This window comes from Mesorhizobium sp. WSM4829 (assembly GCF_055811475.1).
This window is the reverse complement of sequence record NZ_JBVVQJ010000024.1, coordinates 1-56,540: the sequence shown is the minus strand read 5'-3', so window position 1 is coordinate 56,540 and position 56,540 is coordinate 1. Positions and strand designations below refer to the sequence as shown.

Annotated in this window: 52 protein-coding genes (1 of these 52 running past the window's edge); 26 read left to right on the top strand and 26 right to left on the bottom strand. The window is 62.5% G+C overall.

Annotated elements, in window-relative coordinates; genetic code table 11:
- From AC0L17_RS22045 to AC0L17_RS22000, 10 genes are all read right to left on the bottom strand, one after another.
- Positions 1 to 2, bottom strand: partial view of an NfeD family protein gene (locus AC0L17_RS22045; protein ID WP_023798067.1) — a 2-nt sliver only. Its footprint begins 469 nt before the window's first position; only 2 of the gene's 471 nt are visible here; its start codon straddles the left edge of the window (only 2 of its three bases are visible, at positions 1 to 2); its stop codon lies off the left edge, out of view.
- A 4-nt stretch (positions 3 to 6) separates the two neighbouring features.
- Positions 7 to 957, bottom strand: a complete 951-nt coding sequence (locus AC0L17_RS22040) for an SPFH domain-containing protein (RefSeq protein ID WP_473491101.1) — start codon at positions 955 to 957, stop codon at positions 7 to 9.
- Positions 958 to 1,106: 149 nt separating this feature from the next.
- Positions 1,107 to 2,171 carry a ferrochelatase gene (gene hemH, locus AC0L17_RS22035; protein ID WP_473517385.1) on the bottom strand — a complete coding sequence of 355 codons (1,065 nt, stop codon included), beginning with the start codon at positions 2,169 to 2,171 and terminating at the stop codon, positions 1,107 to 1,109.
- A 147-nt stretch (positions 2,172 to 2,318) separates the two neighbouring features.
- Positions 2,319 to 4,337, bottom strand: a complete 2,019-nt coding sequence (locus tag AC0L17_RS22030) for a 5'-nucleotidase C-terminal domain-containing protein (RefSeq protein WP_473517384.1) — start codon at positions 4,335 to 4,337, stop codon at positions 2,319 to 2,321.
- Positions 4,338 to 4,515: 178 nt separating this feature from the next.
- Positions 4,516 to 4,887, bottom strand: a complete 372-nt coding sequence (gene omp10 / locus AC0L17_RS22025; protein WP_473517420.1) for an outer membrane lipoprotein Omp10 — start codon at positions 4,885 to 4,887, stop codon at positions 4,516 to 4,518.
- A gap of 198 nt (positions 4,888 to 5,085) precedes the next feature.
- The gene (locus AC0L17_RS22020) at positions 5,086 to 6,531 is read right to left on the bottom strand and encodes a homospermidine synthase (RefSeq protein WP_473517383.1); all 1,446 of its coding nucleotides are present in this window, start codon (positions 6,529 to 6,531) and stop codon (positions 5,086 to 5,088) included.
- A 213-nt stretch (positions 6,532 to 6,744) separates the two neighbouring features.
- The gene (locus AC0L17_RS22015) at positions 6,745 to 6,888 is read right to left on the bottom strand and encodes a hypothetical protein (RefSeq protein ID WP_473517382.1); all 144 of its coding nucleotides are present in this window, start codon (positions 6,886 to 6,888) and stop codon (positions 6,745 to 6,747) included.
- Positions 6,889 to 6,900: 12 nt separating this feature from the next.
- Positions 6,901 to 7,161, bottom strand: a complete 261-nt coding sequence (locus AC0L17_RS22010) for a nitrate reductase (RefSeq protein ID WP_473517381.1) — start codon at positions 7,159 to 7,161, stop codon at positions 6,901 to 6,903.
- A 78-nt stretch (positions 7,162 to 7,239) separates the two neighbouring features.
- The gene (locus tag AC0L17_RS22005; protein WP_473517380.1) at positions 7,240 to 8,244 is read right to left on the bottom strand and encodes a CobW family GTP-binding protein; all 1,005 of its coding nucleotides are present in this window, start codon (positions 8,242 to 8,244) and stop codon (positions 7,240 to 7,242) included.
- 90 nt (positions 8,245 to 8,334) lie between these two features.
- Positions 8,335 to 8,658, bottom strand: a complete 324-nt coding sequence (locus AC0L17_RS22000; RefSeq protein ID WP_287283799.1) for a Fur family transcriptional regulator — start codon at positions 8,656 to 8,658, stop codon at positions 8,335 to 8,337.
- 432 nt (positions 8,659 to 9,090) lie between these two features.
- Between AC0L17_RS22000 and aztC the strand changes: the two genes are divergently transcribed.
- Positions 9,091 to 10,074: a zinc ABC transporter substrate-binding protein AztC gene (aztC, locus tag AC0L17_RS21995; protein ID WP_473517379.1), complete on the top strand. Its 984-nt coding sequence runs from the start codon at positions 9,091 to 9,093 to the stop codon at positions 10,072 to 10,074.
- A gap of 84 nt (positions 10,075 to 10,158) precedes the next feature.
- Positions 10,159 to 11,370, top strand: a complete 1,212-nt coding sequence (aztD, locus tag AC0L17_RS21990; protein WP_473517378.1) for a zinc metallochaperone AztD — start codon at positions 10,159 to 10,161, stop codon at positions 11,368 to 11,370.
- Between the two features lie 120 nt (positions 11,371 to 11,490).
- Here aztD and AC0L17_RS21985 read toward each other — a convergent pair whose 3' ends face one another.
- From AC0L17_RS21985 to AC0L17_RS21970, 4 genes are all read right to left on the bottom strand, one after another.
- A complete protein-coding gene (locus AC0L17_RS21985) occupies positions 11,491 to 12,153 on the bottom strand; it encodes an aminotransferase class IV family protein (protein ID WP_473517377.1) in 663 nt (220 codons plus the stop codon).
- A complete protein-coding gene (locus AC0L17_RS21980; protein ID WP_473517376.1) occupies positions 12,102 to 13,247 on the bottom strand; it encodes an aminodeoxychorismate synthase component I in 1,146 nt (381 codons plus the stop codon). Before AC0L17_RS21980 ends, AC0L17_RS21985 begins: the two co-directional genes overlap by 52 nt.
- Before the next feature lie 173 nt (positions 13,248 to 13,420).
- The gene (locus AC0L17_RS21975; RefSeq protein WP_473517375.1) at positions 13,421 to 14,227 is read right to left on the bottom strand and encodes a proton-conducting membrane transporter; all 807 of its coding nucleotides are present in this window, start codon (positions 14,225 to 14,227) and stop codon (positions 13,421 to 13,423) included.
- A gap of 352 nt (positions 14,228 to 14,579) precedes the next feature.
- Entirely contained in the window at positions 14,580 to 16,418 is a 1,839-nt protein-coding gene (locus AC0L17_RS21970) for a M3 family oligoendopeptidase (protein WP_473517374.1), read from the bottom strand.
- 191 nt (positions 16,419 to 16,609) lie between these two features.
- Here AC0L17_RS21970 and AC0L17_RS21965 point away from each other — a divergent pair, with 191 nt between their 5' ends.
- Positions 16,610 to 18,139, top strand: a complete 1,530-nt coding sequence (locus AC0L17_RS21965) for a sigma-54-dependent transcriptional regulator (protein WP_473517373.1) — start codon at positions 16,610 to 16,612, stop codon at positions 18,137 to 18,139.
- A 376-nt stretch (positions 18,140 to 18,515) separates the two neighbouring features.
- The gene (gene mepK / locus AC0L17_RS21960; RefSeq protein ID WP_473517372.1) at positions 18,516 to 20,399 is read left to right on the top strand and encodes a peptidoglycan L,D-endopeptidase MepK; all 1,884 of its coding nucleotides are present in this window, start codon (positions 18,516 to 18,518) and stop codon (positions 20,397 to 20,399) included.
- Positions 20,400 to 20,530: 131 nt separating this feature from the next.
- Here the strand turns inward: mepK and AC0L17_RS21955 are convergent, their stop codons facing one another.
- On the bottom strand, positions 20,531 to 21,169 hold the full coding sequence (locus tag AC0L17_RS21955) for a 2-dehydro-3-deoxy-phosphogluconate aldolase (protein WP_473491086.1): 639 nt from the start codon (positions 21,167 to 21,169) through the stop codon (positions 20,531 to 20,533).
- A gap of 191 nt (positions 21,170 to 21,360) precedes the next feature.
- Here AC0L17_RS21955 and trhO point away from each other — a divergent pair, with 191 nt between their 5' ends.
- From trhO to AC0L17_RS21940, 3 genes are all read left to right on the top strand, one after another.
- Positions 21,361 to 22,284 (top strand): oxygen-dependent tRNA uridine(34) hydroxylase TrhO, encoded by a 924-nt coding sequence (gene trhO, locus AC0L17_RS21950; RefSeq protein WP_473517371.1) that lies wholly within the window; start codon positions 21,361 to 21,363, stop codon positions 22,282 to 22,284.
- Between the two features lie 247 nt (positions 22,285 to 22,531).
- Complete coding sequence (locus AC0L17_RS21945; protein WP_473491084.1) at positions 22,532 to 23,284, top strand: tellurite resistance TerB family protein; 753 nt, start codon at positions 22,532 to 22,534, stop codon at positions 23,282 to 23,284.
- Positions 23,285 to 23,562: 278 nt separating this feature from the next.
- The gene (locus tag AC0L17_RS21940; RefSeq protein ID WP_091594856.1) at positions 23,563 to 24,318 is read left to right on the top strand and encodes an SDR family oxidoreductase; all 756 of its coding nucleotides are present in this window, start codon (positions 23,563 to 23,565) and stop codon (positions 24,316 to 24,318) included.
- Between the two features lie 192 nt (positions 24,319 to 24,510).
- On the opposite strand, the gene AC0L17_RS21935 is transcribed toward AC0L17_RS21940, so the two are convergent.
- Both AC0L17_RS21935 and AC0L17_RS21930 read right to left on the bottom strand, forming a co-directional pair.
- Positions 24,511 to 24,891 (bottom strand): YciI family protein, encoded by a 381-nt coding sequence (locus AC0L17_RS21935; RefSeq protein WP_091594853.1) that lies wholly within the window; start codon positions 24,889 to 24,891, stop codon positions 24,511 to 24,513.
- A 34-nt stretch (positions 24,892 to 24,925) separates the two neighbouring features.
- Positions 24,926 to 26,110, bottom strand: coding sequence for a pyridoxal phosphate-dependent aminotransferase (locus AC0L17_RS21930; RefSeq protein WP_287074593.1), 1,185 nt, complete (start codon positions 26,108 to 26,110; stop codon positions 24,926 to 24,928).
- A gap of 83 nt (positions 26,111 to 26,193) precedes the next feature.
- Here AC0L17_RS21930 and AC0L17_RS21925 point away from each other — a divergent pair, with 83 nt between their 5' ends.
- The 4 genes from AC0L17_RS21925 (at position 26,194) to denD (ending at position 29,288) form a co-directional block, all read left to right on the top strand.
- Complete coding sequence (locus AC0L17_RS21925) at positions 26,194 to 26,880, top strand: GNAT family N-acetyltransferase (RefSeq protein ID WP_473517370.1); 687 nt, start codon at positions 26,194 to 26,196, stop codon at positions 26,878 to 26,880.
- A 188-nt stretch (positions 26,881 to 27,068) separates the two neighbouring features.
- The gene (locus AC0L17_RS21920; RefSeq protein WP_473517369.1) at positions 27,069 to 28,046 is read left to right on the top strand and encodes a cation diffusion facilitator family transporter; all 978 of its coding nucleotides are present in this window, start codon (positions 27,069 to 27,071) and stop codon (positions 28,044 to 28,046) included.
- Between the two features lie 62 nt (positions 28,047 to 28,108).
- On the top strand, positions 28,109 to 28,315 hold the full coding sequence (locus AC0L17_RS21915; protein WP_027153224.1) for a hypothetical protein: 207 nt from the start codon (positions 28,109 to 28,111) through the stop codon (positions 28,313 to 28,315).
- A 1-nt stretch (position 28,316) separates the two neighbouring features.
- Positions 28,317 to 29,288 (top strand): D-erythronate dehydrogenase, encoded by a 972-nt coding sequence (denD, locus tag AC0L17_RS21910; protein ID WP_473517368.1) that lies wholly within the window; start codon positions 28,317 to 28,319, stop codon positions 29,286 to 29,288.
- A gap of 269 nt (positions 29,289 to 29,557) precedes the next feature.
- Here denD and AC0L17_RS21905 read toward each other — a convergent pair whose 3' ends face one another.
- From AC0L17_RS21905 to AC0L17_RS21890, 4 genes are all read right to left on the bottom strand, one after another.
- On the bottom strand, positions 29,558 to 30,700 hold the full coding sequence (locus AC0L17_RS21905; RefSeq protein WP_473517367.1) for a nickel/cobalt transporter: 1,143 nt from the start codon (positions 30,698 to 30,700) through the stop codon (positions 29,558 to 29,560).
- Between the two features lie 4 nt (positions 30,701 to 30,704).
- Positions 30,705 to 31,373, bottom strand: coding sequence for a DUF1007 family protein (locus AC0L17_RS21900; protein ID WP_473491073.1), 669 nt, complete (start codon positions 31,371 to 31,373; stop codon positions 30,705 to 30,707).
- An 84-nt stretch (positions 31,374 to 31,457) separates the two neighbouring features.
- A complete protein-coding gene (locus AC0L17_RS21895) occupies positions 31,458 to 32,357 on the bottom strand; it encodes a LysR family transcriptional regulator (protein WP_473508144.1) in 900 nt (299 codons plus the stop codon).
- 1 nt (position 32,358) lies between these two features.
- Positions 32,359 to 33,558, bottom strand: a complete 1,200-nt coding sequence (locus AC0L17_RS21890; RefSeq protein ID WP_473517366.1) for an amidase — start codon at positions 33,556 to 33,558, stop codon at positions 32,359 to 32,361.
- Positions 33,559 to 34,101: 543 nt separating this feature from the next.
- On the opposite strand from AC0L17_RS21890, the gene odc2 reads away from it, so the two are divergent.
- Both odc2 and AC0L17_RS21880 read left to right on the top strand, forming a co-directional pair.
- On the top strand, positions 34,102 to 35,235 hold the full coding sequence (odc2, locus tag AC0L17_RS21885) for an ornithine/lysine decarboxylase (protein WP_473517365.1): 1,134 nt from the start codon (positions 34,102 to 34,104) through the stop codon (positions 35,233 to 35,235).
- Positions 35,236 to 35,393: 158 nt separating this feature from the next.
- Positions 35,394 to 36,068 carry a GNAT family N-acetyltransferase gene (locus AC0L17_RS21880; protein ID WP_473517364.1) on the top strand — a complete coding sequence of 225 codons (675 nt, stop codon included), beginning with the start codon at positions 35,394 to 35,396 and terminating at the stop codon, positions 36,066 to 36,068.
- 62 nt (positions 36,069 to 36,130) lie between these two features.
- Here AC0L17_RS21880 and AC0L17_RS21875 read toward each other — a convergent pair whose 3' ends face one another.
- On the bottom strand, positions 36,131 to 36,415 hold the full coding sequence (locus AC0L17_RS21875; protein WP_473517363.1) for an SCP2 sterol-binding domain-containing protein: 285 nt from the start codon (positions 36,413 to 36,415) through the stop codon (positions 36,131 to 36,133).
- Between the two features lie 476 nt (positions 36,416 to 36,891).
- Between AC0L17_RS21875 and AC0L17_RS21870 the strand changes: the two genes are divergently transcribed.
- Complete coding sequence (locus AC0L17_RS21870; protein ID WP_473517362.1) at positions 36,892 to 38,004, top strand: TauD/TfdA family dioxygenase; 1,113 nt, start codon at positions 36,892 to 36,894, stop codon at positions 38,002 to 38,004.
- A 271-nt stretch (positions 38,005 to 38,275) separates the two neighbouring features.
- Positions 38,276 to 39,697, top strand: a complete 1,422-nt coding sequence (locus tag AC0L17_RS21865) for a coiled-coil domain-containing protein (protein WP_473517361.1) — start codon at positions 38,276 to 38,278, stop codon at positions 39,695 to 39,697.
- A gap of 193 nt (positions 39,698 to 39,890) precedes the next feature.
- Here AC0L17_RS21865 and AC0L17_RS21860 read toward each other — a convergent pair whose 3' ends face one another.
- Both AC0L17_RS21860 and AC0L17_RS21855 read right to left on the bottom strand, forming a co-directional pair.
- Positions 39,891 to 40,757 (bottom strand): alpha/beta fold hydrolase, encoded by an 867-nt coding sequence (locus AC0L17_RS21860; protein WP_473517360.1) that lies wholly within the window; start codon positions 40,755 to 40,757, stop codon positions 39,891 to 39,893.
- A complete protein-coding gene (locus tag AC0L17_RS21855) occupies positions 40,754 to 41,356 on the bottom strand; it encodes a TetR/AcrR family transcriptional regulator (RefSeq protein ID WP_091594828.1) in 603 nt (200 codons plus the stop codon). Before AC0L17_RS21855 ends, AC0L17_RS21860 begins: the two co-directional genes overlap by 4 nt.
- Before the next feature lie 109 nt (positions 41,357 to 41,465).
- Here AC0L17_RS21855 and AC0L17_RS21850 point away from each other — a divergent pair, with 109 nt between their 5' ends.
- The gene (locus AC0L17_RS21850; protein ID WP_473517359.1) at positions 41,466 to 42,467 is read left to right on the top strand and encodes an NADP-dependent oxidoreductase; all 1,002 of its coding nucleotides are present in this window, start codon (positions 41,466 to 41,468) and stop codon (positions 42,465 to 42,467) included.
- A gap of 74 nt (positions 42,468 to 42,541) precedes the next feature.
- Here the strand turns inward: AC0L17_RS21850 and AC0L17_RS21845 are convergent, their stop codons facing one another.
- A complete protein-coding gene (locus AC0L17_RS21845) occupies positions 42,542 to 44,185 on the bottom strand; it encodes an MFS transporter (protein WP_473517358.1) in 1,644 nt (547 codons plus the stop codon).
- Positions 44,186 to 44,593: 408 nt separating this feature from the next.
- Here AC0L17_RS21845 and AC0L17_RS21840 point away from each other — a divergent pair, with 408 nt between their 5' ends.
- The 3 genes from AC0L17_RS21840 (at position 44,594) to AC0L17_RS21830 (ending at position 46,636) form a co-directional block, all read left to right on the top strand.
- A complete protein-coding gene (locus tag AC0L17_RS21840) occupies positions 44,594 to 44,938 on the top strand; it encodes an ArsR/SmtB family transcription factor (RefSeq protein ID WP_473517357.1) in 345 nt (114 codons plus the stop codon).
- Complete coding sequence (locus tag AC0L17_RS21835; RefSeq protein WP_473517356.1) at positions 44,935 to 45,861, top strand: SRPBCC family protein; 927 nt, start codon at positions 44,935 to 44,937, stop codon at positions 45,859 to 45,861. Before AC0L17_RS21840 ends, AC0L17_RS21835 begins: the two co-directional genes overlap by 4 nt.
- 226 nt (positions 45,862 to 46,087) lie before the next feature.
- Positions 46,088 to 46,636: a dihydrofolate reductase family protein gene (locus AC0L17_RS21830; protein ID WP_473517355.1), complete on the top strand. Its 549-nt coding sequence runs from the start codon at positions 46,088 to 46,090 to the stop codon at positions 46,634 to 46,636.
- A 154-nt stretch (positions 46,637 to 46,790) separates the two neighbouring features.
- On the opposite strand, the gene AC0L17_RS21825 is transcribed toward AC0L17_RS21830, so the two are convergent.
- Complete coding sequence (locus tag AC0L17_RS21825; RefSeq protein ID WP_473517354.1) at positions 46,791 to 47,822, bottom strand: histone deacetylase family protein; 1,032 nt, start codon at positions 47,820 to 47,822, stop codon at positions 46,791 to 46,793.
- Between the two features lie 141 nt (positions 47,823 to 47,963).
- Between AC0L17_RS21825 and AC0L17_RS21820 the strand changes: the two genes are divergently transcribed.
- The 7 genes from AC0L17_RS21820 (at position 47,964) to AC0L17_RS21790 (ending at position 56,294) form a co-directional block, all read left to right on the top strand.
- Positions 47,964 to 49,631, top strand: coding sequence for an amidohydrolase (locus AC0L17_RS21820; protein ID WP_473517353.1), 1,668 nt, complete (start codon positions 47,964 to 47,966; stop codon positions 49,629 to 49,631).
- A gap of 144 nt (positions 49,632 to 49,775) precedes the next feature.
- On the top strand, positions 49,776 to 50,870 hold the full coding sequence (locus AC0L17_RS21815; RefSeq protein ID WP_473517352.1) for an ABC transporter ATP-binding protein: 1,095 nt from the start codon (positions 49,776 to 49,778) through the stop codon (positions 50,868 to 50,870).
- Complete coding sequence (locus AC0L17_RS21810) at positions 50,870 to 51,790, top strand: ABC transporter permease (RefSeq protein ID WP_473517351.1); 921 nt, start codon at positions 50,870 to 50,872, stop codon at positions 51,788 to 51,790. The genes AC0L17_RS21815 and AC0L17_RS21810 overlap by 1 nt, the downstream gene beginning before the upstream one ends.
- Positions 51,783 to 52,586 carry an ABC transporter permease gene (locus AC0L17_RS21805; protein WP_091594807.1) on the top strand — a complete coding sequence of 268 codons (804 nt, stop codon included), beginning with the start codon at positions 51,783 to 51,785 and terminating at the stop codon, positions 52,584 to 52,586. The genes AC0L17_RS21810 and AC0L17_RS21805 overlap by 8 nt, the downstream gene beginning before the upstream one ends.
- Positions 52,587 to 52,615: 29 nt before the next feature.
- Positions 52,616 to 53,650, top strand: a complete 1,035-nt coding sequence (locus tag AC0L17_RS21800) for an ABC transporter substrate-binding protein (RefSeq protein ID WP_473517350.1) — start codon at positions 52,616 to 52,618, stop codon at positions 53,648 to 53,650.
- Positions 53,651 to 53,888: 238 nt separating this feature from the next.
- Positions 53,889 to 55,085, top strand: coding sequence for a serine hydrolase domain-containing protein (locus AC0L17_RS21795; RefSeq protein ID WP_473517349.1), 1,197 nt, complete (start codon positions 53,889 to 53,891; stop codon positions 55,083 to 55,085).
- A gap of 27 nt (positions 55,086 to 55,112) precedes the next feature.
- A complete protein-coding gene (locus AC0L17_RS21790) occupies positions 55,113 to 56,294 on the top strand; it encodes a serine hydrolase domain-containing protein (protein WP_473517348.1) in 1,182 nt (393 codons plus the stop codon).
- The last annotated feature ends 246 nt before the right edge of the window (positions 56,295 to 56,540 follow it).

Genomic DNA, 56,540 nt, shown 5'->3' with positions numbered 1-56,540 from the left:
ATGGCCTCAGGTCTCGCTGGGACGAACCACGGGCGGGCGTGCAGCCTGCCGCGTGGTGCCGGCAGTGCCCTCTGCGCCGAAAACTTCCTTGGCGATCGCGCCGATGCCGCCGAGCGTGCCGATCAATGACGAAGCTTCCATAGGCATCAGCACGACCTTGCTGTTTGTGGCGGAGCCGATCCTGGTCAGTGCTTCGGTGTATTTCAGCGCAACGAAGTAGTTGAGCGCCTGCACGTCGCCCTTGGCGATCGCTTCCGACACCACCTGCGTGGCGCGGGCCTCAGCCTCGGCCGAGCGTTCGCGCGCCTCGGCGTCGCGGAAGGCGGCTTCCTTGCGGCCCTCGGCTTCCAGGATCTGCGACTGCTTGAGGCCTTCGGCGTCGAGGATCTGCGCGCGCTTGTTGCGCTCGGCCATCATCTGGCGACCCATCGATTCGACGAGATTGGCCGGTGGATTGATGTCCTTGATCTCGACGCGGGTGATCTTGATGCCCCAGGGATGTGCCGCCTCATCGACGACGCGCAGCAGGCGTTCGTTAATGGCGTCGCGGTTCGACAAAAGCTCGTCGAGGTCCATCGACCCCATCACGGTACGGATGTTGGTCATCGTCAGGTTGAGGATGGCGTTCTCCAGACCGGCGACCTGGTAGGCGGCCTGCGCCGCGTTGAGCACCTGGTAGAAGGCGACGCCGTCGACGGCGACGGTGGCGTTGTCGCGGGTGATGATCTCCTGCGTCGGGACGTCGAGCACCTGCTCCATCATGTTCAATTTGGAGCCGATGCGGTCGACGAACGGCACGATGAGGTTGAGGCCGGGACTCAATGTCCTGGTATAGCGGCCAAAGCGTTCGACGGTATAGTTGTAGCCTTGCGGGATTGTCCGGATGCCTTTGAAAAGCACGAGCACGACAAGAGCGACAAGAACAAGAAGCGCGATATCGAAACCACTGAAATCCATTTGGCTCTCCCTCAGATGCCGGCCACGGAAATGTTTCAACGCGACCGACTTCACCAAACACTTAAGTGTGTTTCAGGAACGTTACAATCAGGTGATAGTGGATAACCGGTGCATAGAAAGCCGGTTAGCGGCGCTCGATTGTATCGGCTTCACACCCAGCCCGACAGTTCGCGTCGCACAATCGCCTCGATCACCGCCATGCCCTCGGCACTGTCGTTGAGGCAGGGAATATGCGCGAACTTTTCGCCGCCGGCATGATGGAAGGTCTCGGCCGCCTCCCTGCCGATCTCGTCCAGCGTCTCGATGCAGTCGACAGAAAAGCCCGGATTGACGATGGCGATCGATCTCACGCCTTCTCCGGGCAATTTCTCGACCGTCTTGTCGGTGTAAGGCTGCAGCCACTCCTGCGCGCCGAAGCGCGACTGGAACGTGGTGATCAGCTTCTTCTCATCCCAGCCGAGCTTTTCCCGCAGTAGCCGGGTCGTCTCAAGGCAATGGGCCTGATAGGGGTCACCCTTGTCGGAATAGGGTTTCGGAATGCCGTGATAAGAGGCGATGACCATTTCCGGCTCGAAATCGAGGCTCGCCAGATGGCGCTCGATCGACGCGGCGAGCGCTTCGATATAGACCGGTTCGGCATAGTAGGGCGGCACGCTGCGGATCGCCGGGGCGCGGCGCATCTTCATCAGCGCGCGAAACAACTGGTCGTTGGCGGTGGCGGTCGTGGTCGCGGAATATTGCGGATAAAGCGGAAAAGTCAGAATGCGGTCGCAGCCCTGCGCGACCAGCCCTTTGGCGACGCTCTCGGTCGAAGGATTGCCGTAACGCATTGCCCAGTCGACGCTGACGCCGGGCAGGTCGCGCAGCGCCTCGGTCAGCTTTTCGCTCTGAGCGCGGGTGTAGGTGCGCAGCGGCGACTCGTCACGCTGCCGGTTCCAGATCCTGGCATAGTTGGCGCCCGACTTCTTCGGCCGTGTGGTGAGAACCAGCCCGTAGAGGATCGGGTACCAGATCGCCTTGTTGAGTTCGATGACGCGCGGATCGGACAGGAACTCCCTGAGATAGCGCCACATCGGCTTGAATTCCGTGCCGTCGGGAGTGCCGAGATTAACCAGCATGACGCCGATCCTGCCGGCCCCGACCGGCGGCTGTCCTGCCGGCAGCGGGTCGAGGACCGCCGCGGCCTTGGGATCGGCAGGGTTGGAAGGCGTCATAAAGGATCTCCGGACACCGCGCGAAACTAGCGATGCCGCGCCGGTTTTCAATGCAGCGTCTGGCCGCACCTTATCTAAGCTTGGGAGGCGAAAGCAGAAAAACCCGCCCGGTTTGCCGGACGGGTTTTCCAACAATGACAGAAGAATTCAGTTTGCGGCCGGGATGGTCAAGGTTGCGCCGACGGGAAGCCGGCGCGGCTCGTAGTCCTGGTTGGCGTCGGAGATCGTTTTCCACCTGGCGCCATCGCCATAGGCCTTTTCCGCCAAATCCCAATAGGTGTCGCCGGCAACGATCACATGGCTGCTTTCGGCCGGCTTTGCCGGCTCGGCAGGCGCAGCCTCCGCTGGTGCCGGCGCTGCCGGGGCGGGTTCCGTCGGCACGGCTGGCGGTGTCGTGGCAATATCGTCCGAACCGGCCGGCGGTTCGGGAATCGCCGGCTCCGCAGTCGCGGCTGGAGCCGTTTCTGCCGGTTTTGCGGGCTCGGCCGGAGCGGGAGCCTCGGCCGGCTTCGCCGTTTCCTGGGCCGGCTGCTGGGCCGGTTCCGCCGCGGCGGCGGCCGTGATTTCGGTGATGCGGCCCTCGAGCTTCGGCGTATAGGGCCGATGCGCGCCGAGATAATCGGCGACCACCTGTTCGAGGCCCGGACCGTAATCGTAGGCGTTCTTGGCCTTGTCGGCGAACACCTTGTAGCCGTCGCCACCCTGGCGCACATAGTTGTTGGTGGCGACCAGGTAATCCTTGTCCGGATTGATCGGCGTCCACCCGCCGCCTTGCATGACCTCGACCGACTTGACGCGCCCGGCATTCGCGGCGGCCGATTTGTCGAATGAATACTTCAGGCCGGCAACCTGGGGGAAGCGGCCGGCGCCGTCCTCGATCTGGCTGAGACCGTTCTCCAGCCCGGCAACCAGATCCTTGCCGGAAATCTGGAAGGTCGCCACTGTGTTCTGGAACGGCAGCACGTTCAGCACCTCGCCCATGGTGACGGTGCCCTGGTCGATCGAAGCGCGCAGACCGCCGCCATTCGTGATGACGATCTCGACACCCTGGTCCTTGACGCGGTCGAGGACGGCATCGGAGACGAGATTGCCCATCTCACACTCGCGGGTGCGGCAGTTCTCACGGCTGCCGTCGATCGCCTTGGTGGTCTCGGCGACCTCCTGGTTCTTCAACGCCTCGATCGGCGCGCCGAGTTCCTTGATGCGGGCAAGCACGGCGGGGTCTGGCGTGATCGATTTGTCGAGGTAGATCGGGTCGCCGCTGGCTTGCTTGACGACACCGTTGTCGTCGAACACGACCTTGAACTCGCCGAGATATTTCGAATAGGACGCCGCCTGGACGACCGGCACCTTGTAGCCGTCCGGATTGTCGACCATCGTCGGGTAGGGGCCTTCAGCCTTGGGGTCGGTGTTGGACAGCAGCGAATGGCTGTGGCCGCCAACCACCACGTCGACACCCGGGATCTTGGCGATGACGTCACGCTCGCGCTTGTAACCAATATGGGTGACTGCGATGATCTTGTTGACGCCTTCTCCCTTCAACCTCTCGACCTCTGACGTGATCAACTTGACGTCGTCCTCGATCGTGACGTTAGGGCCTGGCGAAGCGAGCTCCGGCGTGTCGTTGGTGACCGCGCCGACGACGCCGATCTTCTGGCCGCCGACCTCGATCACAACAGACGGTTTCACGCGGTCACCGAGCTTGGATTGCGCGTTGGCCTTCACATTGGCGCCGAGCACCGGAAACTTGATCATATCCAGGAACGGCGCCAGCGCCGCCTCGCCGTCGTCAAACTCGTGATTGCCGACCGCCATGGCGTCGAACTTCATCTGATTGAGGAATTCGCCTTCGGTCTTGCCCTTGTAGGTCGTGTAGAACAGCGAACCCTGGAAATTGTCGCCGGCGCTGAGCAGCAGCACGTTCTGGCCTTCCAGCTTCTTGCGCTGCTGGGCGATCGCCGTGATCAGCCGCGCCGCGCCGCCGGTGCACTCGCCCTTGGTCTCCTCTTCGGCCGAGCAGGTCGATTCATATTTGTTGTTGCTTTCGATGCGGCTGTGCCAGTCGTTGATGTGCAGGATGTTCAGAGTGTAGTCGGCAAAGGACATGCCGGTCGACAGGCCAAGCGTAGACGCCGAAAGGGCGGCAATGGCGGCGATCTTCTTCATCTTCGTCTCCCGGATGACCTGTTTAACGCCCTCGCTCGACTGGAATATAACAGCCGGCTTTTCGCCCATGTTCACATCGCGTTTTGGCCGATGCAAGTGGAATCGGACCCAGCTTTGCCGGCACAAAAGGACGGCGGCCTCAAGCCGCCGCCCTTTGCAAAAGCAGTTCAGTATGGGCTCAGGTGCGTCGCGTCAGCACAAAGTTCTGCCCGCTCACGCTGGTGCAATTAAGCTGCGAGGTGGAGATCAACAAGCAGTTGAAACCGATCGGCGTCTGGCGGATCAGCGAAGTGCCCTGGATTTGGACCGAGGTGCCGCCGGTCATGGCGTAGCTGCCGTCGGCAAGCTTCTGGCCGGTGTCGGTGGCGACGGTCTTGAAGCTGCCGCCGGCGAAGGTCGACAGGCCCGTGCCCTGCGCGTCGATCCATGAGCCTTCGACCGGACTCCGCGTGGCCGATGGCGGCCCGCCCGGGCCGGCGGTGGTGCACGCCGCCAACGCGGCAGCGGCCGCGACAACGCAGGCCGAAAGCAATTTGCGCGCAATCGTCATCATCAAGATCCTCTCCTCTCGCATTGGCCCGAAAATCGATGCGATTTTTCGGAAAGCACGATGCGTACACTCGAACCGCCAGAGCGTACTTTGTGCGTCCAAATGGATGCACGTCGCTCCAGGCCGCCTTCCTTCAATCGCCCGATTTCCAGACGATTGCAAGGCAGTGAGACATTGCTTTCGAACGAGGATGTTGAACTATCGAACGAGGATGTTGCGGAATTGCCATGGGTCGTTTTTGTCGAGGTCTTCCGGGAACAGCCCAGGGCGGTTGTCGAGCGGCGTCCAGTCGGTGTAATAGCCCTTGATCGGCCCGAGATAGGGCGACTGCACTTCCAGGCAGCGCCTGTAGTCCATCTCGTCCGCCTCGACGATGCCGGCCTCGGGATTTTCCAGCGCCCAGACCATGCCCGCCAGCACTGCCGACGTGACCTGCATGCCCGTGGCGTTCTGATAAGGCGCCAGCTTGCGCGCCTCCGCCAGCGACAGCTGCGAGCCGTACCAATAGGCGTTCTTGTCGTGGCCGTAGAGCAGCACGCCGAGTTCGTCGACACCGTCGACCAGTTCGTTTTCATCGAGCACGTGATGCACCGGTTGTGCCTTGCCGGCGGCGCCGAACATTTCGTGCAGCGACAGCACGGCGTCGTTGCAGGGATGGTAGGCGTAGTGGCAGGTCGGGCGATATTGGACCTTGGCCTTCTTGCCGCGCAGGGTGAAGAAGTCGGCGATCGAGATCGACTCGTTGTGGGTCACCAGGAAGCCATATTGCGGGCCCGGCGTCGGGCACCAGCTGCGCACACGCGTGTTGGCGCCCGGCTGCTCCAGATAGATTGCGGCCTTCGAGCCATGCTTGTGCTTCTTGCCGTTCTTCGGCATCCACGTCTCATGCGTGCCCCAGCCGAGCTCGGCCGGTTGAAGCCCTTCCGAGATGAAGCCTTCGACCGACCAGGTATTCCAGAACACGTTCATCGGCTTCGGCTTCTTGGTGCGCTGTGTGTCGCGCTCGGCGATGTGGATACCCTTGACGCCGGCCTTCTTCATCAGCCTGGCCCAAGCATCGCGATCGTGCTGCGCGGGCTCGGAGAATTCGAGGCCAAGATCGGTGGCGAGGTTGACCAGCGCCTGCTTGACGAACCACGAGACCATGCCTGGGTTGGCGCCGCAGGTGGAGATTGCGGTCGCCCCGCCGGGGTGCGCGCGCTTTTCTTCGATCATGGATTCGCGCAGCGCATAATTGGTGCGGCTGCCAGTGTCGGCCTTGGTATCGAAATAGAAGCCGAGCCAGGGCTCGACGACGGTGTCGATGTAAAGCACACCCAGCTTGCGACAGAGCCGCATCAAATCCACCGAGCCGGTGTCGACCGACAGGTTGACGCAAAAGCCCTGGCCGCCGCCTTTGGTCAGCAGCGGCGTCAAAAGCTTCTTGTAGTTCTTGCTGGTCACCGCATCCTGCATGAAGGTGATGTCGCGCTCGTCGAGCAGCTTGCGGTCGGTATCGCGTGGGTCGATGACCGTCATGCGCGACTTGTCGAACTTGAAATGGCGCTCGATCAGCGGCAGCGTTCCCCGTCCGATCGAGCCGAAGCCGATCATCACGACAGGGCCGGTGATCTCACCGTAAACGGGCCAGTTTTCATTCGCCATTTTATCGATTACTCCCTCAGACAGGCTGAAAAGCCGGGCAAACAGACGCAAAGCGGAGCACTTTTTTGCCCGACCGCCACGCGCTACAACCACAGATCATTGTCATAAACCAGCGAAAAGCCGCGAGCTACGCCGCATTCGTCATGTGGTTAAGGAGGACGACCAGCCGCTGACGGCCGGCCGTCATTCCCCGAGTTGGCCCTTGTAGTCGAGTTAGGCGAAGTCGGCTGCCAGCAATGGCGCGCCGAAAGATGCGGCGAGCACCAGTTCGCGTCGATGGTTCCCGATCTCGGTCACATTCCGGTGACACTCGGTAAGCGCAACAGCTTCGGTCGAGAGGCCGAACACTCTGCGCATGTCCCGATCCATTCACCCTCGCGGCAGATCGTGCGAGGTCACATCGGCGATTGCCTTCCGAAGCCGGATCGTCTCGATTTTCTCGCCGGGACGCACTATGCCGATCACCGTTTCGATGTCGGGACAGCCATTTTTGCGGCATGCCAGTTCCGTGACGAACACGACGACATCGTCATCGAGCCCGCAAGCCCTGCGAACCCAGACCTTGATCTGTCTGGTCTTCTCCGGAAGGGCAAGGCCGCGCGGGGCGAGTGGGTTCGCGAGACGGTTCATATCCAATCCCGTCCCGAAGACGACGGCGCTCGGCCAGACCAACGGGATAAAGGACGCGCGCTGTCGTCGGCCTTGCCCCTATGCATTCAGCGCCACCAGAGAGTCCATTTCGGCGCGGCATTTAAGGAAGCCGTCTTCAATCAGGCCTTTGGGCAGGTTGCGGCCGATAAATACCAGGCGGCTGACGCGCTTCTCCCCCGCTTTCCAGGGGCGCTGGTGGTCGCCTTCGAGCAGCATGTGGACGGCCTGAACGACAAAGCGGTGTTCATCGCCCTTGAACGCCAGGATGCCTTTCATGCGCAGCATGTCGATGCCGAATTTCTGTGTGATCATCTGGACCCACGGCAAGAACTTGCGCGGATCGATCGACGTTTCGGTGACGAGAGAGAAGCTGGTGACGTGATCGTCATGCACATGGTCGTGGCCCGCGTCGAGAAAGTCCGGCTCGACTTCAAGGACACGGTTCAGATCGAACGCGCCGCGATCCAGAACCTCGTCGAGTGGAACGTTGCAACGTATGGAATGCTTGATCGCAGCCGTCGGGTTGATCCTGCGAATGCGCGCCTCCACTGCCTTGAGTTCGGTCGGCCCCACCAGGTCGGTCTTGTTCAGTATGACGATATCGGCGAAGGCGAGTTGCTCCTGCGCCTCATGCGCATGATCCAGTTCGCCGAGGAGATGCTTGACATCGGCGACGGTGATGATCGCGTCGAGCGTCGTCTTCTGCCTGACATCGTCGTCGACGAAGAAGGTCTGGGCGACGGGGGCGGGATCGGCAAGGCCGGTCGTCTCGATCAGGATGGCGTCGAAACGGTCCCTGCGCTGCATCAAGCTCTCAATGATCCGGATCAGGTCGCCGCGCACCGTGCAGCAGATGCAGCCGTTGTTCATCTCGAAGACTTCTTCGTCGGTATCGACGATGAGGTCGTTGTCGATTCCAATCTCGCCGAACTCGTTGACGATCACGGCGTAACGCTTGCCGTGCTGTTCGGACAGGATGCGGTTGAGCAGCGTCGTCTTGCCGGCGCCGAGGTAGCCGGTAAGAACCGTGACGGGCATTTTCTGGGAGGCTTCAAGCGGCATGGTCGTCTCCGGATGTTGGATTGTTGCGGATTGAAGCTGGGTCAGGCGCGAGCCGATTGGATCGCCCGTAGACGGAAGGCCGGCGTCCGTTCAATGCGCGCAAGCCTCGCATAGACCCGAAAGCTCCACCGTGGCAGAGTTGGTTTGGAAGCCCTGCCGTCGGGCAATCCGGCGCAGCACCCGCTCCAATGCCGGGTCATGAACCTCACTTGCCCGCCCGCAATTCGCGCAGATTGCAAAGGCGGCGCGCCCATGGGTGCCGCATTCGCTGTGGACGCAGAGCGCAAACGCGCTCAGGCTCTCGATCCGGTGAACCAGGCCCTGCTCGACGAGCCGATCCAGAGCGCGATAGATCTGTAGCGGTGAGCGGAGCCCTTCCTGGCGAAGAAGTCCAAGCAGTTCATAGGCCCCCATCGGCCTCTCGGAGCGCGTCAGCGCGTCGAAGTACCAGCTGCTGGTTGCGTCCAGGCATCCGCTGTTCCCCCCGTTTTCCAGGCAGTTTGGTTCCAGGCAGTTTCGAGCACAATGGCGGGCGTCCGTTATAGTATAACATTTTGGATTGACGAGCGTGATAACATAACATAACGGATCGTCAAGAGCGGGGCTCACTTCGATTGCTCCCGCGGAGATGGATCGAATGGCTGCCTGCGTGATCTTTCAAGACTTGACGCTTCAAATCCTGACGCTGGGGCCACAACAGCGCGCCTCGATGGGATCGTGCAGGACGACGATCATTTGTCGGCGGGCACGATCCACATTCCCTTTTATCTCTGCCAGGGCGCGCGGCTGCTCGCCACGCGTCCGGCGCATTTCCCACAGAACCGCTTGAACAAAGGAGTCGATCGAATGTCCAGGACGCTAAAACTCGCCGGCGTGATAGGCGCTATAACAACGATGCCAATCGCTCCGTCGGTGGCCGCTGCCGAGAACCTCAGGGTTGTCGCCAGTTTCTCCATCATCGCCGATTTCGCCAAGAATGTCGGCGGCGATCGTGTCGACATCGTCACGCTGGTCGGCCCGAATGGCGACGCCCATGTCTACGAACCGAAGCCGGCCGACGCGGCAACCGTCGGTTCGGCCGACGTGGTGCTGGTCAACGGCCTCCAGTTCGAGGGCTTCCTCCAGCGTCTCGTCGAGGCGAGCGCCACGAAGGCGCCGATCGTGGAATTGACCAAAGGCGGCGAGGTGTTGCGCAACGCCGAGGAAGAAGGTCACCACGATCAGGATAAACCCGCCGAGGGCGGGGAAAAACACGCCGCGGCCGAAGAGGGCCATGAGGAAGGGCACCATCATCACGGCGAGTCCGATCCCCATGCATGGCAGTCCGTGCACAATGCCGAACTTTATGTGAAGAACATCGCCGACGCCTTCTGTGCCGCCGATGCAGCCGGCTGTGACACTTATCGGGCCAATGCCGAATCATACGGCCAGCAGCTCGAGGCACTGGAAGCGGAGATCAAAGCTGCCGTAGCTGAGATCCCCGAGGACAAGCGCACGATCATCACCTCCCACGACGCCTATGGCTATTTCGAACACGAATACGGCATAAAATTCCTGGCACCGGAGGGCGTCTCCACCGAATCCGAGGCTTCAGCCTCCGACGTCGCGGCGCTGATCAAACAGATCAGGCAAGACAGGGCTTCGGCAATCTTCGTCGAGAACGTCACCAATCCGCGCCTGATCGAGCAGATCGCCAGCGAGACGGGCCTGAAAGTCGGCGGTGAGCTCTACTCCGACGCCCTGTCGGATAAGAACGGTCCGGCTGCGACCTATCTCGAGATGATGCGGCACAACATCACGACGATCAAAGGCGCGATCCTCGGGAGCTGACCGCCAGCCCTGTGATGGAAAGGCGGAGCAATCCGCTCTTCATCGATCACAACGAGTTATGTAATAACATTCAAGGAGGATACCGTGAAGACAAATTGGGCGTCAGCCACGGCCATCGCGCTGCTTGTGTCCCTATCAACAAGTGCTGGCCATGCCGAGGAGGTGACCGCATGGCGCCTCTTCATCTCGGACCACGCGGACCCGAAGGTGACCGTAATCGATGCGGTCGATGGCGAAAAGCTCGACACGTTCGAGATCAAAGGGCCGGCGTCGCTCCATCGCAGCGAAAGCGGCAGGACGGTGTTGGCCGTGCAGGGCTCGGCCGGCGTCGTTGCCGGGATCGCGAGCGGCATTTCCTTCGAGGACCATGGCGAGCACGGCGACATCGACGTCGAAGCGCCAAAACTTGCCGGCGTCGAGATCACAGGCAAGAAGCCGTCGCATTTCGTCGAGCATGACGGAGACTTCGCCGTTTTCTTCGACGGCGAAGGTGTCGCCCGCATCATCTCCGAAAAATCCGTCCTGGAAGGCAAGCCGGATTTCAGGGAAGTGAAGACCGACGCGCCGCAGCACGGCGTCGCAGTCGCCTATGGCTCCCATGTCCTCCTGTCGGAGCCGAACTGGGAAAAGCCGGACGAACTCCCGGTTGGGATCAGGGTCGCTGACAAAGCCGGCGCGCCGATCGGCGGCATCCACGCCTGCCCAGACCTCCACGGCGAGGCGTCTTCCGGCAATATCCTGGCTTTTGCCTGCGCGACCGGCCTGCTTGTCGTCAGCCATGGCGACAGCAGCCCGGCGATCCGTCATCTGCCCTATGCCGACAGCCTGCCGGATGGCAAGACGACGACGCTGATCGGCGGCAGAGGCCTGCAATATTTCCTCGGCAACTACGGCGCCGACAAGGTGGTGCTGATCGATCCGACGATCGAGAGCGACGCATTCCGGCTGATCGACCTTCCGACGCGCCGCGTGCATTTCGCGGTCGACCCCGTTCGTGCAAAATTCGCCTACGTCTTCACCGAGGACGGCCAGCTTCACCAACTCGACGTGGTCAAGGGGGAGATCGCAAACTCGCTCAAGCTGACCGACCCCTATTCGATGGACGGTCACTGGAGCGATCCGAGGCCGCGTGTCGCGGTCGCCGGCGACAAGATCGTGGTCACCGATCCCCTGCAAGGCGTGCTGCATGTCGTTGACGCGACGTCGTTCGAGAAAACCGGCGACATTGCCGTCGAAGGCAAGCCCTTCAACATCGTTTCCGTCGGCGGCTCCGGTCAGACCCACGAAGGCGAATAGTCGCTCCTCCCAAGCGGCTGCCACGCGTCCGGCCCATTCTTCTCGGGCCGGACGCATCTTTTACAACTCAAGGGGAGACAAGCGATTCGCAATCATAGGTTGTATCCCTTCGATTGCGTTTCAGCCCAGCCGCGCCGGGATCAGTCCGCGCAGTGAATTGCCGACGAACAGCGCTTTGGCCGACTTCAGATCGTCCAGGTTGTAGATTGCCTCGCGGGCGCGGCCTTCGTCCAGCAATTCGCCGCGCAAGACGCCAGGCAGCAGGCCGCAATCGAGCCGCGGCGTTGCCAGCACGCCGTCGCCGAAATCGGCAAACAGATTGGTGATCGTGCCCTCGCAGATTTCGCCACGCTCGTTGGCCAAGAGAACCTCGTCGGCCCGGCTTATCAGATATTCGGCGCGCGCCCGCTGATAGATGTCCCGGCGGCTCGTCTTGTGGCGCAGCAGCGTGTCGCTTGATTGAAGCCGCACCCGCGCCAGTTGCAGCCTCCAGACCTTGTCGGCTGCGTGCGGCTCATAAGGCAGCGCCGAGACCGTCACCTTGCCGCTGCGCGACAGGACCAGGCGTGTGCGCAAGGCCATGTCAGGCCGGTCGACGGCGTTCCTGAGCATCTCGCCGACCTTCTGCGGATCGCAGGCAAAACCCAGTTCGGCCGCCGAGCCATAAAGGCGTGCCAAATGGCGGTCGAAACGGAGGAAGCCCTGGCCCGGCTGCCAGCGTATGGTTTCGATCAGCTCGAAATCGGCGGTGTTCCCGTCGCGTAGCGCGCTTTCAGCAGGCACTCCTGATACTCCTCCTCGGCCGTCGAATCGAAGACGACGCCGCCGCCGACATTGTAGACGGCCTCGCCGCTGGAAAAGAGCGATATGGTGCGGATGGCCACCGAAAAGCGCATCGTGCCGCCGGGCGCGATCCAGCCGATCGCGCCGCAATAGACGTCGCGCGGCGTGGCTTCCAGATCGTGCAGGATTTCCATGGCGCGGATTTTCGGGGCGCCGGTGATCGATCCGCATGGAAACAGCGCAGCGAATATCCGGCGGATGCTGAGGTCGGGCAACAGCTTGGCCCGCACGCGGCTCACCATCTGGTGGACGGTCGGGTAGCTCTCGATGCGGAAAAGCTCCGGCACCTCCAGCGTGCCGACTTCGCTGATCAGCGAAATGTCGTTGCGCAGGAGATCGACGATCATCCGGTTTTCAGCCTGGTTCTTCTCGTCATTGAGCAAGAACGTCTTCAGCCGCTTGTCCTCCGCCTTGGTCGCGCCGCGCGGGGCGGTGCCCTTCATCGGATGCGTCTCGATCATGCCTGCGGCGTCGATCTCGAAGAACAGTTCCGGCGAACGCGACAAGACGACCGGATCGCCGAGCGCGATCAGCGCGCCGTATTTCACCGGCTGGCGCTCCGTCAGCGCGTCGAAGGCGGCCAGCGGATCGCCCGACCATTGCGCATGAACCGGAAAGGTCAAATTGCCCTGATAGCAATCACCCTTGCGAATGTGATTGTGGAGCCGCGCAAAGCGTTTCGCGTAGTCTTCCGAAGTCCAGTCGGCCCTGGCATTGAAGATCGGGCCGTTGGTCGACGGCGCGTTGCCGGGCACGACCGGCTGTTCGACAGGCGCGTCGAAGATCCCCAGGCAGACAAGCGGGGCGCGGCGTCCGCCCGGCAGCAGCGGAACGAGCTTCGGTTCGAGCAGGTAGCCGGCCTCGTAGGAGAAATAGCCGGCCAGCCATTTGCCGGCGTCATGCGCGGCCTGCGCAATGTCCAGCGCCGGCAGGAAATCCTCTGCCTCATGCGCCACGATGATGTCGGCCGGCTGGTCGAAGACGAGCTGATGAGCGCGCTCGTCATTTCGAAAAATTGCAGAGGGCAGGGGCATGGGACTCTGATGCTGCGATCGATGACGCCAGCTATCGCTCTATATGGCGGCTCGATCGCGCGCAATCGAGAGACCGGCGTCTCAAGACGCAAACGCAGCTTGGTGCAAAAAGCAAACCGGCGGCACCTCGCGGGCGTCGCCGGTCTCTTATGTGCTCGATGCCGGCAGGCAATTCAGGTGTTGCTCCCGGTCCCCGCGGTCGGGAAGCGGCGCGCGAATTCCTCCTCATCGCCGGCGGCAAGCAGTTTCGCCTGCTCGATCCAGCGCTCACGCTCGATGCGGCCGTCGAAGTTCAATGTCTCCTCGATCCGCTTGACGTCGGCGGCCGTCCAGGCGGCGATTTGCGCGTAGGTCGTCGCTCCGAGCTCGTGGAGCAATCGCTCGTTGGCCGGACCGATGCCGATCAGGCGGCGCAGATTGCTGGCTTTGCCCACCGCCGCCTTTGTTGTCGCGGCTTTCTTTGCCGCTGGCGCAGCGCTCTTTGGTGCAGCGCTGGTTTTCGATGCGGGAGGTTTTGGCGCACTTGCCTGCGACGGACTCGCTTTCGATGCACTGGCCTTCGGCGCGGCTGCCGCCTTCCCGGCCGCCGGTTTCTTGGACGTGGTCTTTGCCGGCCCGGACCTTGCCGGCCCGGTCTTGGCCGGCGTCGCCTTAGCGGGCGTCGTCTTGGCGGGCGTCGTGTTGGCCGGCGCGGATGTCGCCATCAATGCCGGCGGCGCCGGGATTGCTGCCTTTGTCGCACCGGTCTTGGTGCCTTGCGCCTCGCCCAACTGGCGCTCCAGGTCGGCGCGGGCACCGCGGCATACTTCCAGCTCACGGGTCAGGCGGTCGGAGTCGGCGCGTAGCCTGTCGCGCTCGCTGCGGGTGCGGTCCATGTCACCGCGCAGGCTGTCGAGATCGCCACGCGGGCGTCCCCAGATGAACCAGCCAGCCAACACACCTACCAGGAACGCCAGGAGCATGTAGAAAAAAGTGCCCATTGTCTCTCTCCAGTCCGATCCATCTGCCGTGGCCTGGGACCTTGGCACAAGGACCATTCAATGGTGGCTCCGCTGCTCGTGGAACAGCCGGCTTAAATCGCGCTGTCGGCGACCGGTTTTCCTGCCATGGCCAACGGCGCTGTCGCAATCGTCGAAGCGCCGTGACCGGCCGAAGATTTGGCCGCGCCGACTGAGCTTGAGGCGGGACGCTATCATACAGCTTCCGGAAAGCTAACGGAAAAATTCCACGGAGAGTTATTTAAGAACAGGTATTTAGCGCAAGAATAGAATGGCCCTCAATATGCACTGCGGCTAAACTGTTCTGTCGAACCTGGCTGTTCAGCGCTGTGCGTCAATTGTCCAAAGCTTCGAGCTCGTCGATCAGCCCGCCGATCACGCCAAGTCCGATCTGCCAGAAAGCAGGATCGGTGGCATCAAGACCGAAGGGAGCCAGGAGCTCGGAATGATGCTTGGTGCCGCCGGCGCGCAGCATGGCAAAATATTTATCCTGAAAGCCACGCTCTGCATTCTGATAGACCGCATAGAGCGAATTCACCAGGCAGTCGCCGAACGCATAGGCGTAGACGTAGAAAGGCGAATGGATGAAGTGTGGAATATAGCTCCAGAAGACCTCGTAACCCTCGCGCAGCTTGATCGCCGGCCCGAGGCTTTCCGCCTGCACCTCCAGCCAGAACTGGCCGAGTCTGTCCGATGTCAACTCGCCGTTTTTGCGCTCGGCATGCACCTTGCGCTCGAACTCGTAGAAAGCGATCTGGCGCACGACCGTGTTGATCATGTCCTCGACCTTCTGGGCAAGCATGGCCTTGCGCTCGCGCTTGTCGGTGGTCTGGTCCAGCAGCGAGCGGAACGTCAGCATCTCGCCGAAGACGGACGCCGTCTCGGCCAGTGTCAGCGGCGTCGAGGCCATTAGCGCGCCCTGGCTTGCGGCGAGCACCTGATGCACGCCGTGGCCAAGCTCATGCGCCAGCGTCATCACGTCGCGCGGCTTGCCCATGTAGTTGAGCAGGACATAGGGATGCGCCGACGGCACGGTCGGATGCGCGAAGGCGCCCGGCGACTTGCCAGGCCTTACCGGCGCGTCGATCCAGTTGCGGTCAAAGAAAACCCGGGCAATCTCCGCCATGTCAGGTGAAAAGCGCTGATAGGCGGAAAGCACCGTGTTCTTGGCCTCGTCCCAGCCGATGATCGCTTGCGGGGTCTCCGGCAACGGCGCGTTGCGGTCCCAGTGGTTCATCACTTCCATGCCGAGCCAGCGCGCCTTCATCGCGTAGTAGCGGTGTGACAGGCGCGGGTAAGCGTCACGAACGGCTGAGGCCAGCGCATCCACCACGCTGCGCTCGACGCGATTGGCGAGATGCCGCGAATCGGCGATGTCGGCGAAGCCGCGCCAGCGGTCGGAGATCTCCTTGTCCTTGGCCAGCGTGTTGGTGATCAGCGTGAACGTGCGCAGATTCTTGCGGAAGGTTGCGGCCAGCGCTTCAGAAGCCCGGCGGCGCACCTCGCCATCGGCGTGCTGGAGGCGGTTCAGCGCCGGCTCCAGGGTCAGCTCTTCGCCATCGATGTCGAAGCGCAGGTCGGTCATCGTCTCGTCGAACAAGCGGTTCCAGGCGCCGCGTCCGGTAATCGACTTCTCGTGGAGAAGCTGCTCGACCCGGTCTTCGAGCTGGTAGGGTTTGTCCATGCGCAGATCAAGCACCCACGGCCGGTAGTGAGCGAAGGCAGGATCGGCAGCAAGTGCGGTTTCGATCGCGGCATCGTCGACAAGATTCAGTTCGAGCGCGAAAAACAGAAGATGCGCGCTGGCGTCGGTCATCTTCTCCTGAATGTCGCCATAGAGCTTGGCGCGCTGCGGATCCGCGGTGTTGCCGGCGTAGATCAGTCCGGCATAGGAGACGATCCGGCCAATCAGTTCCTCCAGCGCCTCATAGGCGGCAAGCGCCTCGCCCAGCCTGCCGCTGTCGGCCCGCTCCGCCTCGGCGGCGAGCGTGCCTTTCCAGCGGCTCTCGAAGCTGATGGCATCGGCGATCGCCTTTGAAATGTCGCGTTTCAGCTCGGGGGCGCCCATGCCCGAATAGAGATCGGCGAGATCCCATTCCGGCAGATCACCGAGCTCCGCCGCGCCCTGACCGGACGCCGCCGCCGCAAGCTGCCGACTAAAAACCATGCTCATTGCCGACACTTTCCAGTTTGTCAAAGGGCCAAAGAATCAAGGGGATGAGAAAGCCGGTCAAATCCTAAGCAATTCGTTCACCGGGTTTTTTGAAATCTTATTTAGAACCCTGTGCCAGGATGATCCATAGGGTTCCCCATTGGGTGGGCACAGTGGGGTGGGCATATTGGGCGAGCATCGTTGAACCAGTCATGACAGGTTCCATACTCATAGTCGATGACGATCCCGTGCAGCGCAGGCTGCTCGAGGCGGCGGTGACGAAATTCGGCCACAGCGCGATCATCACGGATGGCGGCGAGGCCGGTCTCGATGCGCTCGACGGGCCCAAGGCGCGCGACGTGTCGGTGGTCATCCTCGACCTCGTCATGCCGGGCCTCGACGGCATCGGCGTGCTGAAGGCGATGCGTGAGCGCGGCATCCAGGTCCCGGTCATCGTACAAACCGCCCAGGGCGGCATCGAAACCGTCGTTTCGGCCATGCGTCACGGTGCTTTCGATTTCGTCGTCAAGCCGGCATCTCCCGACAGGCTGCAGGCATCGATCGGCAACGCGCTCAAAGTCGAGGCGGTCGAGGGGGAAGTGAAGCGCACGTCGCGGCGGCGCGGCGGCCATCTGACCTTCAAGGACATGATCACGCACAGCCCGGCAATGGACCGGGTGATCCGTCTCGGCCAGAAGGCGGCCGCGTCAAACATCCCGATCCTTATCGAGGGCGAATCCGGTGTCGGCAAGGAGTTGGTGGCGCGCGCCATCCAGGGCAGCGGCGATCGCCGCTCAAAACCGTTCGTCACCGTCAATTGCGGCGCCATCCCCGACAATCTGGTCGAATCGATCCTGTTCGGCCACGAGAAGGGCTCGTTCACCGGCGCCACCGAAAAACACACCGGCAAGTTCGTCGAGGCGCATTCGGGCACGCTCTTCCTCGACGAGATCGGCGACCTGCCGCTCGACGTGCAGGTCAAGCTGCTGCGCGCCGTGCAGGACGGTGAGGTCGATCCGGTCGGCGGGCGTTCGACCGTCAGGGTCGACATCAGGCTGATCTCGGCGACACACCGCAATCTTCTGCAGCAGGTCAAGGACGGCAAGTTCCGCGAGGATCTGTTCTACCGCCTGAACGTCTATCCGATCTTCGTGCCGCCGCTGCGCGACCGTCGCGACGACATTCCGTATTTGGTCGAGCATTTTCTGGACAAGGTTGCGCCCACCGGTCCACGTCATCGCCTGCACGGCATTTCGGCTGCGGCGCTCGCCATGCTGCAGGCCTACGACTGGCCGGGAAACATCCGCCAGCTTGAAAACGCCGTCTTCCGGGCCTCGGTGCTTTGCGAAGGCGATCTGCTGACGGAAGAGGAGTTTCCGCAGATCCGGGCGCAGGTCGAGGGCACCGTCAACCTCGATGCGCATGACTGGTTGCCCGCGTTGCCTTTGGTCACCGAGCCGCTGGGCGAGAGCGCCAATAATGGCATCGCTGTGACCGAGCCCGATCCGCCTGCCAGGCAGCAGCCTCGCTTCGGCACGCTGCGGGCGCTGGACGAACGCGGCAATGTGCGGGCGCTGGCCGATGTCGAACTCGAAATGATCAAGCTCGCCATCGACCACTATAGCGGCCAGATGAGCGAAGTTGCCCGCCGCCTCGGCATCGGCCGCTCGACGCTCTACAGGAAGCTCAAGGAATATGGCATCGATCCGGAAACGGGCCGTATCGACCGGCTTGCTTCCTGACAGGCAAGCCCGGACCAGCTTGCCAACCTGGCATCAGGACAATCGACAGTCGCGAATCGGGCGTGACGCGGTCGGGCGACGCGCTTGCCGGCAGTATTCACGCATTGAGGCGTCTGGTAACAGATCGTGTTCAGGCAAAGCCAGAAACATGATCTAAACCAGCAGTTTACCAAGAAACCCCGTGCAATATTTTTGACGGGATATCGCCACGGTGTTACCGCATTTCGGCTTCAATAAGCGATGATTAACCATTAGGATCGATATTCGGATGTGAACACCACCGCATCCGTTGGTCAAATCCGGGGACAAACGGCAGCCTGCAAGGCCTTTTGATTTGAACAAAGTCGAACGACACACAAACGGGCGGCACTATCACATGAGCGCCTGGCCGAGATGGCTGGCAGCGGTGATTCTCGCCTTTGGCTTCCTTACAGCGGCTGCGACCGGCGCCAGCGCCCAGACACGTTCGCTGAAACTCTACAACCTGCACACCAAAGAGAAGGCGGAGATCGTTTTCAAGCGCGGCGGCCGTTACGACCAGGCGGGTCTGAAAAAGATCAACGTCATCCTGCGTGACTGGCGCCGCAACGAACCGACCAAGATGGATCCGCGCCTGCTCGACCTGGTCTGGGAGGCTTATAGGCAGAGCGGCGCCCGCGACTATATCCAGGTCGTGTGCGGTTATCGCTCGTCGTCCACCAACTCGATGCTGCGCAGCCGCAGCAGGGGCGTTGCCAAGAAAAGCCAGCATACGCTCGGCAGGGCCATGGATTTCTACATTCCCGGCGTGCCGCTGAAGAAACTGCGCGACATCGGTCTGCGGATGCAGGGTGGCGGCGTCGGCTATTATCCGAGGTCCGGCTCGCCCTTCGTCCACATGGATGTCGGCAATGTGCGGCATTGGCCTGGCATCAGCCGCCAGGAACTGGCGCGCGTGTTCCCCAACGGCAAGACGCTGCATGTGCCCAGCGACGGCAAGCCGCTCCCCGGTTATTCACAGGCGCTCGCCTCCTACAAGGCGCGCAAGGGCGCCGGCGCTCCCGCCATCGAAATGGCCAGCGCAGGTGGCGGTGCCAAAAGATCCGGCGGTCTGCTGGCGGCTTTCTTCGGCGGCGGTGAAGACGAGGCCGATGACAGCGCCGATGTCGCAGTCGCGCCAACGCCGAAGTCAACCGTGAAGCCGGTGAATGTGAAGCTGGCGACCGCCAAGCCGGCGCCGGCCGCCAGGGACAGCAAGCTTCCGGGCATTGCCATCGTGTCGCCTGAGAATGCCAAGCGCGCCGAGATTCCGCAAATCGCCGATGCGCCTGCTCCGGAACCGGAGGAGGACACGCCGGAAACGATCATCGCGGCGCTGCCGGCGCGCAGCGTGCCGCTGCCCGATTTCGCCCCGCGCCCGAAGGCTGATGTCGCTCAGCCGCCCGAAAACGTTCCGTTCGGCGTGGCGGATGCCACCGCCACCACCGAACAGGCGGTGACGACCGCGCAAGCGCCGGCGAGCGCTCCCTTCGGCATGGCCGAACCGTCCGTTGTCGCCGATGCTGCGCAGGTTGCCGCCAACAACATTCCGTTGCCGACCTGGCGCCCCAATCACTCGTTGCCGGCCGACCTTGCAGCGGCCGACCTTGCGCCGCAGGACAAGGCTGTGCTTCTGGCGCTGGCGGATACCGCCGGGCACGGCAAGACCGCTACCGATGTGTTCTCGGTGCTGCCGTCGGCTCGGCCCGATCTGGCCCAGCCCGAATTGGCCCAGCCTGACCAGGTCCAGTCTGCCGCAGTCCAGTCTGACGCGGTCAAAGCCGTCCTCGAACGGGTCAGCGCAACCGACGAATACCAGGTCGCTTCGCTCTCCCAGCCAAGCGCGGTCCTCGGTGAGCTGGCGAAGGGCAGTGCCGCATCGCCGCGTGAGGCTGTCTTTGCCCGCCCGGCTGGCTCCGATCCGGCCGCGGCGATCGGCACGGGTGTGAAGACCACCCGCAAGGCAGCCAGGGCAACCGCCCGTGACCTGAAGCCTGGTCCCAAGTCCGTGGTAGTCGCCGCAGAGCCGACGGCGGCGCGCTGGGCGTTGAACAGCGGCGAGAATGTCGCCACCGTCTCCAGCGCGACGACGGCGCAGCGCTACGCCTACAATATCGTGCACACGCCCCCAACCGAAGTCTATACCGTGGGCTTCCAGGCGGACGATCAGTTGGCCGACGCCAACCGGTTCACCGGCAAAGCCGTCAAGTTCCTGTCGGTCGCCCGCTTCAGGACCGAGTAGCGGATCGACCAACCAATAAAAAAAGCCGCGCCGGTAACCCGCGCGGCTTTTTTTTATGCATGTCGTTATGCCAGAACCGCGGCATCCTTGTGCGCGGGCATGCATTGGTCTGCTTGGGGTGAGAGTTGTCTCTATCGCCCGAGCTTGCTCGCGGCGCGCGCCAGGGCTTCGATTTCGTCCCATTTGCCGGCCTTGACCAAATCGTCCGGCGCCACCCAGGAGCCGCCGACGCAGATGACGTTGGGCAAGCTCAGATAGTCGCTGGCGTTCTTGTCGGTGATGCCGCCGGTCGGGCAGAATTGGACATCGGCGAGCGGCGAGGCGAATGCCTTGAGCGAGGCGATGCCGCCCGACTGTTCTGCCGGGAAGAATTTCAGGAAGCGCAGGCCTGCCTCGCGGGCGGCCATGATCTCACCGGGCGTGATGGCGCCGGGCAGCAACGGAACGTCGCTGTCCTTCGCCGCCGCCAGAAGCTCGCGGGTGATGCCGGGGCTGACGATGAACTTCGATCCGGCTGCCGCCGCCGCGTCGAACTGGCTGATGTCCAGAATGGTGCCGGCGCCGACGATGGCGTCCTCGACCTCGCTTGCCACGAGCCGGATCGCCTTGAGCGCATCAGCGGTCCGCAGCGTGATCTCGATCGCCGGCAGGCCGCCGCGCGCCAGCGCGCGCGCCAGCGGCACGGCATCGGCGAGATTGGCGATCTTCAGCACCGGGATAACCGGTTGGCCGTTGAGGAGCGACAGGAGCTTTTCGGTCTTGCTGGGCATTTGTCGTCTCTCCGGTATTGATCCGTTCAATCGGTTAGCAGAAGGCTGGTTTTCTGTCCACGAAGCGGAGCGTGTCGCGATGTCACGCGCTGCCGGCAAGTCCGTCAGACCGGCCGTCAAGGCCACCAAGGAGAGGCTGCTCCGCGCGCCGGCCTTGAATCGGCTTTCATGAGCGTTTAGTGGCTTCGGCGATGACACTGCCCAATCAACCCCTGCGCGTTGCCGCGCTCTACAGGTTTGCCCGGCTCGACGACTTCGAGGCGTTGCGCGCGCCGCTCGCCGCCTTTTGCTGCGGACGCGGTATCAAGGGCACGCTGCTGCTGGCGCATGAGGGCATCAACGGCACGGTCGCCGGCAGCGAAGCTGACATAGCCGCGCTCATCGATCATCTCGAATCCATCGAAGGTCTCGCCGGTCTCGAGGTCAAGTACAGCAGCGCCGCGCAGATGCCGTTTCACCGCATGAAGGTGCGGCTGAAGCGCGAGATCGTCACCATGGGTGTTGGGGATCTCGATCCGGCGGCAAGCGCCGGCACCTATGTCGCACCGGCCGACTGGAACGCGCTGATATCGGATGTGGACACGATCGTCATCGACACGCGCAACGCCTACGAAGTATCGATCGGTACGTTCAAGGGAGCGGTCGACCCCGCGACAACGAGCTTTCGCGAATTCCCGGCCTGGGTCGAGCAGCATCGGGCCGAGCTCGTCGGCCGCAAGGTGGCCATGTTCTGCACCGGCGGCATACGCTGCGAGAAGGCAACGGCCTATGTGAAGTCGCTCGGCTTCGAGGATGTGTTCCATCTCAAGGGCGGTATCCTGAAATATCTCGAAGAGGTGCCTGCCGAGCAAAGCCTCTGGCAGGGCGAGTGCTTCGTCTTCGACGAACGCGTCTCGGTGTCGCACGGCTTGATCGAGGGTGAGGCCGAACTTTGCCGCGCCTGCCGGGATCCGCTGACCGGGCAGGACCTGCTGTCGTCGACATACGCCGCCGGTATCTCATGCCCGCATTGCTACGATGTCCGTTCCGACGAGGATCGCGCCCGCTACGCCGAGCGTCAACGCCAGGTCGAGCTGGCGCAAGCGCAAGGCAGGGCTCCGCATATCGGACGTTAAAGCGACGTGCGTCCACTTGGACGCACAAAGTACGCTCTAACATTTTGAATCCATAAATCGTGCCTTCCGAAAATCGATTCCGATTTTCGGCCCAACGCGTTGGACAAGGCAAATCCTGACATCATCTCGTTTGTGCCATCACCGGCAAAGCGCCCATCCGTCATTGTAATGTCCATATGCGGGGCCTACCTGTTCAACGTCCGAAAACCTGCCCGGCGCTTTCGGCCGGCCAATTCTGGAGGCATTGATGTTCGATCCCAAGAAGCTCCTCAACGATCTGCTCGGCTCGCAAATTCCCGGAACCGGGTCGACCGTGCGCGACAAAGGGGGTCAGGCGGTGCAGATGGCCAAGGACAATCCGCTGGCCGCTGGCGCGCTGGCCGCGGTGCTGCTCGGAACCGGCGCTGGCCGTCAGGTCGCCGGCACGGCGGTGAAGCTCGGCGGCCTGGCCGTGGTCGGCGGCCTCGCCTACAAGGCCTACCAGAACTACAAGAACGGCAAGGCGCCGGCTGAAACGCAAGTTGCCGGTGAACCGGAATTGCTGCCGCCGCCCGCCGACACCAGCTTTCATCCCTCGCAGGCGCCGCAAGGCGAGGACGAATTCACCCTGACCCTGGTGCGCGCGATGATTTCGGCGGCGAAGGCCGACGGCCATATCGACGACGACGAACGGCAAAAGATCGCCGGCAAGCTCAGCCTCGCGGGCATCGACGCCGACGCGGAGAAATTCCTGTTGTCGGAACTGGAAAGGCCGCTCGACCTGGATACGCTGGTCGCCGGCGCCCAAACCGACGCCCAGAAGCTCGAGCTCTACACCGCCTCGCGTCTCGCCATCGATCCGAATACACGTGCCGAACGCGGCTATCTCGATCTGCTCGCCGGCCGCCTCAGCTTGCCGGATGCACTGCTCGACCATGTCGAGGCGACGGTGTCGGCGGCAAAAGTGCCGGCGCCAGAGGTGCCGGGATCGGGCAAGGCAACCGCCAATTCGCGCTGGTAGGCTTCAGGGCCGCGGAGAGCGGCAATCCGGCGTGCTTTCGCGTTAATGTCTCGTTTACCCAGGAAGCGCATGATTTTAAGCAGTCGGATCGGCTTTCCTCCTCCCAGCCGGTTCAGATCAGGGCGGCCGCCAATGGCCGCCCTTTTTGTCGGAGCCGGTTAGCGCATGAGCCGAAATCGGAATCGATTTTTGCAAGCGATCATGCGCAAATTCAAAATTGCTCAAAATCATGGTGCTATAGCGTCCTCGCGGGCATGCGGCGCTATAGGAGGACAGTTATGACAGACTACAAAACAGCCATCGTCACTGGCGCCGGCACGGGCATCGGCAAAGCCGTCGCCACGGCGCTGCTCAGGGCCGGCTGGAATACGGTGTTCTGCGGACGTCGCAAGCCGGTGCTGAACAAGGCAATCGCTGATGCCGGATCGACACAAGCCAAGGCGCTGGCGGTCGCCTGCGACATCAGCAAGGCCGACCAGGTCGACGATCTGTTCGAGACGGTGGCGGCGGCTTTCGGTCGTGTCGACCTGCTCTTCAACAATGCCGGCACGGGCTACAAGTCGACATTGATCGACGAGATCCCCGTCGAGGTGTGGAACGAAATTGTCGGGGTCAATCTCACCGGCTCGTTCCTGTGCGCCCGCGCCGCCTTCGGCGCCATGCGCAGGCAGCAGCCGATGGGCGGCCGCATCATCAACAACGGCTCGGTGTCTGCCTACGCGCCGCGTCCGGGCTCAGTGCCCTATACCGCGACCAAGCACGCCATTACCGGGCTGACCAAGACGCTGGCGCTGGACGGCCGGCCTTATGACATCGCCTGCGGCCAGATCGACATCGGCAACGCCTTGACCGACATGGCGCAGGCGATGACGGTCGGAGTACCGCAAGCCAATGGCTCCATCGCCGCCGAAGCGGTGATGGATGTCCAGCAGGTCGCCAATGCCGTCCTCCATATGGCCAGCCTGCCGCTCGACGCAAACGTGCTGTTCATGACCGTGATGGCGACGAAGATGCCGTATGTCGGGCGAGGGTGAGCGGCCGGTTCGCGTCAGCGAATTCATCGTGCCACTGGCACGATGAAAGGCCGGCGAACGCCGGGAGGACCCGGGCGGACGGCGTTCAATTTTGGCTAATGCATGTCGCGCAAAAGTGCGCAGCGGTTTTGCGATAACGACATGCATAAAACAAGAACTAAAGCGCGTCGCATCCTTCAAACGCGATGCGCTTTAGGACTGCGTCACCGAAAGCGGCACGCCTGGAAGATATAGCGAAATAGGGCGGATTTCGTAGACGGCGGTCGGATTGACACGGCGAAAGTCGCGCGCAATCGCGATCGCGGCGTCGCGCGTGGCGCAGTCGACGACGTATAGTCCCAACAATTGCTCCTTGGTCTCGGCGAAGGGTCCGTCAATGACAATTCCGGCGCCCGGCCCGCGCAAGGTGCACGCGTCTTGGGTCGCCCCGAGCCGCGCGGCCGGGCCGAGGCTGCCATCCCGGTAAAGCCGTTCGTGGATATTGAGCAGGTCGGCCATCAGCGCCGCGTCCTCCTCCGGCGTCAGCGCCGTGACCACTTCTTCCACGTGATAGGCAAGGATGGCATAGAACATCTGACATCTCCTTTCGTCGGTCGCGTACCCGCCCTCACTTGCCCAGAAACGCCTTGATCCGTTCCAGCGCGCGCAGGATGTTCTCTTCGGAATTGGCGTAGGACAGCCTGATATAGCCTTCACCGAGAACGCCGAAATCAGGTCCGCCGATCAGCGCCACGCCGGCATCCTCAAGCAAAGCCGAGGCGAGCTTCTTGGCCTTCCAGCCGGTTTTTGAGACATTGGGGAAGGCATAGAACGCGCCTTTCGGCGTGATGCAGGAAACGCCCGGCAAAGCGTTCAGCCCTTCGACCACGACATTCCTGCGGCGGTCGAAGGCGCGCATCATCTTGTCGACGTCGTCCTGCGGACCGTCGATGGCCGCGATGCCGGCATACTGGCTCGGCGCATTGACGCAGGACCAGCAATTGACCGCCAGCTTGCGCACCTTGTCGTAGAGGTGGGCGCCCTTGTCGCCGTTCGGCCAGATCGACCAGCCCATGCGCCAGCCGGTCATCGCCCAGGTCTTCGACCAGCCGTTGAGCACGATCAGTCGGTCGCGGATTTCGGGGAAATTGAGCAGCGAGAAGTGCGTCTCGCCGTCATAGGTCATCACGTCGTAGATCTCGTCGGAGAGGATGGCGACGTCCGGGTGCGCTTCCAGCCCCTTGACCAGCTTCTCGATCTCGGCGCGCGGGGTGACCCCGCCGGTCGGGTTGGCCGGCGAGTTGAGGATGAGCAGCCTGGTCTTCGGCGTGATGAGCGCCAGCGTCTCCTGCGCCGAGAAGGCAAAGCCGTTCTCCTCGCGCATCGGCACCGGTATCGGAGCAGCACCGGTGAACTCGATCATCGAGCGATAGATGGGAAAGCCGGGATCGGGATAGAGGATCTCGGCGCCCGGTTCGCCGAACATCAGGATAGCGGCGAACATGGTCGGCTTGCCGCCGGGCAGGATCATCACCGCCTCGGGCGACACCTCCACACCGGTTGTGGTCAGCGTGCGGCGCACCACCGCCTCGCGTGTCGCCAGCAGGCCGTTGGCCGGCGTATAGCCGTGGTGGCCGTCACGCAGCGCCTTGATCGCGGCCTCGACGATGTGCTGCGGCGTCTTGAAGTCGGGCTGGCCGATGCCGAGATTGACGATATCGCGGCCCTGATGGGCGAGCGCGGTGGCACGAGCCAGCACCGCAAAGGCGTTTTCCTCGCCGAGACGATCGAAGGCCGAAATCGTGTGGAGCATTTTTCCCGTCCCTGTGGTTCTTTCACCGAGCGAGCGTTTTTGTGAGCGTCCTTTCGCAAAAGTCAAACGGATTGGAGCTTTGGGTGTCGGAAAATCTCAAGAATTGGCAACCGCGCCCGCGGCCGGAGCGCAAGGTGCTGGAGGGGCGCACTGTCAGGCTTGAGCCGCTGAGTTCCGAAAATCATGGCGACGGCCTGTTTGACGCGTCGTCGGTGCCTGATGTCGACGACCGCTTCGCTTGGCTGCCCGATTATCCGCCGCAGACCCGCGCCGCCTTCCAGCCGTGGCTGAACAAGGCCGAAGCCAGCGAGGACCCACTGTTCTTCACCGTCATCGACAAGGCCAGCGGCAAGGTCGCCGGACGCCAGACGCTGATGCGCATCGACCCTGCCTATGGCGTGATCGAGATCGGCAACATCTATTGGGGTCCGCTGATCGCGCGCAAGCCGGCGGCGACGGAAGCGCAATTCCTGTTCATGAAATACGTCTTCGACGAGCTTGGCTATCGCCGCTACGAATGGAAATGCAACAACCGCAACGAGCCGTCGAAGCGCGCGGCGGAGCGTTTCGGCTTCAAGTTCGAGGGCGTTTTCCGCCAGCATCTTGTGGTCAAGGGCGAAAACCGCGATACCGCGTGGTACTCGATCATCGACAAGGAGTGGCCGGCACTGCGCAGAGCCTATGAGGCATGGCTCGATCCGGGCAATTTCGACGGCGACGGCCAGCAGAAGCGACGGCTCGAGGATTTCCGCGCCGAGTTCGGCGCCTGACCATGATCCAGGACCACGATCCCGAAAAGTGAAGGCCGAGTTTTCGGGCAGGATCGTGGTCAAACAGGAAGGACCATGATCCCGAAAAGTGGAAGCCGGTTTTCGGGCAAGATCATGGGCAAACAGGAACACAGAGCCTTCCATCCCGATTCTGCCGGGATGGATCAGGCTCTAACAGGAGTTCGCAGGTGGCGCATACCCACGACCATGGTTCGCAAGGGCATGACCGCAGCCACGGCGCCGGTCATGTGCATGGCTCGACCGACAAGAAACGGGTCATGATCGCAGCCTGCCTGACCGCCGGCTTCATGGTCGTGGAAGCGCTTGGCGGTCTCTTGACGGGATCGCTGGCGCTGCTGGCGGATGCCGGCCACATGCTCGCCGACTGTATCGCGCTCGGGCTTGCCTGGTATGCTTTTCATCTGGCCGGCCGGCCGGCCACGGTTCGCCTCACCTACGGTTTCGGCCGGGTCAAGACGCTGGTCGCCTATACCAACGGCATCGCCATCTTCGCCATTGCGCTGTGGATCCTCTATGAGGCCTGGGAACGCCTGCTGACGCCTGCGCCCGTGCTCGGCGGGCCGATGCTGGTCGTCGCGATCGCCGGTCTGCTGGTCAATATCGGCAGCTTCTTCGTGCTGCATGGCGGCGACCGCGACAGCCTGAACATGCGCGGTGCCATCCTGCACGTGCTCGGCGATCTGCTTGGCTCGGCGGCGGCGATCATCGCTGCGCTGATCATCCTGGCGACCGGCTGGACGCCTATCGATCCGATCCTGTCCGTCCTTGTCTCGCTGCTGATCCTGTCCACCGCCTGGTCGCTGATGCGCGAAGCAGCCCATGTCCTGCTCGAAGGCGTGCCGGCGAGCCTCGATCGCGACCTGATCGCCAGGGACATAGAAGGGACGGTGAACGGCGTGCGCGAGGTGCATCACATGCATGTCTGGTCGCTTGACGGGTCAAGCAACATGGCGACGTTGCATGCTTGCCTCAACGATGGCGTCGATGCCCACAAAGCGGTCAGCGCCATCAAGAAGCGGCTTGCCGCGCATGGCATTGCCCACGCCACCGTAGAACCGGAATTCGGCCATTGCGCCGATGATAAGCATGATGGCGAGCACGACTATGCGCATGATGCGGCTCCGCATCATCGCCACTATCACTGATCCCAGGAGTTCCATGGCATGGTAACGAAGTTGACGAATCCCCGCCGTGTCAGGGCCGCGTGATGGATCGTGACACGCGCAATGCGGCGATCGGCGCACTGTGGGTGCTGCTGCTGTTCGGCATCGCCGCCTACTATTTGCCAACCGTGATGCTGGCGGTCGGCCGCGTGTCGACCATTCTTGCCGCTATTATTGCGGCTGTCTTCATGGTGGCCATTTTCGTCGTGTTTTGGCTGCGTGGCCGCAGCCAGCGCAAAAAGGATCATTGATATGCGTGTTTTGATTACCGGCGCGGCAGGCATGGTCGGCCGCAAGCTCATCGCCCGGCTGGCGAAGGATGGAACGCTCAGCGGCCGGAAGATCGCCGCGCTCGACCTTCACGACATCGTGCCGCCGCAGGCGCCGACGCTGGATGGCGTCGACGTCACCATCCATACAGGCGATCTCGCCGCGGCGAGCGCGATGGAACGGCTGGTCGCGTCGCGCCCAGACGTGATCTTCCATCTCGCCGGCGTCGTGTCGGGCGAGGCTGAAGCCAATTTCGATCTCGGCTATCGCGTCAATCTCGACGGCACAAGGGCGCTGTTCGATGCCATAAGACTGGCGGGGTTTGCGCCGCGCGTCGTCTTCACCTCGTCGATCGCCGTGTTCGGCGCACCGTTTCCGGACATTATATCAGACGAATTCCACCCGACGCCGTTGACCTCCTACGGCACGCAGAAGCTGATGGGCGAAGCATTGCTCGCCGATTATACGCGGCGCGGCTTCTTCGATGGCATCGGCATCAGGCTGCCGACCATCTGCGTCAGGCCGGGCAAGCCCAACAAGGCGGCTTCAGGCTTTTTCTCCGGCATCATCCGCGAGCCGTTGAACGGCCAGGAAGCAATATTGCCGGTATCGCGCTCTGTCGTACACACCCACGCCAGCCCGCGCTCGGCGGTGAATTTTCTGATCCACGCAGCAGCGATCGACGGCGACGCCGTCGGGCCGCGCCGCAATCTGACGATGCCCGGCGTCGCCGTCACGGTCGGCGAGCAGATCGAGGCCCTGGAACGCATTGCCGGCGCCAAGGCGGTGAACCTGATCCGCGAGGAGCCCGACGATACGATCTGGGCGATCGTCAAGGGCTGGCCGACACGGTTCGAGGCGCGGCGGTCGACGGAGCTTGGTTTTGCCGCCGAAACCAGCTTCGACGACATCATCCGCGCGCATATCGAGGACGAGTTGGACGGGAAGATCTGACTTGCGGGTCACTGTTGGCAGGTACTACGCCAATTGCCGACCTCGGCGCTGCCCCTCATCGCCCTGCCGGGCCCTTCTCCCCGTATAGTGACGTATAGTGACGGGGAGAAGGGCGCCTTCGCAGAGGATTTCGCCAAAATCCAGCGCTGCAAAAAAACGCGCCGAGGTTGCGGCCAGCCCCTTCTCCCCGTCACTATACGGGGAGAAGATGCCGGCAGGCAGATGAGGGGCAGCGCCAACACCAACATTTTGCGCGTCCAGTCAAGGCGTCATCCACCGCCAGTCAGGCTCGCCGACAACAACAGCAACCCGAACAAAAAGACGAAGGCTGCGCCGCCGATCTCGACGATTGAATGGATGCGGTTGCCCATGCGGCCGTCGCCAGCGAAATACACCGCCCAGTTCTTGGCCGTCACCGCCAGCGTCGCCAGGATCGAGACGGTGATCGCGGTGCCGAGTGCCATCGCCAGCACCGACAGGATGCCGCCGAACCACAGTCCGTTGAGCGCGGCAAAGCTCAGCACGATCAGCGCGCCCGAACACGGCCGGATGCCGACCGCAGCCACCGCCGACCAGGCGGTGCGCCATTCGAAGCGGTCGCCGGAAAGCAGCGCCGGGTCGGGCGCGTGCGAATGTCCGCACGTCGCGCAGACCTCGCCCGCATGGTGATGGTGCCCGCCATGGTCATCGTGCCCGCCATGGTCATGGTGGTGGTCGTGTGCGCCATGATCATGGTTATCGTGGCCGTCATGGCCATGTGCGTGAAGCGCATGCACCGAATGCGCATGTGCAGGATGGCCTGTTTGCGAATGGCCGGCATGGGCCGCCGAAAGGCTATAGGCAGGGTTCGCACCGAACAGGCGAAGGATGGCAGGGCCGGCCTTGCGCCACAAAAGCCAGGCGCCGAACAGGGTGACAAAGACAAAACTCGTGACTTCGAGGAACCATGCCGCGTCGGTCATCGATATGGTGGTGCCGCGCAGGACGAAGTAGGCGAGCATCATCACCAGGATCGCCGTCAGCGCCTGCAACAGGGCCGAGACGAAGGACAGCATGATGCCGCGTTTGAGCGCGACTTCGTTCGCGACCATGTAGGACGAGATCACCGCCTTGCCGTGACCGGGGCCGGCGGCATGGAAAATGCCGTAGGCGAAGGACAGGCCGATAAGCAGCCACAGCTTGCTGCCGTCCTCACGCATCGCCTTCATCGCACCGGCAAGCGCGCGGTAGAATTCCTGCTGACGCAGATTGATCCACATCAGGATTTGGGCGAACGGGCCGGTGGTGGGAGCCATCCCGTCATTGGTGCCGATGCCGAGCGAGCTCTGGGCGTGGGCTGAGCCGAGGACGTGCGTCATGACAAGGGCGGCGGCCAAGAGGCCGAAAGCCAAACGCAGGGACGGTTTCGTCACCGGATTATCCTTTTGGCTGACAGTTCAGTTCAAGCTTGGTCGCAAATATCTTGCTCATATCGGTGCCTGTCGGATCATTGAAGAAGGCGTCCGTCAGGTTCTTCTGGTTCGCGGCGATCGCCTCGTCGGGGTTCGGACGAACGACCTGGCTCGTGCATGTCGACGGCAAGTCGGCGACCTGCATATTGGCATCCTCGGTGAAATCGATCGCCGTGTAGAAGGTCGGGTCATAGACGCCGATATCGATCTTGCCGGCCAGCCTGGTTGGCGCCTTGGGTTCGGATTCGAACAGGATAATGAGCTGGTCGTTGTCGAAATTCGCCATCAGCTGCGGCGGCGGGCTCATCGCCTCATCCTTGCCGTCGACGGTGACGAGCTGGAAGTAATTGAACTCCGCCAGCGAAGCGTGGACGGTGTCGGCGACTTCCTTCAGCTCCTTGTCGTCAAGCTTCAGATCGGAATTCTTGTCGAACTCCATCATCACCGTGCTCGAAAACAAATCGTCGAAGCGCCAGACATGACGCAAGGCCTTCACGCTTTGGTGATCCGGGCTGAGGATCACTTCGAGGCGAGCCTCGGCGAAGACGTGGGGATGCACGTCGGCTGGCCCGACCGTGGCAAAAGTCGCCGCCATGGCCGAAGCCATCATGATTGCTTGCCGCTTCAGGTTCATTCTGGGTGGTGATTCCATCGACTTCGGTGACTGTCGAGAGTTACCAGAAAGCGGGCGAAAATGGGACCCCGGGCGGCCAAAAGCTCATGCATTGTCAATCGTCTTGAACCACTGCACCAGGAAATCGACAAAGACGCGAACTTTCGCAGGCAAATAGCGCCGGTGCGGATAGACGGCGAAAATGCCGCCACCCGGCAGGATGCGGTCATCCAGCACGGTCACCAGCCGGCCACTTTCGATATCGGGCGCTGCGATGAAATCCGGCAGGATGGAAAATCCCAATCCCGCCACGGCGGCCGCCCTTGCCGCCATCGGACTGTTGACCTCGATCGGACCGGAGACCGAAACGGTCACCGTGTCGCCGCTGTCGCCCTTGAACGGCCAGTTGGTCAGCCAGCGGCCATTGGTGTCGATGATGCAGGGCATGCGGCCAAGGTCCTGCGGCCGCGCCGGCATGCCGTGCCTGGCGATCAGCTCGGGCGATGCGCACAGCCGCACCGAGAACGGCGCCAGGCGCCTGGCAATCAGCGAGGAGCTTTCCAGCCGCGAAATGCGCACGGCGAGATCGAAGCCTTCCTCGACCAGATCGACGAAGCGGTCATCGAGATGAATGTCGAGCACGATGTCGGGATGCTGCTTGGCGAAGTCGATCAGCGATAGGCCGATCGGCGCGTCGGCAAAGGTGCGCGGCGCCGACAGCTTGATCCTGCCGCGCACGTCGCCGGAGGATTCGCGCACCGCATCGGCCAGGCTGTCGACCTCGCGGACGATCTCCGAGGCGCGGCGGTAATAGGTGTGGCCGGCCTCGGTCAGCGAGAACTGCCTGGTGGTGCGGTTGAGCAGCAGCGCGCCGAGCTCGTCCTCCAACTCGCGCACATATTTCGACAGCAGCGCCTTGGAGCGGCCGATCTTGCGCGCCGCTGCCGAAAATCCTTCGGCCTCGACGACGTCGATGAAGGCGCGCATGCGGGTCAGCGTATCCATGTTATGCGCTCCTTTGCTGGGCTGAAAGGATGCGCGCGGCAAGTGCCATCAGCTGCCGGTCGCTGTTTTTCGGTCCGAGCAGCGAGAGGCCGAACGGGGCGCCGTCAACCAGGCCCAGCGGCAGGGTGATCTGCGGAAAGCCGGACAGACCGGAAAGACACAACAGTCTCAGCGCGCGTTCGCGATAGGTCTGCAAATCGTCGAATGAGGCGGCCTTGAGCGGGGCGGCACCTGGAGCGGTCGGCAGCACAAGAACGCCGTCCTCGCCAAGCAGGTCGGCAAGCTCAAGACGAAACGAAACGCGACGTTCCGTTTCGAATTGCGCGGCTGCCGCGTCGATGGCTGCGCCATGCTCGAAGCGCTCCTTGACGCCGGGGCCGAGCATCCGATCGCCGCCGGCGATCCAGGCACCATGATTTTGCCACGCCTCGTACCCCTGCAATTTGCGGAAGCACCAATAGAGATCGTCGGTGGGATGCGACAGCGGGGCAACGGTGCGCGGTGCGCCCAGCACCGATGCGACAGCGCGGACCATGGCGCGATACTCGTTAGCTTCCTGCGGGCCGAGCACGAGCCCGTCCAGCGCATCCAGCGCGAGGGGGCGCTGCAATTCGTGGTTGTGCAGATCGTCGCCGAGCAGCACCGCGCCGACCTTGTCATAGGTGGCCATGTCCCTGGCGAACCAGCCGAACGTATCAAGTGAAGGGGCCAGCGGCATGGCGCCTTCGAGCGAGATGCGGCCATGCGTGGTCCTCAGGCCGATCAGCCCACAAAAGCTTGCCGGGGCGCGAATCGAGCCGCCGGTATCGGATCCGGCGGCGATGTCGGCCAGCCCGCCGGCGACCGCGGCGGCGGAACCGGAGGACGAGCCGCCGGTGACGCGATCAGGTGCTGCCGGATTGACCGGCGACGGGAAATGCGCGTTCAGCCCCATCAGCGAGAAGGCCAGTTCGTCGGTCTGCGTCTTGCCGACGAAGCGCGCGCCCGAATCAAGCAGCGCCTGGACGGCCGGCGCTGTCGCCGAGGCGGGTGAAGCGTCCTGGTATTTCTGCGGATTGCCGCAGCCGGTGCGGTAGCCGGCGACGTCGTAAATATCCTTGACGGCCAGCCGCAGGCCGGCAAGCGGGCCGGACTGCGCATTGGATACAGGTATACCATCGAGGTCGAGAAAAGCGTTCAGAGGGCCGCGAGTGCCTGCCATGCGTTCGATATCCGGATACAGTTGTTGCAACATTGTTCGACGCCAGGAATTTTACAACCTGGCGTACGATTTTTATTGATTGTGAAATCCATCGACCTTATATCGCGCTTGCCCAAAGTCGCACGTGCCTGTGGGTGTCCGCCGATCCTCAAAATGGTGAGGGATATCGGTAAGGTAACTGGAGCTAACCCCTCCAGTCGGTTTAGCGGCCAACCGCCAGACCGAGGACACCTTGAAGCAACGACGGTGCGGGCCTTTCTGGTGTTCTGCCGGTCGTCCAAAGACCGGGGTTACTGAAGAGGCACACCTTCATTGCCGGCAGTGCGGAACGGGTTCTCCCAATCCAAGCCAAGGCAGACAAAGCGAACCGAGGCCGGGCAAGGCCAAGGTTCACCGCCGCGAGACGGCGCTTCATGGTTCCGGGGTCTCCACCGGCTGGTTCCATGGATTGACGTCCCGCCTTTGTCCACCGCGTGTTCGCGAGGTCGATGACCCGTGTCCGCAGCCCTTGTGCGCGCCGAAAGGCGCTATGGAGAGACCCCGATGGCTACCCAGCGCATCCTTGACTTCCTCGCCACCCGACGTCCGAACGGCCCTTGCCTCGTCGTCGATCTCGATGTCGTGCGCGACAATTTCCGCGCCTTCGAGAAGGCGCTTCCCGATTCGAAAATCTACTATGCGGTGAAAGCAAATCCGGCGCCGGAAATCCTGCGCCTGCTTGCTGCGATGGGCTCGTCCTTCGACACCGCTTCCGTTGCCGAAGTCGAGATGGCGATGGACGCCGGCGCGCCGGCGAACCGCATCTCCTTCGGCAACACCATCAAGAAGGAGCGCGACATCCAGCGCGCCTATCAACTCGGCATCCGGCTGTTCGCGGTGGACTGCGTCGAGGAGGTCGAGAAGATCGCCCGCGTTGCACCCGGCGCCCGTGTGTTCTGCCGCGTGCTGACCGACGGCGAAGGCGCCGAATGGCCGCTGTCGCGCAAGTTCGGCTGCGTGCCGGCGATGGCGGTCGACGTGCTGCGCCACGCGAGGGCGCTCGGGCTGGACGCCTATGGCGTGTCGTTCCATGTCGGCTCGCAGCAGACCGACCTGACCGCCTGGGACCGCGCGCTCGGCGACGCCAAAAAGGTGTTCGCTACGCTCGCTGACGAAGGCATTGTGCTCAAGATGGTCAATATGGGCGGCGGTTTCCCGACCCGTTACCTCAGGGACGTGCCGGTGGCACAGGCCTATGGCCAGGCGATCTTCTCGGCGCTGCGCAAGCATTTCGGCAACGCGATTCCCGAAACCATCATCGAACCGGGCCGCGGCATGGTCGGCAATGCCGGCGTCATCAAGTCGGAAGTCGTGCTGATCTCGAAGAAGGCCGACAACGACAATGTCCGCTGGGTGTTCCTCGACATCGGCAAGTTCGGCGGGCTCGCCGAGACGATGGACGAGGCGATCCGCTACCCGATCGTCACCGCGCATGACGGCACCGAGACCGCGCCGTGCGTGCTCGCCGGCCCGACCTGCGATTCGGCCGACGTGATGTACGAGAAGACGCCGTATCCGCTGCCCCTGTCGCTGACCATCGGCGACGAGGTGCTGATCGAGGGCACCGGCGCCTACACGACGACCTACGCCTCGGTCGCCTTCAACGGCTTCGAGCCTCTCCGATCCTACGTGATCTGACGGCTCGCAAGAGCCGGTCAGATCATCCCGAGGTGGGCGCCTGTCGCCCGCCCGGGCTCGCCTGTGGAACAATCCGCTCGTGAAGGATCGCGGAAATGGAAATTGTGGATTTCATCGTTGATGGCGCCGCGCGCGGAATCTCCCCCCTTGAGGGGGAGATGGCCACGAAGTGGCCAGAGGGGGTCGTCTCGCGTGAAGCGCCGACGTCCTTCGCCCACGACAGGGTGTCGCGTCAGGACGTACCGACCCCCTCTGTCGCTTTTGGCGACATCTCCCCCTCGAGGGGGGAGATTGCCAGCGCTTTCGTCATCACCGCCGAAACCGCTGCCGACGCCCCGGCGCGCGAAGCCTTGCTCGACCGCGCCATGGGGCCGAAGCGCCGGAGAAAATCGTCGGAAAAGCTGCGGCGCGGCCGCCGGCCTTCGGAAGGCCTTGCCTTTGTCGCACGTGACGCGTTGGGCGCTGTCACCGGCACCGTGCGGCTGTGGGATGTCGTGCTGGGCGAGGGCGGTAGATCCGCCCTTCTGCTTGGCCCGCTCGCCGTCGATCCGACAATCAAGAATGCCGGCATCGGCTCGGCGCTGATGCGCCATGCAATCGCTGAAGCCGCGCGCCTCGGCCATGCGGCGATCCTGCTGGTCGGCGATGCGCCCTATTACGAGCGCTTCGGGTTCTCGGCCGATAAAACCGGCTCGCTGGCCATGCCGGGACCTTATGAGCGGCACCGCCTGCTGGCGCTGGAGCTGGTGGAAGGCGTGCTCGCCGGCGCACAGGGCACGCTGAAGGCGGCCGGGCGCAAGCTGAAGGCACAGCGGCTGTCGCTCGCTGCCTGACGGATCGGAAACAAGCCGCTGCCATCGGGCGGCGGCTTGTTTCCATCCAGGATTGGAATGGGTCAGCCGATCAACTGGCTCAGCGCCATGGCGACGCTCATGTCGCCTTCGACCTTTATCTTGCCGGACATGAACGCCATGGTCGGGTTGAGATCGCCTGATATCAGCGATTCCAGATCGTCGAGCGAAAGCTTTATCGTGCAGTCGGCCGGCGCGTCGGTGGTCGAGACTTGAGCGCCGTCGATGACGATGACGCCGTCGCCTCCGGTATCGAATTTGACGGAACGATCGAACCCGGCACTCGCCACGCGCGCGCTGATCTTGTCGGCAATTTCCTGAACGCCCATGGCCGTTCTCCTCGTCTCGTTGCGTTTGTCGCACCCCATTGCACTTCGGTCTGGGGCACTTCGGTCTGGGGCACTTTGATCCGGCCCGAAGTCGCCGTCTTGCGCATTTCGCGATCAAGGTCGCCGGCGCATATAGCTTCGGGTTGACGTTTACGTCAACGCGGTTCCCGATATGATGATGGGTTTTATCGCCGCAGTGAAGCTGGGTTGTCGGCGAGGGCAGCCCAGAGGGGGATGGCGGTCCCATTGCATTTAGCTGGACACCGCCGGCAAATGACCGCTACCATCGCTGTGTGCACCAGATTTCAGCTGGAGCCAGGTTTCACCTGGAGATCGAGTGCTCGAAGAACCGAACAGAAATCCCGGATCCCATCGTTATGGGAAGCCGAGCTTGTGGTGGCCACCACCTCTGGGTTGATGGCTTGCGGGCCCGATCCAATCTGAAGATTTAATTTCGTGTTCAGAGAGACACAATCATGAATACCATGCTTTCTGTGGAAGCCCGGGAGACCGAGCTTGCCGTGACGTTCTCGTCAGGCGAAACAGTCTGCTATCCCTGGCTTTGGCTAAAGGATAATGCGCCATCGGCGTTTCACCCACAGACCCAAGAACGAATATTCGACCTGACCAGCGTTGACGCCTCGCTCAGACCCCTCAACGTCCAGGACAGACGCGGCGCTGTGAGCATTGTCTGGCCGAACGTCCTGGCTGAGGAGGAAATCCCGGGCCATTTCTTTGAATCCTACCGCCCAGGCAGAAAGCGGGACGATCCGGCCGAGATCGCTCCGAAACTCTGGGACGGCTCGATCGATCTTGAAACCATACCGCGCTACTCTGCCGGGGGCCTTTTTCAAAGCGATGCCGATCTGCTTGCCTGGCTGAGGGCGACGGCTGCATACGGGCTCTCCATCGTCGAGGGGCTTGGCGATGATCCCGACGCCGGGCGGCGTGCGGCCGAGCGGGTAGGTTTCCTGCGCCAGACAAATTTCGGCACTATGTTCGAAGTCGTGTCGATGCCGAACCCGAACAACTTGGCCTACACCCCTGTCGCCTTGCCGTTACACACCGATCTCGCGAACCAGGAGGTGCCGCCCGGCTATCAATTCCTGCATTGTATCGCGAATGAAGCTGAGGGCGGTGGATCGGTCTTTGCCGACGGGTTTGCGGTTGTGGCCGCATTACAGGCGGAAGATCCGGAAGCATACCGTCTCTTGTGCGAGGTCGATATCCCCTATCGTTTTCACGACGAAAACTACGATCTGCGCGGTCGGTTTCCTGTGATCGTAACTCGACGCAGTGGAGACGTGACAGAGTTGCGGTTCAACGCCCATCTTGTCGATGTCATCGACCTTCCCTCCGAGATATGCACCCCCTTCTATGCGGCTTATCGCAAGCTGATGATGATGATCCGCAGCTCGCGTTTTCAAATAGCCTACCGCCTCAAGGCCGGCGAAATGGCGGTCTTCGATAATCGCCGGGTGCTTCACGGCCGCCAATCGTTCAACCCAAATACGGGGCTGAGACATCTGCGGGGATGCTATGTCGATCGGGGTGAGTTTCAGAGCCGCATTCGCGTCCTCTCCCGATAGCGGCACGACGATGATCGCTGACGTACGGTCAGTTGCTGTCGGTGCAAGGTCTCCGGCGGACGTTCCGACGGTGGTTGTTTGCCCGAAAGCCGGCGGCAATCAGGGCAGTTACAAGGTTTGCGTCATTCAAACAGACGAGGACAGTGGCCAAGCCTGTCCCTAGCGTGGGCTCGCCTCATGCGCCACCGCGCGATCAGGGGGAAGGGGTAACCCGTGTCCGGGAGGCGAGGATCGAGACCCCAGATGGCGTTACAGTAGGGGATGTTCAGTCATGAAAATCAGAAGTCTGATCAAGCGTGCCGAGACGGTGGACAGGGCATTCAAGGAACTCGAAGCCGATTTGGCGGATGCGTTCGATGAGTGTCTCAACCTGGACGACCAATCGCCGTTGGACAGCGTTCCGGATGAGAATCTCGCGGCAAGGAATGACAACTCTCAGCCCGAGGACGATGCCGACGCTCCCGAGATCGCACGGCGGCTGACCTCCCACACACAAACCCGCCTGGCTGCGCTCGATGCCGTTGAGGGGCTGTTTGACGATGCGCGCGAGTATCTGGAGGAGATCAACACGAAACTGTCGGAGATCGCGACCTCGCATCACCTGACAGGCGAATTCCTGAAGCTGCTTCACGGGGACATTCTTCGCGCCAACGAACTGGAACTGGCAAATGGCAGCCTGACCACGCAGCAAAGAGTGCTATCGGAGCAGTTCCACGATGCGACCAGAAAGCAGCGCGAGCGTGAAAGCGCCGTCGAGGCCCTGCAGCAACGCGAGATAAGCCTGGCCGAGGACAAGGAGGCACTTCGCAGTGCGCTTGCTGCAGCAAAGCTGGAACTCGTCGTGGCAGGCAATGCGAGCGCAGAACGCGAAGCGGAGTTCGGCGACCTCGTCAAAACGCTTTCGGCCAGAACGGCCGAGGCCAACCGATGCGCACGCGAGAACGAGATATTGCGGGAAAAGCATGTCAGCCTGTCGATCGATTTCGACAAGGCGCTGAAGCGGGAAGCTGAGGCGCGGCACCGGCTGGACGAGCTCTCGACGATTCATGCCAGTGACGCGGCGCGACTTTCGGAACTGCTGGCTGCGCTCGGCAAGAGTGAACAAGAGGAGATGCGGCTGCAGAAATCGCTCGATATAGCGCAAGCGAAGCTGTCGGAAATGACGGAAGCGGCCCGAATCATGGAAGGTGACAGGGAAGCCGAGCGTGCGCGTAGTTTCGCTGAGATCGGCGGCCTGCGTTCTGAAATTCGCAACCTCCAATCACGATTTGAAGTCGCCTCGAACGAGAACAATCAAGCCGCGAGCGAGATCGCCAATCTCAAGGCTCAATGGAGCGACGCTGTCGCCGAAAAGCAAATTGCGGAGGAAAGGTTGTCCGTCCTCAGGAAGGAGAACGAAAACGACAAGATGCACCTCTCGACCGTGAGCGCGAATTTTTCGCAGCTTTCCCTGCAGCAGGCATCCGAACAGATACAGCTCGATGTCCAGAGGCAGGAATGCGAGGATCTGCGAGCCGAAGTCGCGGTGCTCGACGCCCGGGTCAAGGAACTGTTGCCCTATGAGCGTCTCCACAAGGTCACAAACGCCAAACCGCATGAGAACGGCGTGGTCGAGATCACCGGTGTCGTGGCGGAGAAGTCCCGCGCCACAAGCAGGCGTCGCGTCCGTACGAGCCTGCGCGCCGCATCCTGACGCACGGGTGTCACTTGGCTTTACGGGAACAGACGGAAGGTCCGTTGTCGAAGCAACGCAGATTCGGCGAATTAGCTTGCGTGCGCTTCCTTCCTCAGGGCTTCCCCGATCTAGTGTACGGTGTTGCCCGTCAGGTTAGCGCATGGATCGAAGCGTCATTTGCCGACCAACTGGCCACACCGGCACGGCCGGATTAGGCCTCGAGGAAGTCCAGGGCCTTTTCCACGAAGGCGCCGTGATACTGGAAAATGGCCGTATGCCCGCCGTCCTCGTACAGGACCAGCTCGGCATTGGGGAAGCGTCGTGCCAGGTCGACGGAATTGCTGGTGGGCACCATTCTGTCGTGATCGCCATTCACCACGAGGACCGGGTGCCGGACACGCGATAGGTCGGCAGGGCGCTCAAGGCCAAAGGCACGGACTGCCTTGAGCTGCTGGCTGAAAGCGCCGAGGGCGATGGGCTTGTCGCGGTCATTGGTCCGTTCCTTCAAGCGCTGCAGAAACGCGCGCGCCGCCTTCTTGCCGTTGGGGCTTTGGGTGAAGAAGAGGTAGTTCTTTGGGTCCCTGATGGTCAGCGCGGCGCGGATCATGTCGAAGATGGTGACTGATGTCACCCTGTCGATGCCGGTACCACCGGCTGGGCCGGTTCCCGCGAGGATGATCTTGCGAACCAGATTAGGCTCCAGCTGAACAATCGCCTGGGCGATGAAGCCGCCAAGAGATAGGCCGAGCAGATCGACCTGCTCGAAGCCGAGGGTCCGGATGAAGGCGATCGCGTCGCGGGCCATCGCCTCCACCGTGTTGGGAGTGGACCCGCCTGATGCGCCAACACCACGGTTATCGAAGGTGATAACGTGCCGTTTTGCGGCAATGCCATCGACGACCCGGGGATCCCAATTGTCGAGTACCGCACTCAGATGAGTAAGGAAGATCACCGGTACCCCGGTTGTGGGCCCGAGCTCCCGGTAGGCGAATTTCATACCGCCGACGTCGACCGTTTTCGTCGGCACGTCCCTGTGTTTGACGATCGCGGCAGGTCGCGACAGCTGATGCACGTTCATGATGGTTTCCTTTCTTCCGGCTTGTCGTTGTCGCGGGGCTGGAGCAGCGCCTTCGCCGCTGCTGCGCCAGCCGCAAGGATGCGATCGGACAGTTCGGTCCCGTTCACCGCGCGCGATAGCTCAAGCGTGCCGATCAGGGTCGCGAAGACGCCGAACGCGACATCTTCGGGGTCGCGGGCGTCGGGTGTCAGTTCGGCCGCCACCGGGCGTACGAGCTTGAGCAGGTGCTCGGCGTAAACCTGGCGCGTCTCGACCGGCTCACGCGCAATTTCGGGCAACAGCGCGGCTGAAGCGCAACCGTGGCCTGGATTGTCTCGGTGTTCCGCCGACAGATACGCGTCGATGGCCATTGGCAGGCCACCGGCAGCCACCGCCTCCTGAATCTGGGTCGCCTGAACCTCCAGGGCCGCCGCCACGCTCTCACGCACGAGCGCCGCCTTGGATGGAAAATGCGGATAGAACGCGCCGTTGGTCAGTCCCGCCTCGCCCATGATGCCGGCGATACCTGATGCAGCGATGCCGTCGGAGCGAAACCGTTCGGTCGCCACATCCATGATCCGCTGCCGCGATGCGTCCTTCCTGCCCTTCTCGTAGCGCATGTTGCTTTCTCCTTCGATCAGCTATTGCATTATGAGCATAATATCAGTAAATGGGCGTAATGCAATAGGGGCGCGCGTCACTCCGGGTCCTCAATTTGGGAAAGCTGCCATGAAGGCCTTCATCATCGATCGATACGCAAAAAACGCTCCCCTGCGGATCGGAGACGTTCCGGAGCCGGAAGTCGGGGAGAAGGACGTGCTGGTGCAGATCCATGCCGCCAGTCTCAATCAGCTGGACTCCAAGATCAGGGACGGAGAATTCAAACTCATCCTGCCCTATCGCCGGCCTTTCGTTGCAGGCCATGACGTGGCCGGAACGGTCATTCGCGTCGGCTCGAAGGTCCGACAGTTCAAACCGGGCGACGAGGTCTATGCGCGAGTGCGCGACGGTCGGATCGGAGCGTTCGCCGAATACATCGCCATTGATGATGCGGACGTGGCCCTGAAGCCAAAGAACCTCAGCATGGAGGAGGCTGCGTCCATTCCCCTGGTGGGGCTGACCGCCTGGCAGGCGTTGGTTGAAAGGGCGAAGCTGAAGAAAGGACAGAAGGTCTTCATTCAGGCTGGTTCCGGTGGAGTGGGAACATTCGCCATCCAATTGGCAAAGCACCTCGGCGCGACGGTCGCCACGACAACAAGCGCCTCGAACATGGATATGGTCAGGAAGCTGGGCGCTGATGTCGTCATCGACTACAAGAAGGACGACTTCGAGAAAGTCCTTTCGGGCTACGATGTCGTCCTGAATAGCCAGGACAACAAGACGCTCGAAAAGTCCCTGCGTGTGTTGAAGCCAGGTGGCGTCGCCGTTTCGATCTCCGGTCCGCCCGATCCTGGGTTTGCCAGGGAGAAAGGGCTGAACTGGGTGCTGAACCTGGTCATGCGCGTTCTGAGCGCAGGCATCAGGAGGCGGGCGAAACGCGCAGGTGTCCGATACTCGTTCCTGTTCATGGCGGCCAATGGCGAGCAGTTGACAAAGATAACGTCGCTCATCGAAACGGGCGTCATCCGCCCGGTCTTAGATCGGGTCTTTCCGTTTGAGCAGACAAACGAGGCATTGGCATACATCGAGCAGGGCCGGGCCAAGGGCAAGGTTGTCATCAAGCTCAAATAGCTTCGCAGTGCTTCAGGCAACCACGTCCGCCTCTGGGCGCAACTTAAGGTTGTGGGGCGTTTGCGCGACATGCATTAATGCTCGATTGGTCCTTTCGGCATGACGATTGTCGTGCCGGCGGTTGTCGGACGCTCGATCATGCGGCGGACGCGCGGCGGCTCGTCGCCGCTGTGCAGCGCCCGCACGCGCTCGCCGACAACGGCGTCGGCGTGGGTGGCCCGCTTGTTGTGGCGGATGTATTCGAGCCATGTCGGCGTGTGATAGTGCTCGATCCATATTGCCGGATTTTCGAGATCGCGGGCCAGCGTCCAGTTGCGGGCGCCGTCACGGCGGCGGATGCGGCCACGCTCGGCCATGGTGGCCAGGAATTCCGGCACGTCCTCCTCGCGGATGATGTACTCGATCATGATGGCGATCGGCCCGCTGCGCAGTTTCAGGTCGAGTGCAAGATGCGGCTCCTTGAAACGGTTCAGCGGATCGAGGTTGAGCACCGCCTGCTGCGGCAAGGGCAGCAACAGGCCGATCGCGCCGCCCGCCAGCATCGCGACGGCGGCCGCGGTCAGCGCGAACTCGGCGCCATGCGCATCAGCGACGACGCCCCAAATCCAGCTGCCGAGGGCGATGCCGCCGAAAGTCGCCGTCTGATAGACCGAGAGCACCCGGCCGACCACCCAGCGCGGCGTAGACATCTGCACCGTGACGTTGAAATGCGCCAGCGCGACCACCCAGCAGGCGCCGCCGATGAGCAGCCCGAGCGACGTTTGCCAGGCCTGGTCGCTGACGGCGGCATTGAAGGCGCAGAGCGCAAAGCCGGCGAATGCCATGCGCACCATCGCCTCGCTCGACAGCATCTGCCTCAGCCGGACGCTGATCAGTGCGCCGCCGACGGCGCCGATGCCGAAAGCACCGAGCATGATGCCGTAGGTCAAGGCATCGCCCTTGACGACATCGCGCGCCACCAGCGGCAGCAGCGCCAGAACCGCGCCGGCGCTGAAGCCGAAGGCCGCACCCCTGACCAGCACCTTGCCGATATTGGGTGACATGGCGACGTAGCGCAGGCCAGCACCCATCGCTGCGCCCAGCGTCTCGCGCGGCAGTGTCGCGGCCGGCAGGTCCGGCTTCCAGCGGGCCAGCACGATGATCAGCCCGACATAGCTCAATGCATTGGCGGCAAAGGCCGCTGCAGTACCTGCGGCGGCGACGATGATGCCGCCAATCGCCGGGCCGACGCTGCGCGTCAGGTTGAAGCCCAGCGAGTTGAGCGCGACGGCGGCCGGCAGCTTGGCGCGCGGCACCATGTCGCCGACAGAAGCCTGCCATGACGGATTGTAAAGCGCCGTGCCGCTGTTGATCAGGAAGGCGAAGGCGAGCAGCGTCCACGGCGTCATCAAGCCTAGATAGGTGAACACGGTCAGCAGAACCGAGACGACCAGCATGAAGATCTGGGCAATCAGCATGACCTTGCGCCGGTTGAAGCTGTCGGCGATCGCCCCGGCAACGAGCGCAAACAGCATGATCGGCAAGGTGGTCGAGGCCTGGACCAGCGCAACCTGATAGGACGAGGTGGCGATCGTGGTCATCATCCAGGCGGCGCCGACGCCCTGGATCAAGCCACCGAAATTCGAAACCAGACTGGCGGACCATACGGCGCGGAAAATGCCGTGTCGGAACGGCGCCAGCGCCGAGACGCGTTCGCTGTCCGGCTCGTCGTCGATCATCGATGCTTCCCCGATTTCAAATGCTGCGTTCTTCCAGAATCGGTGCCCTCATGCCGTCCCCTAGAAGTAGAGCATGACCTCGCAAAGGGCGAACGCCTTTTCAAAGAAGATCATGGTCCAACAACAAGATAGCCGTGGCTGGGACAGGTCAGCGGCCATTCTTGCAGGCCGCGTGAAGCGCTTCGGTGAGGTGTCCGACCTTCCGTCCGGGAAGCGGACTGGCGGCTTCAGGATTTTGTCTTCGACTGCAGGCATCGGCCTGTGCGAGCATCGCTGTGAACGACTTTCTCCAGCAAGCCAGCAACAGAATCCGCCTGCTCCAAGAACTCGGCGCGTTGCGAAAAAATACTTAGCGACTTGACGAAGTTTTCGCTTGCGCCACCGGCAAATTGGGCGATAGTTAGCAACATGGCTAAGCATGATCTTGTTCTCTCGCTGCTCTTCCACGCGCTCGCTGATCCGACCCGCCGGTCGATCCTGACCCGGCTCGCCGAAACACCTGCGCGGGTAACGGATCTGGCTGGGCCCACGGGACTGCGGCTGCCCACGGTGATGCGGCACCTTTCCGTGCTGGAGGAGGCAGGGTTGATCACCACGTCCAAGGACGGGCGGATACGCACCTGCGCCATCGTACCCGAGGCTCTGGATCCAGCGCGAACATGGCTCGATGAACAGCGGGCCATCTGGGAAGCTCGGCTCGACCGGTTGGACGCATTTGTGATGAATGTGATGAAGAAGGAGCGCGCAGAATGACACAGAACCTCGCTACAAACAGTGCGACCCGTGCGGTGCCCGATGATAGGACGGGCCGTTTTGCGACGCTGACCTTCGAACGGGACGTGGCCGCGCCATTGGCCGTGCTGTGGGAGGCTTGGACGGCCCCAGCCGCGCGGGCGATCTGGGCTGCGCCATCGCCCTCGGTCACCGTGGAGTTTTTGGAGGCCGACACCAGGGTGGGTGGTCGCGAGATCTCGCTCTGCAAGGCAGAGGGCCAGCCGGACATCCGCTGCGAGTGCGGCTGGCTGGTGTTGCAGCCAGCGCTGTGCAGTGTGAACTACGAGGTGGTCTCGTGCGAAGGCGTGACGCAATCAGCAGCGCTGGTGACGGCAGATCTCTCAGGCACGCACGAGCGCAGTCGGCTGGTCGTGACGGTGCAACTTTCCTCGCTGGCCCAGGACATGGAAGCAGGCTACCGGGCGGGCTTCGGTGCCGGCCTGGACAACCTCGCGGGCGCGGCCGAACGAACCATGGTGCTGCAGCGGGTGATTCAGGCGCCGCCAACCGCCGTCTGGAACTCCTGGATGAACCCCGAGACGCTGCCGCAATGGTGGGGGCCGGAAGGTTTTTCCTGTCGAACCAAGAGGATCGACTTGCGAGCCGGCGGCGAGTGGGTATTCGACATGATCGCGCCTGACGGCACGGTTTTCCCGAACCACCATCTCTATAACGAGGTCCGGCCCGAGGAGAGGATCGGCTATACGCTGCATTGGGGCGAGAACGGGCCGAAACATGCCGACGCCTGGGCCTCGTTCGAGGATCAGGACGGGGCAACGAAGGTGACGCTGGGCATGGTATTCAGCACGACTGCCGAGTTCCAGGAGGCGAAGGGCTTCGGTGCCGTGGAACTGGGACTGCAAACTCTCGGCAAACTGGAACGCTTCGTCGCATCCCGCTGAAATGCTGCGATTTCCCGTCGGCCCGAATCAGGGCTTGTCGACGAGGTCTCCATGTCGCGCCCGACCTCATCGGCTACGGCATCCGCCGCTTCAGCCAGAACGGCATGGAGCCGGTCAGGTTGGAGAAGTCCGAGGGCTCGGGAAGCGGGGCAGATCACCAACATGCGCCTCCGCTTCACGGGATAGGCCGAGAATTCACAAAGGGATACACGAAGAGGAGGGTTCTATGAGAAAACTGATCATATGGGACATGGTGAGCGTCGACGGCTTTTTCGAAGGTCCTGACAGGGACATCAGCTGGTTCGTCTTCGAAGAAGAACTCGAGGACTACATTCGTAAGACCCAGGAAAAGGCCGACACGCTGATCTTCGGCCGCGTGACCTACGAGCTCATGGCGGCCTATTGGCCGTCCGAGCAAGGCTGGATCGCGGATTTCATGAACAAGATCGAGAAGGTGGTCTTCTCGCGCACGCTGAAAAGAGCCGACTGGAACAACACGAAGCTCTTCAACGGCAATGTCGCGGAAGAAGTCTCCAAGCTGAAGAGCAGGGACGGCGGAGACATCTTCGTGTTCGGCAGCGCCGACCTCACGGCGACCCTGATGGAGCACGGCCTGATCGACGAGTATCACCTCGGCATCAACCCCGTCATTCTCGGGAGCGGCACGCCGCTCTTCAAGGGCGGCCCGAGCCGGACACCCCTGAAGCATCTCGAGACCAAGACGCTCAAGTCAGGTGTTGTCATCCTCCATTACGCGCCGGAGAGCAGACAATGACGATCGATCCGCTGTTTCCCGTCAACCACTTGTCGAATTGGGAGGGCCCGGGGAAGCGACGCGTTCCAGAGGATCGGCGGCCAAGTGGCGTAGCTGCCATCACCGCTGCGCTCTCTCGGGTCTAACGCCTGGGCAGCCCTTTGGGCGACATGCATCACCGATCTTCGAATCCGGTCAGCACGCCGACCGCGTTGATGCCGATTTCCTCGACGGCATAGCCGCCTTCCATGACGAACAGCGTCGGCAGGCCGAGCTTGGCGATGCGAAGGCCAATCCTGGGATAGTCGGCGCTTTTCAGCTTGAACTTGCTGATCGGGTCCTTCTCGAACGTGTCGACGCCGAGCGAAACGACGACGATCTCGGGGGCGTAAGCTGCAAGTTTTGCGCAGGCGTCCTCCAGCGAAGCATTCCAGGCATCCCATGTGGTGCCGAACGGCATGGGGTAGTTGACATTGAAGCCTTCGCCGGCGCCGGCGCCGCGCTCGTCGGCATGGCCAAGGAAGAACGGATATTCGGTCATCGGGTCGCCATGCAGGTTCAGCACCTGCACGTCGCCGCGGCTGTAGAAGATCTCCTGCGTTCCGTTGCCGTGATGGTAATCGACATCGAGGATCGAGACTCGCCTGGCGCCCTGGTCGCGGAACCATTGCGCGGCAACCGCGGCGTTGTTGATGTAGCAATAGCCGCCCATGAAGGCAGCGCCGGCGTGATGGCCGGGCGGGCGGCAGAGCGCGAAGGCTGATCTCTCGCCTCCCTTGACCAGGGCGGCTGCGGTCAGCGCCACATCGTAGGACGACTTGATCGCCTCCCAGGTGCCTTTGACGAAGCCGGCGCCGCCGTCGAAGGAGTAAAAGCCAAGCAGCGCATCGATGGTTTGCGGGCGCACATCGCCGCGCAGGCCGCGCGTCGGCCAGGTGAAGGGGAGGGCCGTGCCAGTCCGTCCCGACGCTTCCCAGAGCGGCCATACGGTCGGCAGGAAATCGATGTAGTCGCTGGTATGCACCTGCTTGGCGGCTGCGAGGTCATGACTCTCGGGCGGCAACACGGGGCCGAGTTTTTCGCTCTCCACCCTCGCCTTGATGAACTCGGCGCGCGACGGCTTCTCGAAGGCCGGCACGATGGCGCCGGCGATCAATTCGACATTGCCGGAATGGCCGGCATGGAGGGGCGAAAAAACAGTCTTCATGAAATTGTTCCGTGGTGAGATGCGGCGACCCTAGCCGTCTTGCACTGCCTTTCACAAGGCGCTGGGCCAACCAGCCATGGCTTGCTGGCACGGCAGCTACTCGTCTAGCCTGTCGGTAGCGCAACCGAACCGCGGGTAATCATGAGTTCAAATGCCGACTTGATCGTCATCAATGCCCGTGTGCTGACCATGGACGAAGGCCATCCGACGGCCGAGGCGGTGGCGATAAAGGACGGCAACATCCTCGCGGTTGGGGATCGCCGGACGATTGAGGCGCTGAGAGGGCCGGCCACGAAGATTATCGATGCGCAAGGCGGGTCGATGGTGCCGGGCTTTATCGAAGCGCATATGCATCTTTTCGGCGGCGCGGCCGAACTCGACAATCTGCACCTTCAGGGCGTGCATGGCTTCGATGCACTGAGCGACGCGATCCGCGCCTATGCGGCGGCACGGCCGAACGCCAAATTGCTGCTTGGGGCCGGCGTCGACTACACCGTCCTTTCCAAGGAAGAGCCGGTCACCCGCCATCATCTCGACCGCATCATCGCCGACCGGCCGTTCGCCATGTCGGCTTCCGATCATCACACGATGTGGGCCAACACCAAGGCGCTGGAGTTGGCTGGCGTCCTGCACGGCAAGCAACTCGGTCCCGGCAACGAGATCGTCATGGGAGCGGATGGCGTGGCGGCGGGCGAATTGCGCGAGGGGGAGGCGTTCGGGCCAATCCTCGAGCTTTCGGGACAGAACCGAGTGCGGCTCGGCATTGCGACAGGTGGAGAGCCCGAGCCGTACCCTTCCGCCGCCGAAGTCGCGGCCGATCGTGACCTGATGCATCGCGGGTTGGAATGGTGCGCCCGCCACGGCATCACCTCGATCCAGAATATGGACGGCAATCTTTACCAGCTCGAGCTGCTAGCCGGGCTGGAACAGGAAGGGCGACTGCTCTGCCGCACCAAGATACCTTTTCATTTCAAGAACTTCATGACGCTCGACAGGCTGGAAAAGGCATCGAGCATGGCCAACTCCTACCAATCGGAATGGCTGTCGTCCGGCATGGTCAAGATGTTTTACGACGGCGTGCTGGAAGGCTGGACCGCGGTTATGGTCGACGACTATGCCGACCGGCCGGGCTGGCGGGGTGAGCCGCTGTTTACGCCGGAGCATCTCGCCGAGGTGGCGGTGGAGGCCGACCGGCGCGGGCTGCAGGTCGCCGTGCATTCGATCGGCGACGGCGCGGTGCGCGCGGTCCTCGATGGTTATGAGGCGGCGCGGGGGAAGAACGGCAGGCGCGACAGCCGGCACCGGGTCGAGCATATCGAGGTGGTCACTGCCGCCGACATACCGCGCTTCGCAGAGCTTGGCGTCATCGCCTCGATGCAGCCGCCGCACCCGCCCGGCGCCATGGACTTCCCGCTGGAGCCGACGCTTTCGCGCATCGGCCGCGAAAGATGGCCGCTGAGCTATGCCTGGCGGACGCTGAAGCAGGCGGGCGCGCATGTCGTCTTCGCTTCCGACTGGCCGGTGTCGCCGATCGATCCGATCCTGGGCATTCAGGCGGCGGTGCTGCGCAAACCTTGGGCAGAGGGCGATCCCGACCAGAGCTTTTCGCTGCATGAATCACTAGCGGGCTACACGGTGGAAGGCGCCTATGCCGAGTTCATGGAGCACCGCAAGGGCCGCCTCAAGCCAGGCTTTATGGCCGATCTGGTGGTGCTCTCAGCCGACATCGAGACGACCGCGCCGGAAGCGCTGCATACGGTGCGGCCGGTGACGACGATCTGCGGCGGCAAGATCACCTACCAGGCCTGACGGTGGCACGGGAATTGCGTCCTAAATCGACGTTCAGATGTATGATCGACATTCAGATGTGTGCTTGCCAAGCCATGCGCCGTGTGCTGACAATCGAGTGGGAACTGGATCCGCCAGAAGAGCGGACACAAGAATGGGGTAATCGTGCCGGAACAACCGGGTAGAAGTGCAATTGAAGTTCGTGGCGTCCGCAAGGTATTCGGTAGCGGAGAGTCACAGGTCGCCGCCCTCGACACGGTTTCGGTGTCGATCCGCGAAAATGAATTCTTCACGCTGCTTGGTCCGTCCGGCTGCGGGAAGACGACCCTTCTAAGGCTGATCGCCGGCTTCGACTTCCCGAGCGCCGGCGAGATCTTGCTGCACGGCCAGGACATCGCGCCGCTGCCGCCGTTCAAGCGGCCGGTCAATACCGTGTTCCAGAACTATGCGCTGTTCCCGCATATGACGGTGGCCGAGAACATCGGCTTCGGCCTCGAAATGCTCGGCAAGCCCAAGGCCGAAGTCAGGGCGCGGGTCGCCGAGATGCTGAAGCTGGTCAAGATGGAGGCGCTCAGCAACCGTCGCACCAGCCAGATTTCCGGCGGCCAGCAGCAGCGCGTGGCGCTGGCGCGGGCACTGGCGCCGCAGCCGAAAGTGCTGCTGCTCGACGAGCCGCTGTCGGCGCTCGACTTCAAGCTGCGCAAGGAGATGCAGATCGAGCTGAAGCGACTGCAGCACCAGACCGGCATCACCTTCATCTTCGTCACCCACGACCAGGAAGAAGCGCTGACCATGTCGGACCGCATCGCGGTGATGTCGTCGGGCAAGATCCTGCAGGTCGGCACGCCCTGGGATATCTATGACAAGCCGGCGGAGCGCTTCGTCGCCGACTTTATCGGCGAAACCAATTTCCTGACGGCGGCCATATCAGGCATGGGCAACGGCAAGGCACGCGCAACGCTCAAATCCGGCGCGACCATAGACGCGACCGTGGCGGAAGGCTTCCAGCCAAAGGACAATGCCACCGTGGTGGTCAGGCCCGAACATGCCAAGCTGACCAGCGGCAAGGGCGACCTGTCGGGCACGGTGGAAAACATCGTCTATTTCGGCACCGACACGCACATCCATGTTCGCCTCGACAGCAGCGAGAGCTTCACCGTGCGCCAGCAGAACACGCGCAGCGCTGGCTGCGGTTTCGAGCGGGGCGACAAGGTCGGCATTTCGATCGGCAACGACGCCGCGCAAGTGCTGAGGGATTGATGGCGAGCGCGGGACAAGTCGCTGAGGAGGCCGAGCGCCGAGAGATCCGCGATCGCTGGCTGCTGTCGGCGCCGGCGCTGATCATCATCTTTCTCGCCGCGAGCGGACCGCTGCTGATCGTCGTGATCTATTCCTTCCTGACGCCGGGACCGTATGGCGACGTGGTGTGGAAATTTTCTACCGACGGCTGGCTGTCGGTGTTGATGCAGCGTGACATCTTCGACGACACTCTGGCCTTCGCAGATGCGCATTTGTCGATCTTCTGGCGTTCGATAAGCCTGTCGTTCTACACCACCGTGCTGACGTTGTTCTTCGGCTTCCCCACAGCCTATTTCATCGCCACGCGACCGCCGAAGACGCGCGAGGTCTGGGTTTTCCTCGTCACCATTCCGTTCTGGACGAATCTCCTGATCCGCACCTTCGCCATGCAGCAGGTGATCCGCAACGAAGGGCTGGTCAACACGGCGCTGATGGCGCTCGGCATCATCAAGCAACCGCTGCAGATCATGAATACCGACGCCGCCATTTTGTTCGGCATGATCTATATCTACCTGCCTCTGATGGTGCTGCCGATCTACGCCTCGATGGAGAAGCTCGACTTCCGGCTGGTCGAGGCCGGATATGACCTCTACGCCGGTCGCTGGCAGGTTCTGCGCCGCATCATCTTCCCGTTGATCAAGCCCGGCGTCATAGCCGGCTCGATACTGGTCTTCATTCCCTCGCTTGGCGCCTATGTCATTCCGCGGGTGCTGGGCGGCGGCAAGAACATGATGCTCGGCAACCTGATCGAACTGCAGTTCGGCGCGGGCCGTAACTGGCCGCTTGGCGCGGCCATCTCAATTACGCTCATGGTGCTGGTGATGATCGCGCTCCTGTTCTACGTGCGCAACGCATCCGGGTCGCAGGGCGCCCATGGCTAAGCGTCCGTTCGACATCCAGGCGCAACCCGGCTTCGGGTTCATGGCGCTTCTGACCTTCTTCGCGCTCTATCTGCCGATCGCGGCGCTCGTCACCTATTCGTTCAACACGGCGGATTCGCTTTCGCGCTGGGATGGCGTCTCACTGCGCTGGTTTATTTCGGCCTGGCACAATTCGGCCGTGCAGGACGCCTCCGTCCGCTCGCTCGTGCTGGCGGTCTCGGCCGCCGCGCTGTCGACGATCGCCGCCACCATGGCTGCGCTGGCCACGACCCGCACGCGGCCCTATCCCGGCCTTACCTTCAAATACGCCTTCATCAACCAGCCGCTGATGGTGCCGGAGATAGTCACCGGCGTCGCGCTCCTGATCGTGTTCTCGCGCATCAAGGTCTGGACCGGTTACTCAGGACTCGGTTACCTGATCGCCGCGCACACCGCCTTCTGCATCCCGTTCGCTTACCTGCCGATCCGGGCGCGGCTGGAGAGCATGGACCTGACGCTGGAGCGCGCAGCCGCTGACCTATACGCCACGCCCTGGAAAGCCTTCCGTTTCGTGACGCTGCCGCTCTTGAGGCCGGCCATCATCGCGGGCTTCATGCTCGCCTTCGTCATTTCGCTCGACGATGTGGTCATCACCGAATTCGTCAAGTCCGGCGGCCAGGATACGCTGCCCACCTACATGCTCGGCCAGTTGCGGCGCGAAACGAGCCCAGAAATCAATGCGATCGCCACGGTATTCCTGGCGCTGTCAGTGGTGCTCGTAACCGCGTTCTACTTCGTCAATCGGCGCAAGCCATGACCAACGATTGCCAAACGGGAGAAATAGCAATGAAATGGAAGACCACGGCTGCCACGGCGCTATTCGCAATGCTTGCCTTTGCGGGCAGCGCGTATGCGGAAGGCGAACTCAACATCTTTAATTGGGGCGACTACACCAGCTCCGAGATGATCAAGAAGTTCGAGGATACCTATAAGGTCAAGGTGACGATCACCGACTACGACTCCAACGACACCGCGCTAGCAAAGGTACGCGCCGGTGGTCATGGCTTCGACATTGTGGTGCCGTCGGCCAACTACGTGCCGATCTGGGTGAAGGAAGGGCTTCTGCTTGAGGCCCGGCCCGACCAGATGGAGAACTTCAAGAATGTCGACGAGCGCTGGGTGAACGTTCCCTGGGATCCGGGCCGTCATTATACGGTTCCGTGGCAGTGGGGCGTGACCGGTATCGGCGTCAACACAAAGGTCTATGACGGCGACATCAACACCTCGGCCATCTTCCTCGATCCGCCGAAGGAACTGGTTGGCAAGATCAATGTCGCGCCGGAAATGAACGACGTGCTGTTCGCCACCATCAAGTATCTGGGCGGCGACTGGTGCACGGACGACAAGGAACTGCTCAAGAAAGTGCGCGACAAGCTGGTGGAGGCCAAGCCGAAGTGGCTGGCCATGGATTATAGCGTGACCGAGAAGCTACCGGCCGGCGACTATTCGGCCGTCTACTACTGGAACGGCGCCATCATGCGCTCGCGCATCAAGAACCCCGACATCAAGTTCGGCTACCCGAAGGAGGGCTTCCCCTTTTTCATGGACAGTGTTGCCATCCTCAAGGATGCCAAGAATGTCGACAACGCCAAGCTGTTCATGAACTTCATCATGGATCCCGAGAACGCCGCCATGATCTCCGCCTTCGCCAAATATGCCAATGGCATCAAGGGCTCGAAGACATTCATGCCAGCCGACATGAAGGATGCGCCCGAACTGGTGGTACCGCCAGAACTGGAGAAAGCGGGCGAGTTCCTCACCCCTTGCTCGCCCGATGTGCAGCAACTCTACACGCGCATCTGGACGGACGTTCAGAAATAGCGGCACTCCGCCTTTTTCCGCGCGAGCGGGAAGAAGGCGGGTCAAGGGCGGGATGAGGGGTAGCGCTGAATTCGCAGCGTTCGCGCCGCCCCTCATCTGGCCTGCCGGCACTGCCCTTCGCCATGGCGTCGGGCGTTCGTCACTCGAAAGGCCCATTCGGGGGCTTTTTCGTCCGCTGTGCAGACCGCTCCTCATCCAAGTGAACCGAAGAGCGGCATGCGGCGGCAGGGAAATTCTCATGCAGTCTTACCGCAACTCCGATCCGCGGCCGCCGATCATGCAGGGCTCACCGCCCAAGATGGTGCCGCCGAAGCTCGACTGGGATAGGGGACCCTGGAACCGGTGGGCGTTCCAGCACATCCGCGAAATCCTGCCGACGGTCGAAGTCTGGCGCGGCAATGGCCATCGCCGCCGGCTCGAGCGCGCCGACGTCGATCTCGACGCGCTGCCGGTGGGCGGCAGCACGGGGCAGCCTTCGACGCTGGCCGGGCTGCTGGACGAAACCTATACGGATGGGTTCCTCGTGCTCAAGGATGGCAAGATCGCCTATGAGCGCTATTGCAACGGCATGACCGAGCGCACGCTGCATTTGTCGCAGTCGATGGCCAAGTCGGTCACGGGCTCGGTGTTCGGCATACTCGCCGGGCGCGGCCTGATCGATCCCGCCATGCCGGTGACGACCTATCTGCCGGAGCTGGAAACTACCGGCTGGGCCGGCGCCAGCGTGCAGCATGTGCTCGACATGACGTCCGGCGTGCGTTTTTCCGAGGAATACACCGACCGCTATTCCGATATCGGTCAGGTCGATGTCGCCAGCGGCTGGAAACCGGTGCCGCCGGACAGCGACCCGGCCTTCGAGTGGCCATCGCATATGTTCGAATTGATCCTGCGGCTCAAGAAGACAAGCCGGCCGCATGGCGCCGCGTTCGAATATCGTTCGATAGAGACCGACGTGCTCGCCTTCATCATGGAACGGGTGACCGGCAAGCGGCTGGCGCAACTGGTTTCGGAAGAACTCTGGCAAAAGCTCGGCGCGGATGAAAGCGCCTGCTTCACCGTCGACAGTGCCGGCTACGCCATCGCCGATGGCGGCTTCAACGCCACGCTGCGCGACTATGGCCGTTTCGGCCAGCTGATCCTCGACAATGGCGGCGGCGTCGTGCCGGCCGACTGGATCGAGGCGACGCGCACCGGCAGGCATGGACCGGACTTCAATCCCAGCCTGCCGCAAGGCAGCTACCGCAACCAGTTCTGGATCGAGGACCCGCGTTCGCGCGCGCTGATGTGCCGGGGCGTGTTCGGGCAGCTGATCCATATCGACTGGAACACGAGAATGGTTGTGGTGAAGCTTTCGAGCTACCCGGATTTCACCGACATCGCCTATTCGGTGGCGACGCTGAAAGCCGTCCACGCGATCGCCGCCGCGCTGGCCTGATTTCCAAAAAAATCGGAAGGAAATGCCATGACCGGCAAGACGGCGTTTGAGACCAGATATGGCTTTGCCCGCAACGAGGTGCTGCTCGGCAACTGGCGCGAAAACCCGTTCAGCCGGTGGTCGTTCCAGAATGTCGGCGAGTTGGTGCCGAGCGCACGCGTCGCTGCAGCTTCAAGCAGCAGAGAGGCGCCGGCACAGGATATTGACGGGCTGCTTGGCGAAATGGTCGCGCTGACCAGAGGCGCGGAGACCGTTGCGACCTTTCTCACGCGCTCCGACACCGACGCGCTGACGATCACGAAAGCCGGCAAATTCGTCGGCGACTGGTTCGCACCGCATATGGAGTTCGGCGCGCGCCACATCATCTTCTCGATCAGCAAGTCGCTGACCGCCATTCTGGCCGGCATATTGGAAGGCGAGGGCGTTTTCGATCCGCAGGCGCCGGTGACCCGCTATCTGCCGGAAGCTGCCGGCTCGGCCTATGGCGATGCCAGCGTGCGGCATGTGCTCGACATGAGCGTCAGCCTCGACTTCGAAGAAGCCTATCTCGATCCGGAAAGCGCCTTTGCCCGCTATCGCCGCGCGACGCTGTGGAATCCGGGCGGCGGCATGGAAAGCCTGGCCGACTTCATCCTGACGCTGCAGCGCCTTGACGAGCCGCATGGCCGGACGTTCCGCTACCGCTCGCCCAATTCCGACCTGCTCGGCATCCTGCTCGAGCGCGCGTCCGGCCAGCGCTTCGCCGAGTTGATGCACGAGAAATTGTGGCTGCCGCTTGGTGCAATGAGCGAAGCCTCGGTGACAGTCGATATGGCCGGCACTGCGCGCGCGGCCGGCGGCATTTCGGTGACGCCGCGCGATCTGGCCCGGGTCGGCGAGATGATGCGGCAGGGCGGCATCGCCCATGGCCGCCGCATCGTGCCGGAAGCCTGGGTGCGCGACACTGTCAGCACAGGCGGAGACACGGACGCCTGGCAGCGTGGCGCGATGGCGTTCCTCTTCCCGCAAGGCCGCTACCGCAACAAATGGTACCAGACCGGCGCGGCCAGCGGCGCTTTTTGCGGTATCGGCATCCACGGCCAGTGGCTCTACGTCGATCCCAAGGCGGAGGTGGTTATCGCCAAGATGTCGTCGCAGCCTGAGCCGGTCGACGAGCCGCTCAGTGTCGATATGGTCACCTTCTTCGATGCGCTGAGCCGGATGGTCTAGCGGGGCAATCGCATCCGACTGGCAATGTCAGCGCTGCCCCTCATCCGCCTGCCAGCCCCCTTCTCCCCGTATAGTGACGGGGAGAAGGGGGCTGGCCGTACCGCGGCGCTATTTTTTGCAACGCTGGTCGTTGGCGAAACCCTTTGCGAAGGCGTCTTTCTCCCCGTCACTATACCTATCGGATTCACACATCGAGCGTGGCTCCGTACTTGATGGCTTGGAACTCTGCGAGGCCGATGCGCATCA

Coding starts and splice junctions, on each gene's coding strand:
- AC0L17_RS22040 (WP_473491101.1), bottom strand. CDS start 957: ATGGATTTCAGTGGTTTCGATATCGCGCTTCTTGTTCTTGTCGCTCTT.
- hemH (WP_473517385.1), bottom strand. CDS start 2,171: ATGACGCCTTCCAACCCTGCCGATCCCAAGGCCGCGGCGGTCCTCGAC.
- AC0L17_RS22030 (WP_473517384.1), bottom strand. CDS start 4,337: ATGAAGAAGATCGCCGCCATTGCCGCCCTTTCGGCGTCTACGCTTGGC.
- omp10 (WP_473517420.1), bottom strand. CDS start 4,887: ATGACGATTGCGCGCAAATTGCTTTCGGCCTGCGTTGTCGCGGCCGCT.
- AC0L17_RS22020 (WP_473517383.1), bottom strand. CDS start 6,531: ATGGCGAATGAAAACTGGCCCGTTTACGGTGAGATCACCGGCCCTGTC.
- AC0L17_RS22015 (WP_473517382.1), bottom strand. CDS start 6,888: ATGCGCAGAGTGTTCGGCCTCTCGACCGAAGCTGTTGCGCTTACCGAG.
- AC0L17_RS22010 (WP_473517381.1), bottom strand. CDS start 7,161: ATGAACCGTCTCGCGAACCCACTCGCCCCGCGCGGCCTTGCCCTTCCG.
- AC0L17_RS22005 (WP_473517380.1), bottom strand. CDS start 8,244: ATGCCGCTTGAAGCCTCCCAGAAAATGCCCGTCACGGTTCTTACCGGC.
- AC0L17_RS22000 (WP_287283799.1), bottom strand. CDS start 8,658: ATGGGGGCCTATGAACTGCTTGGACTTCTTCGCCAGGAAGGGCTCCGC.
- aztC (WP_473517379.1), top strand. CDS start 9,091: ATGTCCAGGACGCTAAAACTCGCCGGCGTGATAGGCGCTATAACAACG.
- AC0L17_RS21980 (WP_473517376.1), bottom strand. CDS start 13,247: ATGCCCCTGCCCTCTGCAATTTTTCGAAATGACGAGCGCGCTCATCAG.
- AC0L17_RS21975 (WP_473517375.1), bottom strand. CDS start 14,227: ATGGGCACTTTTTTCTACATGCTCCTGGCGTTCCTGGTAGGTGTGTTG.
- AC0L17_RS21970 (WP_473517374.1), bottom strand. CDS start 16,418: ATGAGCATGGTTTTTAGTCGGCAGCTTGCGGCGGCGGCGTCCGGTCAG.
- AC0L17_RS21965 (WP_473517373.1), top strand. CDS start 16,610: ATGACAGGTTCCATACTCATAGTCGATGACGATCCCGTGCAGCGCAGG.
- mepK (WP_473517372.1), top strand. CDS start 18,516: ATGAGCGCCTGGCCGAGATGGCTGGCAGCGGTGATTCTCGCCTTTGGC.
- AC0L17_RS21955 (WP_473491086.1), bottom strand. CDS start 21,169: ATGCCCAGCAAGACCGAAAAGCTCCTGTCGCTCCTCAACGGCCAACCG.
- trhO (WP_473517371.1), top strand. CDS start 21,361: ATGACACTGCCCAATCAACCCCTGCGCGTTGCCGCGCTCTACAGGTTT.
- AC0L17_RS21945 (WP_473491084.1), top strand. CDS start 22,532: ATGTTCGATCCCAAGAAGCTCCTCAACGATCTGCTCGGCTCGCAAATT.
- AC0L17_RS21940 (WP_091594856.1), top strand. CDS start 23,563: ATGACAGACTACAAAACAGCCATCGTCACTGGCGCCGGCACGGGCATC.
- AC0L17_RS21935 (WP_091594853.1), bottom strand. CDS start 24,891: ATGTTCTATGCCATCCTTGCCTATCACGTGGAAGAAGTGGTCACGGCG.
- AC0L17_RS21930 (WP_287074593.1), bottom strand. CDS start 26,110: ATGCTCCACACGATTTCGGCCTTCGATCGTCTCGGCGAGGAAAACGCC.
- AC0L17_RS21915 (WP_027153224.1), top strand. CDS start 28,109: ATGGATCGTGACACGCGCAATGCGGCGATCGGCGCACTGTGGGTGCTG.
- denD (WP_473517368.1), top strand. CDS start 28,317: ATGCGTGTTTTGATTACCGGCGCGGCAGGCATGGTCGGCCGCAAGCTC.
- AC0L17_RS21900 (WP_473491073.1), bottom strand. CDS start 31,373: ATGAACCTGAAGCGGCAAGCAATCATGATGGCTTCGGCCATGGCGGCG.
- AC0L17_RS21895 (WP_473508144.1), bottom strand. CDS start 32,357: ATGGATACGCTGACCCGCATGCGCGCCTTCATCGACGTCGTCGAGGCC.
- AC0L17_RS21890 (WP_473517366.1), bottom strand. CDS start 33,558: ATGGCAGGCACTCGCGGCCCTCTGAACGCTTTTCTCGACCTCGATGGT.
- odc2 (WP_473517365.1), top strand. CDS start 34,102: ATGGCTACCCAGCGCATCCTTGACTTCCTCGCCACCCGACGTCCGAAC.
- AC0L17_RS21880 (WP_473517364.1), top strand. CDS start 35,394: ATGGCCACGAAGTGGCCAGAGGGGGTCGTCTCGCGTGAAGCGCCGACG.
- AC0L17_RS21875 (WP_473517363.1), bottom strand. CDS start 36,415: ATGGGCGTTCAGGAAATTGCCGACAAGATCAGCGCGCGCGTGGCGAGT.
- AC0L17_RS21870 (WP_473517362.1), top strand. CDS start 36,892: ATGAATACCATGCTTTCTGTGGAAGCCCGGGAGACCGAGCTTGCCGTG.
- AC0L17_RS21865 (WP_473517361.1), top strand. CDS start 38,276: ATGAAAATCAGAAGTCTGATCAAGCGTGCCGAGACGGTGGACAGGGCA.
- AC0L17_RS21860 (WP_473517360.1), bottom strand. CDS start 40,757: ATGAACGTGCATCAGCTGTCGCGACCTGCCGCGATCGTCAAACACAGG.
- AC0L17_RS21855 (WP_091594828.1), bottom strand. CDS start 41,356: ATGCGCTACGAGAAGGGCAGGAAGGACGCATCGCGGCAGCGGATCATG.
- AC0L17_RS21850 (WP_473517359.1), top strand. CDS start 41,466: ATGAAGGCCTTCATCATCGATCGATACGCAAAAAACGCTCCCCTGCGG.
- AC0L17_RS21845 (WP_473517358.1), bottom strand. CDS start 44,185: ATGATCGACGACGAGCCGGACAGCGAACGCGTCTCGGCGCTGGCGCCG.
- AC0L17_RS21840 (WP_473517357.1), top strand. CDS start 44,594: ATGGCTAAGCATGATCTTGTTCTCTCGCTGCTCTTCCACGCGCTCGCT.
- AC0L17_RS21835 (WP_473517356.1), top strand. CDS start 44,935: ATGACACAGAACCTCGCTACAAACAGTGCGACCCGTGCGGTGCCCGAT.
- AC0L17_RS21830 (WP_473517355.1), top strand. CDS start 46,088: ATGAGAAAACTGATCATATGGGACATGGTGAGCGTCGACGGCTTTTTC.
- AC0L17_RS21825 (WP_473517354.1), bottom strand. CDS start 47,822: ATGAAGACTGTTTTTTCGCCCCTCCATGCCGGCCATTCCGGCAATGTC.
- AC0L17_RS21820 (WP_473517353.1), top strand. CDS start 47,964: ATGAGTTCAAATGCCGACTTGATCGTCATCAATGCCCGTGTGCTGACC.
- AC0L17_RS21810 (WP_473517351.1), top strand. CDS start 50,870: ATGGCGAGCGCGGGACAAGTCGCTGAGGAGGCCGAGCGCCGAGAGATC.
- AC0L17_RS21805 (WP_091594807.1), top strand. CDS start 51,783: ATGGCTAAGCGTCCGTTCGACATCCAGGCGCAACCCGGCTTCGGGTTC.
- AC0L17_RS21800 (WP_473517350.1), top strand. CDS start 52,616: ATGAAATGGAAGACCACGGCTGCCACGGCGCTATTCGCAATGCTTGCC.
- AC0L17_RS21795 (WP_473517349.1), top strand. CDS start 53,889: ATGCAGTCTTACCGCAACTCCGATCCGCGGCCGCCGATCATGCAGGGC.
- AC0L17_RS21790 (WP_473517348.1), top strand. CDS start 55,113: ATGACCGGCAAGACGGCGTTTGAGACCAGATATGGCTTTGCCCGCAAC.